At 48.2% G+C, this 57,671-nt stretch carries 52 protein-coding genes and 1 tRNA gene (2 of these 53 running past the window's edge); 7 read left to right on the top strand and 46 right to left on the bottom strand.

Features of this window, described 5'->3' with window-relative positions; genetic code table 11:
- On the bottom strand, window positions 1–535 hold the 5' portion of the coding sequence (locus tag LRP57_RS02745) for a Nif3-like dinuclear metal center hexameric protein (protein ID WP_231204898.1). Its footprint begins 314 nt before the window's first position; 535 of the gene's 849 nt are visible here — the first part of the coding sequence; its start codon is at window positions 533–535; its stop codon lies beyond the left edge, outside the window.
- A 128-nt stretch (window positions 536–663) separates the two neighbouring features.
- Between LRP57_RS02745 and lipB the strand changes: the two genes are divergently transcribed.
- From lipB to LRP57_RS02725, 4 genes are all read left to right on the top strand, one after another.
- Complete coding sequence (gene lipB / locus LRP57_RS02740) at window positions 664–1,371, top strand: lipoyl(octanoyl) transferase LipB (RefSeq protein WP_231204896.1); 708 nt, start codon at window positions 664–666, stop codon at window positions 1,369–1,371.
- Window positions 1,371–2,531: a lipoyl synthase gene (gene lipA / locus LRP57_RS02735; protein ID WP_231204894.1), complete on the top strand. Its 1,161-nt coding sequence runs from the start codon at window positions 1,371–1,373 to the stop codon at window positions 2,529–2,531. Before lipB ends, lipA begins: the two co-directional genes overlap by 1 nt.
- Window positions 2,532–2,584: 53 nt before the next feature.
- Window positions 2,585–4,078 carry a class I adenylate-forming enzyme family protein gene (locus LRP57_RS02730; RefSeq protein WP_231204892.1) on the top strand — a complete coding sequence of 498 codons (1,494 nt, stop codon included), beginning with the start codon at window positions 2,585–2,587 and terminating at the stop codon, window positions 4,076–4,078.
- Between the two features lie 314 nt (window positions 4,079–4,392).
- Window positions 4,393–5,784, top strand: coding sequence for an NAD(P)/FAD-dependent oxidoreductase (locus tag LRP57_RS02725; RefSeq protein WP_231204890.1), 1,392 nt, complete (start codon window positions 4,393–4,395; stop codon window positions 5,782–5,784).
- Between the two features lie 189 nt (window positions 5,785–5,973).
- On the opposite strand, the gene LRP57_RS02720 is transcribed toward LRP57_RS02725, so the two are convergent.
- Both LRP57_RS02720 and LRP57_RS02715 read right to left on the bottom strand, forming a co-directional pair.
- A tRNA-Val gene (locus LRP57_RS02720) sits at window positions 5,974–6,050 on the bottom strand.
- A gap of 291 nt (window positions 6,051–6,341) precedes the next feature.
- Window positions 6,342–6,740: a DUF3052 domain-containing protein gene (locus LRP57_RS02715; RefSeq protein WP_231204888.1), complete on the bottom strand. Its 399-nt coding sequence runs from the start codon at window positions 6,738–6,740 to the stop codon at window positions 6,342–6,344.
- Window positions 6,741–6,994: 254 nt separating this feature from the next.
- Here LRP57_RS02715 and aceE point away from each other — a divergent pair, with 254 nt between their 5' ends.
- Entirely contained in the window at window positions 6,995–9,727 is a 2,733-nt protein-coding gene (gene aceE / locus LRP57_RS02710; protein WP_231204886.1) for a pyruvate dehydrogenase (acetyl-transferring), homodimeric type, read from the top strand.
- A gap of 181 nt (window positions 9,728–9,908) precedes the next feature.
- Here aceE and LRP57_RS02705 read toward each other — a convergent pair whose 3' ends face one another.
- The 17 genes from LRP57_RS02705 to rpsB all read right to left on the bottom strand — a co-directional run bounded on the left by LRP57_RS02705 (window position 9,909) and on the right by rpsB (window position 26,385).
- The gene (locus LRP57_RS02705; RefSeq protein WP_231204884.1) at window positions 9,909–10,517 is read right to left on the bottom strand and encodes a thymidine kinase; all 609 of its coding nucleotides are present in this window, start codon (window positions 10,515–10,517) and stop codon (window positions 9,909–9,911) included.
- A gap of 256 nt (window positions 10,518–10,773) precedes the next feature.
- Window positions 10,774–12,210, bottom strand: a complete 1,437-nt coding sequence (gene aspA, locus LRP57_RS02700) for an aspartate ammonia-lyase (protein WP_231204882.1) — start codon at window positions 12,208–12,210, stop codon at window positions 10,774–10,776.
- Window positions 12,211–12,346: 136 nt separating this feature from the next.
- Window positions 12,347–12,751, bottom strand: coding sequence for a phosphopantetheine-binding protein (locus tag LRP57_RS02695; protein WP_231204879.1), 405 nt, complete (start codon window positions 12,749–12,751; stop codon window positions 12,347–12,349).
- Between the two features lie 36 nt (window positions 12,752–12,787).
- A complete protein-coding gene (locus LRP57_RS02690) occupies window positions 12,788–13,288 on the bottom strand; it encodes a DUF3145 domain-containing protein (protein WP_231205231.1) in 501 nt (166 codons plus the stop codon).
- A gap of 260 nt (window positions 13,289–13,548) precedes the next feature.
- Entirely contained in the window at window positions 13,549–14,040 is a 492-nt protein-coding gene (gene def / locus LRP57_RS02685; protein WP_231204877.1) for a peptide deformylase, read from the bottom strand.
- Between the two features lie 6 nt (window positions 14,041–14,046).
- Entirely contained in the window at window positions 14,047–15,855 is a 1,809-nt protein-coding gene (locus tag LRP57_RS02680) for a proline--tRNA ligase (RefSeq protein ID WP_231204874.1), read from the bottom strand.
- 305 nt (window positions 15,856–16,160) lie between these two features.
- Window positions 16,161–16,652 (bottom strand): hypothetical protein, encoded by a 492-nt coding sequence (locus tag LRP57_RS02675; protein WP_231204872.1) that lies wholly within the window; start codon window positions 16,650–16,652, stop codon window positions 16,161–16,163.
- A gap of 24 nt (window positions 16,653–16,676) precedes the next feature.
- Complete coding sequence (ispG, locus tag LRP57_RS02670; RefSeq protein ID WP_231205230.1) at window positions 16,677–17,813, bottom strand: flavodoxin-dependent (E)-4-hydroxy-3-methylbut-2-enyl-diphosphate synthase; 1,137 nt, start codon at window positions 17,811–17,813, stop codon at window positions 16,677–16,679.
- 218 nt (window positions 17,814–18,031) lie between these two features.
- The gene (locus LRP57_RS02665) at window positions 18,032–19,270 is read right to left on the bottom strand and encodes a M50 family metallopeptidase (protein ID WP_231204870.1); all 1,239 of its coding nucleotides are present in this window, start codon (window positions 19,268–19,270) and stop codon (window positions 18,032–18,034) included.
- A 124-nt stretch (window positions 19,271–19,394) separates the two neighbouring features.
- Window positions 19,395–20,612: a 1-deoxy-D-xylulose-5-phosphate reductoisomerase gene (dxr, locus tag LRP57_RS02660; RefSeq protein WP_231204868.1), complete on the bottom strand. Its 1,218-nt coding sequence runs from the start codon at window positions 20,610–20,612 to the stop codon at window positions 19,395–19,397.
- Window positions 20,613–20,630: 18 nt separating this feature from the next.
- Window positions 20,631–21,182, bottom strand: coding sequence for a DivIVA domain-containing protein (locus tag LRP57_RS02655; protein WP_231204866.1), 552 nt, complete (start codon window positions 21,180–21,182; stop codon window positions 20,631–20,633).
- Entirely contained in the window at window positions 21,179–22,411 is a 1,233-nt protein-coding gene (gene rlmN, locus LRP57_RS02650) for a 23S rRNA (adenine(2503)-C(2))-methyltransferase RlmN (protein WP_231204863.1), read from the bottom strand. Before rlmN ends, LRP57_RS02655 begins: the two co-directional genes overlap by 4 nt.
- Entirely contained in the window at window positions 22,408–23,304 is an 897-nt protein-coding gene (locus LRP57_RS02645) for a phosphatidate cytidylyltransferase (RefSeq protein ID WP_231204861.1), read from the bottom strand. Before LRP57_RS02645 ends, rlmN begins: the two co-directional genes overlap by 4 nt.
- The gene (frr, locus tag LRP57_RS02640; RefSeq protein WP_231204858.1) at window positions 23,304–23,861 is read right to left on the bottom strand and encodes a ribosome recycling factor; all 558 of its coding nucleotides are present in this window, start codon (window positions 23,859–23,861) and stop codon (window positions 23,304–23,306) included. The genes LRP57_RS02645 and frr overlap by 1 nt, the downstream gene beginning before the upstream one ends.
- Entirely contained in the window at window positions 23,858–24,595 is a 738-nt protein-coding gene (gene pyrH, locus LRP57_RS02635) for a UMP kinase (RefSeq protein WP_231204856.1), read from the bottom strand. Before pyrH ends, frr begins: the two co-directional genes overlap by 4 nt.
- An 89-nt stretch (window positions 24,596–24,684) precedes the next feature.
- Complete coding sequence (tsf, locus tag LRP57_RS02630; protein ID WP_231204854.1) at window positions 24,685–25,512, bottom strand: translation elongation factor Ts; 828 nt, start codon at window positions 25,510–25,512, stop codon at window positions 24,685–24,687.
- Between the two features lie 30 nt (window positions 25,513–25,542).
- Window positions 25,543–26,385 carry a 30S ribosomal protein S2 gene (gene rpsB, locus LRP57_RS02625; RefSeq protein ID WP_231204851.1) on the bottom strand — a complete coding sequence of 281 codons (843 nt, stop codon included), beginning with the start codon at window positions 26,383–26,385 and terminating at the stop codon, window positions 25,543–25,545.
- A 128-nt stretch (window positions 26,386–26,513) separates the two neighbouring features.
- Between rpsB and LRP57_RS02620 the strand changes: the two genes are divergently transcribed.
- Both LRP57_RS02620 and LRP57_RS02615 read left to right on the top strand, forming a co-directional pair.
- On the top strand, window positions 26,514–26,681 hold the full coding sequence (locus tag LRP57_RS02620; protein WP_231204849.1) for a hypothetical protein: 168 nt from the start codon (window positions 26,514–26,516) through the stop codon (window positions 26,679–26,681).
- Between the two features lie 62 nt (window positions 26,682–26,743).
- Window positions 26,744–27,304 (top strand): M23 family metallopeptidase, encoded by a 561-nt coding sequence (locus LRP57_RS02615; protein ID WP_231204847.1) that lies wholly within the window; start codon window positions 26,744–26,746, stop codon window positions 27,302–27,304.
- Window positions 27,305–27,379: 75 nt separating this feature from the next.
- On the opposite strand, the gene LRP57_RS02610 is transcribed toward LRP57_RS02615, so the two are convergent.
- The 26 genes from LRP57_RS02610 to glpA all read right to left on the bottom strand — a co-directional run.
- Window positions 27,380–28,300, bottom strand: coding sequence for a tyrosine recombinase XerC (locus LRP57_RS02610; RefSeq protein WP_231204845.1), 921 nt, complete (start codon window positions 28,298–28,300; stop codon window positions 27,380–27,382).
- Between the two features lie 77 nt (window positions 28,301–28,377).
- On the bottom strand, window positions 28,378–29,712 hold the full coding sequence (gene dprA / locus LRP57_RS02605) for a DNA-processing protein DprA (protein ID WP_231204843.1): 1,335 nt from the start codon (window positions 29,710–29,712) through the stop codon (window positions 28,378–28,380).
- Window positions 29,705–31,246, bottom strand: a complete 1,542-nt coding sequence (locus LRP57_RS02600) for a YifB family Mg chelatase-like AAA ATPase (protein ID WP_231204841.1) — start codon at window positions 31,244–31,246, stop codon at window positions 29,705–29,707. Before LRP57_RS02600 ends, dprA begins: the two co-directional genes overlap by 8 nt.
- Window positions 31,243–31,647 (bottom strand): YraN family protein, encoded by a 405-nt coding sequence (locus tag LRP57_RS02595; RefSeq protein WP_231205229.1) that lies wholly within the window; start codon window positions 31,645–31,647, stop codon window positions 31,243–31,245. Before LRP57_RS02595 ends, LRP57_RS02600 begins: the two co-directional genes overlap by 4 nt.
- Window positions 31,648–31,979: 332 nt before the next feature.
- Window positions 31,980–32,279 carry a DUF2469 domain-containing protein gene (locus LRP57_RS02590; protein ID WP_231204839.1) on the bottom strand — a complete coding sequence of 100 codons (300 nt, stop codon included), beginning with the start codon at window positions 32,277–32,279 and terminating at the stop codon, window positions 31,980–31,982.
- A gap of 57 nt (window positions 32,280–32,336) precedes the next feature.
- Window positions 32,337–33,011 (bottom strand): ribonuclease HII, encoded by a 675-nt coding sequence (locus LRP57_RS02585; protein WP_231204837.1) that lies wholly within the window; start codon window positions 33,009–33,011, stop codon window positions 32,337–32,339.
- Between the two features lie 11 nt (window positions 33,012–33,022).
- On the bottom strand, window positions 33,023–33,760 hold the full coding sequence (lepB, locus tag LRP57_RS02580; protein WP_231204835.1) for a signal peptidase I: 738 nt from the start codon (window positions 33,758–33,760) through the stop codon (window positions 33,023–33,025).
- A gap of 102 nt (window positions 33,761–33,862) precedes the next feature.
- Window positions 33,863–34,219: a 50S ribosomal protein L19 gene (gene rplS / locus LRP57_RS02575; protein ID WP_231204832.1), complete on the bottom strand. Its 357-nt coding sequence runs from the start codon at window positions 34,217–34,219 to the stop codon at window positions 33,863–33,865.
- Between the two features lie 296 nt (window positions 34,220–34,515).
- Window positions 34,516–35,883, bottom strand: coding sequence for a tRNA (guanosine(37)-N1)-methyltransferase TrmD (trmD, locus tag LRP57_RS02570; RefSeq protein WP_231205228.1), 1,368 nt, complete (start codon window positions 35,881–35,883; stop codon window positions 34,516–34,518).
- Window positions 35,873–36,403, bottom strand: a complete 531-nt coding sequence (rimM, locus tag LRP57_RS02565) for a ribosome maturation factor RimM (RefSeq protein WP_231204831.1) — start codon at window positions 36,401–36,403, stop codon at window positions 35,873–35,875. The genes trmD and rimM overlap by 11 nt, the downstream gene beginning before the upstream one ends.
- A 297-nt stretch (window positions 36,404–36,700) precedes the next feature.
- Entirely contained in the window at window positions 36,701–36,940 is a 240-nt protein-coding gene (locus LRP57_RS02560; RefSeq protein ID WP_231205227.1) for an RNA-binding protein, read from the bottom strand.
- 2 nt (window positions 36,941–36,942) lie between these two features.
- On the bottom strand, window positions 36,943–37,416 hold the full coding sequence (gene rpsP / locus LRP57_RS02555; RefSeq protein ID WP_231205226.1) for a 30S ribosomal protein S16: 474 nt from the start codon (window positions 37,414–37,416) through the stop codon (window positions 36,943–36,945).
- Between the two features lie 245 nt (window positions 37,417–37,661).
- Window positions 37,662–38,762 (bottom strand): amidohydrolase family protein, encoded by a 1,101-nt coding sequence (locus LRP57_RS02550; protein ID WP_231205225.1) that lies wholly within the window; start codon window positions 38,760–38,762, stop codon window positions 37,662–37,664.
- The gene (ffh, locus tag LRP57_RS02545) at window positions 38,762–40,354 is read right to left on the bottom strand and encodes a signal recognition particle protein (protein WP_231204828.1); all 1,593 of its coding nucleotides are present in this window, start codon (window positions 40,352–40,354) and stop codon (window positions 38,762–38,764) included. The genes LRP57_RS02550 and ffh overlap by 1 nt, the downstream gene beginning before the upstream one ends.
- 262 nt (window positions 40,355–40,616) lie before the next feature.
- On the bottom strand, window positions 40,617–41,846 hold the full coding sequence (ftsY, locus tag LRP57_RS02540) for a signal recognition particle-docking protein FtsY (protein ID WP_231204825.1): 1,230 nt from the start codon (window positions 41,844–41,846) through the stop codon (window positions 40,617–40,619).
- Window positions 41,847–41,888: 42 nt separating this feature from the next.
- Window positions 41,889–42,212, bottom strand: coding sequence for a hypothetical protein (locus tag LRP57_RS02535; protein ID WP_231204822.1), 324 nt, complete (start codon window positions 42,210–42,212; stop codon window positions 41,889–41,891).
- A 127-nt stretch (window positions 42,213–42,339) separates the two neighbouring features.
- Window positions 42,340–45,927: a chromosome segregation protein SMC gene (gene smc, locus LRP57_RS02530; RefSeq protein ID WP_231204820.1), complete on the bottom strand. Its 3,588-nt coding sequence runs from the start codon at window positions 45,925–45,927 to the stop codon at window positions 42,340–42,342.
- Between the two features lie 65 nt (window positions 45,928–45,992).
- Window positions 45,993–46,451, bottom strand: coding sequence for a nucleoside-diphosphate kinase (gene ndk / locus LRP57_RS02525; RefSeq protein WP_231204818.1), 459 nt, complete (start codon window positions 46,449–46,451; stop codon window positions 45,993–45,995).
- A 78-nt stretch (window positions 46,452–46,529) separates the two neighbouring features.
- Complete coding sequence (dhaM, locus tag LRP57_RS02520) at window positions 46,530–47,276, bottom strand: dihydroxyacetone kinase phosphoryl donor subunit DhaM (RefSeq protein ID WP_231204816.1); 747 nt, start codon at window positions 47,274–47,276, stop codon at window positions 46,530–46,532.
- 2 nt (window positions 47,277–47,278) lie between these two features.
- Complete coding sequence (dhaL, locus tag LRP57_RS02515; RefSeq protein ID WP_231204813.1) at window positions 47,279–47,908, bottom strand: dihydroxyacetone kinase subunit DhaL; 630 nt, start codon at window positions 47,906–47,908, stop codon at window positions 47,279–47,281.
- A gap of 10 nt (window positions 47,909–47,918) precedes the next feature.
- Window positions 47,919–48,911, bottom strand: a complete 993-nt coding sequence (dhaK, locus tag LRP57_RS02510; RefSeq protein ID WP_231204811.1) for a dihydroxyacetone kinase subunit DhaK — start codon at window positions 48,909–48,911, stop codon at window positions 47,919–47,921.
- A gap of 227 nt (window positions 48,912–49,138) precedes the next feature.
- A complete protein-coding gene (locus LRP57_RS02505; RefSeq protein ID WP_231204809.1) occupies window positions 49,139–50,815 on the bottom strand; it encodes a bifunctional folylpolyglutamate synthase/dihydrofolate synthase in 1,677 nt (558 codons plus the stop codon).
- Window positions 50,816–51,021: 206 nt separating this feature from the next.
- A complete protein-coding gene (gene ileS, locus LRP57_RS02500) occupies window positions 51,022–54,309 on the bottom strand; it encodes an isoleucine--tRNA ligase (protein ID WP_231204806.1) in 3,288 nt (1,095 codons plus the stop codon).
- 406 nt (window positions 54,310–54,715) lie between these two features.
- Complete coding sequence (locus LRP57_RS02495) at window positions 54,716–55,972, bottom strand: anaerobic glycerol-3-phosphate dehydrogenase subunit C (RefSeq protein WP_231204804.1); 1,257 nt, start codon at window positions 55,970–55,972, stop codon at window positions 54,716–54,718.
- Window positions 55,969–57,216 carry a glycerol-3-phosphate dehydrogenase subunit GlpB gene (gene glpB / locus LRP57_RS02490; RefSeq protein WP_231204802.1) on the bottom strand — a complete coding sequence of 416 codons (1,248 nt, stop codon included), beginning with the start codon at window positions 57,214–57,216 and terminating at the stop codon, window positions 55,969–55,971. Before glpB ends, LRP57_RS02495 begins: the two co-directional genes overlap by 4 nt.
- Window positions 57,213–57,671: the final stretch of an anaerobic glycerol-3-phosphate dehydrogenase subunit GlpA gene (gene glpA, locus LRP57_RS02485; protein WP_231204800.1), read on the bottom strand. The gene runs 1,128 nt beyond the window's last position; only the last 459 of its 1,587 coding nucleotides appear in the window; its start codon lies off the right edge, out of view — the gene reads right to left on this strand; the stop codon is at window positions 57,213–57,215. The genes glpB and glpA overlap by 4 nt, the downstream gene beginning before the upstream one ends.

Genomic DNA, 57,671 nt, shown 5'->3' with positions numbered 1-57,671 from the left:
CTATGTCACCGCCAATAAAAAGACCATGCGTCCCAGCAGGTAAGACTCTCGCAACATGATCTGCAAAGGCAGTAACTGTCGTTGTTTCCACACAACCGATTCGACCGGTGCCTATTTCGTGTTTTTCTGTGTCATATCCTTCAGAAATCAACGGACGCATATCGCGTAAGCCCAAACGTTCACCTAAAGCATCTGCCACGCCTTTATGTGCAATATCTGCATTTGTGTGGGCGGTATATAAAGCAATATTTGCGCGTATAAGTGAGGCGACCATACGACCTTTCGGATCGTTTTCGGGAAGGAAAGATGTGCCTCGTAAATACAACGGATGATGTGTGAGGAGCATGTCATATGCACCTGATATAGCTTCGTTAACTGTTGCCTTTACAGGGTCCACTGCCAATAGGATACGTTTCACAGGTTGTTGCGGGTTTCCAAGGACAAGACCCACACGATCCCACGTGTGTGCGGTGCGGGATGGATACCATCGTTCCATCATTGCGATTACGTCACTGACAGTCCACAACTTACTCATATGTGTGAGTGTATTCGCTGATAACTCAGGCACTGCATTTTGTCTCGTCACAACATATATTTCACATATCGTATTCTCAGATGTGCCTGTCCCCCTCTGCCTTTCACATGAGGGTAGGATTATCTTTCGTGCGCATCATCGATTTGCTGCCTCACGGCTTGGTTGATTACATAGAAGTAGACCATCTTCAACGCGCCTACCATACCGAAGTGCTCGCTGGCGGCGAAGATACCCTTATCATCAGTCAATTCACGCCAACGTGGACCGCAGGACGACATACTCGACCTGAAGATATACCGGATACCACTGTGCCTGTTGTCCATGTTGATCGGGCAGGTTCAGCCACATGGCATGGTCCAGGACAGGTTGTGATTTACCCTATTGTTCGGCTACGTGAACCTGTTGATACGCTCAAATGGATTAGAAGCGTAGAAGCAGGAGTGTTGCACGCTCTTACAGGCCAGTGGAAACTGCCTGTTGAACGTATCGAAGGGCGGGCAGGAGTGTGGTTACGTGAGCAGGGGCGGCGTGACCGTAAAATATGCGCAATCGGGTTGAAAGTCGCGCGAGGGGTTACGCTCCACGGTATTGCCCTGAATGTGAATATTGATATGGCACATGCTTTCCGTGGCATTATTCCATGTGGTCTTGTCGATGCTGATGTTGCTTCCTTGCATATGGAGGGGGTCCACACGGATATGGAAACTGTCGCTCAAGTTTTGATCCATCATCTTGTTGAATCTATTGCTGATTGCCTTGCCTCCTCATCCGATCACATGCGGTATATCCGCGATTTACATGATTTGCCGACAACTCTTACTTCTGGAGCTCACTGATGAGTACTTTGCCGCAGCCTGAAGGTCGCAAACTTCTGCGTATTGAAGAACGTAACGCGCAAACACCTATTGAAGATAAACCTGATTGGATTCGTTCGCGTGCTCGTTCCGGTGCGAATTACATGGATATGCGTTCCCTTGCGTCGCAGAAAACTTTACATACTGTGTGCGCAGAAGCGAATTGTCCAAATATTCATGAATGTTGGGAAGACCGTGAGGCCACATTTTTACTTGGAGGCCGTATATGTACACGCCGATGCGATTTCTGTAATATAGCAACAGGTCGTCCCACGGAATATGATACTGATGAGCCGCGTCGCGTCGCAGAGTCAGTACGTGACCTCAACTTGCGTTATGCGACTATTACCGGTGTTACACGTGATGATTTACCTGATGGCGCAGCATGGTTATACGCTCAAACGTGCCGTTTAATCCACGAGCTCAGTCCTCATACCGGTGTTGAGTTACTCGTTGATGATTTTCGCGGCCATCATGAGGGTGTCGAAGAAGTAGTAGCAACAGACCCTCAAGTTTTTGCACATAATCTCGAAACTGTCCCTCGGATTTTTAAGAAAATTCGTCCAGCTTTTCGTTATGAACGCTCATTAGATATGATCCGTTACGCGCATGATCTAGGGGCACTCACTAAATCAAATCTCATCCTCGGCATGGGGGAAACACGTGATGAAGTGATTGCGACGATGAAAGATTTACGTGACTGCGGATGTGATTTACTTACGCTTACCCAGTATTTGCGTCCTTCTGCAATGCATCATCCGGTGGAACGATGGGTGCATCCAGAAGAATTTCTTGAATTATCTGTTGAAGCAGAACAGATGGGATTTGCCGGTGTCATGTCGGGGCCCTTGGTGCGTTCATCGTATCGTGCTGGCTCTTTATGGGTTAAAGGTATGCGCGCTCTACAACGACCAATACCTGAACACCTCAGTCATTTATCAGAGTCAGGTTCAACCGTCCAAGAAGCCAGCACAGTTTTACAGGATTTACGTCGCCGGCGTGCTGCGCGACAGGCTGTTCGTCAAGCCCGTATGGATTCTTCAACGCTTCTGACAGATAATTCCGCAGAGCATGCAAATATGGAACCTTCTTCTGCTCTTGAACATACGGAACCCCTCACCGTACAGGGACATTGCAGGTAATGGTCAGCATATTTATGTGAGCCATTCTCGTTTTATACAGAAAGATTCCATGTATGCCGCTTATGCCTGATTACGCTCCCGCACGGCCTTTATTTCACGCGGCGCTTCAACACCCTCACCGTATTTCTTTGATTGAGGCTTGCAGTGGACGAACGTGGACTGTGAGCCAAGCCTGGGAAAGCGTGTGCCGTATGAGCGCGGTTTTTCTGTCACATGGAGTAAAGGCAAGCGATCGCGTCGCTATTGTTGCGGTAAATAATCCTCGGCATTTCATTGCTCATGTGGCGCTTTCTTTACTTGGAGCTGTCACTGTTCCTTTGTCACCGCGTTTACCTGACGCTCAACTGGAGGTCTTATTTACTGATTGTCGTCCACACTTAGTTATTACTGATGGCCAGTCACAATCGCGCGCATGTTTTTCTGCTTGGCCAACTGTGACATGGGATGAACTCGATCAGGCACTTTCGGGTGTGCAACCGTGGGCGGGAACTATTACCCCTCGGGATCATGAAATTGCTGCCATTGTCTATACCTCAGGCAGTACAGGATTACCTCGTCCAATTTCTTTAACACATGCGCATCTGTGGTGGGCTTCAGTAAATTTCCGTGATGGTTTTGAATATTCACCCGGCATCAATGTGGTGGGGGTTTGTGCGCCTCTGTCACATATTGGCGGTTTTAATGGGACGAGTATGGATGTCTTTACTCATGGTGGCACCGTCGTTGTTTTTGATAGTTTCAACCCGGTTTTTATTTTGCGCGCCATTGAACGCTATGAGATTTCGATGATGTTTGCCGTCCCTGCGATGTGTCACGCTTTCTTGTCTGCCCGAGAGGAGGCCGCAGCGGATATTTCTTCGTGGACCCGTCCTTTGATTGGTGGTGAGCGTATGTCCACTCATTTAGCAAAACGCTTACACGAGTGGGGTCTGCGTCCTATTCATGTGTGGGGTATGACTGAAACCGGTGGGGCTGGTCTTATGTGTTCTCCTGATGCTCAGTCAGCGCATCCTGGTGCGATTGGTCGCCCTTTCCCTTATGTTGAAGAACGAGTAGTTGATGATGAGGGTTCCCCTATACATTCTCCGCATGTATTAGGTCATTTGCATGTGCGTGGACCGGGTGTGGTTACTTCGCGCGCAGATGGATGGTTGGATACAGGCGATATGGTTCACTACGATGAGGGAGGTTTCATTCATTTTGTTTCGCGTCTGTCGCGTTTAATTAATACTGGTGGGGAACTCGTTGCTCCGGGAGTTGTTGAGGATGCTGTGCGGACTTTAGATTCTGTGGCAGATGTCCTGGTTTTAGGTATTCCCAATGAGCGTTGGGGGCAAGTTGTTGCTGCTCTCGTGGTACCTGATCCTGCGTACGCGTCGAATATGCAGGGTCTTCCCTCACTTCAACAGATTCAACAGTTCACACGCGACTTTTTGGCTCCGTGGCAGCAGCCTCGTCTTATTCGTTGGGTGGAATCTTTGCCGACGACTTCAACAGGGAAACCTGATCCTCATGCTGCCCGCGCGTATTTTGATAGCGCTCAGTAAAACCTCAAGGGATCTGGCCTGCTGCCTTGCACTGTGATACAGGGGGGGGAGCGCGATTCCTCATGCATGTCACGCATTGTGTTGAGTATCAACACAAAGAGCATATGCATCCTTCTGTTGATTGTTAGGTGTACGACACATGGTGGTTTGAGTGAAAGTACCCACGCTCAAGGGTAGCTAGTGGCAGCGCATATCCGTATTTTTGTGTCCTTGAGCCACTGGGAAAATAAAGGATTAGATGATTCACATTCTCTGTTCTATGAAGATAGCCCTTATTTTAGTAACATACCTGTGTCGTAATTACAGGAGAGAGTATGAGTACCCATCGTATCGTTATTATTGGTTCAGGCTTTGCCGGCTTAATGGCAGCACGCAGGCTGCGCACAGCCAATGCCCATATCACCATTCTCGCTCGCACAAGCCATCACTTATTCCAACCATTACTATACCAAGTAGCTACTGGGATTCTATCTGAGGGCGATATCGCACCAACTACACGCGAAGTCTTACGCCGCCAGAAAAATGTGCATATCAAACAAGCTCTGGTCGAAGACATCGACACTGATAATCGAATTGTTCACTGGCGTAACCATAATCGCGCCGACCAAACCCCATATGACACGTTGATTGTTGCCGCCGGAGCAGGCCAGTCCTACTTTGGAAATGAGCATTTTGCTGTTTTTGCTCCTGGAATGAAAACTATTGATGATGCACTCGAACTACGTGCTCGTATTTTCGGTGCTTTTGAAAGTGCAGAAATCGAATCTGACCCAGAAATCATTAAAAAGCTCCTCACTTTCGTTGTCGTTGGTGCTGGTCCCACTGGTGTGGAAATGGCTGGGCAAATCCGTGAGCTTGCCTCGAAAACACTACGCGGAGAATTTCGTCATATTGACCCCACTTTGGCTCGCGTCATCCTTGTTGATGGAGCCGCCGGTCCCCTTCCTGTCTTTGGCGACAATTTGTCCGAAGTAACCCGGCAAGCCCTTGATCGCCTTGGCGTAGAAATGCGCATGAATTGTTTCGTCACCGACATAACAGCAGATAGCGTCACATTGAAAGACCGTGAAGGCAATACGGAAACAATCAACAGCATATGTAAAGTATGGGCAGCAGGTGTTCAGGCCTCTCCTTTGGGACAGGTCCTCCATGAGCACACAGGTGTTGAGCTTGATCGTTCGGGACGTGTCATTGTTGAAAAAGACCTCACAATAAAAAATCATCCAGAAATTTTTGTTGTCGGCGACATGATGTCTGTCCCCGGTGTCCCTGGGGTTGCACAAGGTGCCATTCAGTCTGCACGTTTTGTGACAGATATTATTCAGGCTCGTTTACGTGGAATTTCACCAAAGAAAACCGTTTTTACCTACCGCGACAAAGGCTCAATGGCGACAATTGCTCGTTTCAAAGCTGTGGTACGAGTGGGGAAAATGAGCTTAAAAGGTTTTCCCGCATGGTTAGCATGGTGTTTCCTGCACTTGCTGTATATCGTTGGTTTCAAGGCGCAAGTAGGCACCCTTCTTCATTGGTTTATTAGTTTTGCCTCTGGTGCTCGCACGGAACGCACTGTGACAAATCAGCAAATGGTTGGCCGTTTAGCCTTAGAAAATCTGGGAACAGGTTCTTCTGGACGCCTTGTTGCAGGGGAGAAGATTATTCCTTCTCCCGCATCTGAATCTGCAGATACTGCGGCAAAGATGGATTAAGGTTTTCCACATGTGTTAAGTGCAGAGCAGTGCACTGTATAACGCGGTCTGGGTGATATACATATGTGTTGCCTAGGCCGCGTGACATTTTACTTCCACAGGGAAATAGCTCCGTTTGCAGTGTTCCGCGTATGTACCGTAAGCAGTCATCAGTGTCTGCACGGTTAATAAGTTATATACCAGAATGAATGGTGGGCCTGACCGGGTTCGAACCGATGACTTCTGCGGTGTAAACGCAGCGCTCTGACCAACTGAGCTACAGGCCCCAACGATGCCCTCAAGAAGGCACCGAACTATTGTAATGGAAAAATCCTGTGAATGGAATTCCAGCACTTTCCTTAGGTGCGATATGCCGAATAAATCACAATCTTTCACTAAGAATTGAAAGCGCTACAAGCTGAAGAAAAGAAGTCCCTATTAAAGAAGCTGCATGTACACAAAGTACAGCTTGCCCTGATCCCCTTCGTATGAGCCTCGTATCATGTACACAAGACTATCTCAAAGATATACGGGTATTCGGAAGCACAATCTTACTGCCTATACCGCGTATCTTTGCCTCAGCGATTACGCGAACGAGCAGTTAAACGAATCCCAGCCCATTCAGGCCCCACCGATGCAGCTGACGTTGTATGCAGGCCAGCAACTTTCGCTGCTTCTTCCACATCAGCAACCGGAACAGCGCCAGGACGTCCTGGTTTAGGAATGAGTACCCAAATCAGGCCGCCATCGTCGAGATTCGACATCGCATCTACCAGAAGATCAGCCAAATCTTCTTCTTCAGCATCATCTGAACGCCACCAGACAATTGCGCCATCAACGACGTCACCGTATTCATCGTCAACAAGCTTTTCGCCTGTGCTCTTTTCAACTGCTTCGCGCAATGTTTCGTCAGAGTCATCATCAACATAAAACTCTTGAACGATTTGGCCAGTAGTGAAACCTAAACTTACGGTCACTTTAACCGACCACCTTCCGACGAATACGTCACATGTATTCTTGCAGATACCACATGGATATCGTAAAACACATTCGCCCCCTCTTTGCCTCATTGCCCACAATATTGACCACAGTGTTACAAGAATGAGGTTTTTCTCATGGGCCGGAGGTCCTTCACAGGGTCGCAAATCTCGTCGTAAAAGGGGACAATAGACGTAGGTATTCACAAGGGAGTGTGAACTGCGCACTCCTTTTACTGAGGAATTGAGGAACCATGAGCTCAGCGAGCGATATGCACCCTGTAGTTAATGGCCTGCTCAGTCAGGTCCCTGACAATGATCCCGCTGAAACCGCCGAGTGGGTGGAATCTCTAGCTGGACTCATTGAAGAAAAAGGTGGCCCCCGCGCCCGCTACATCCTTATTCACATGTTGGATGAAGCACGGCGAGCAGGAGTCCAACTCCCACAGAATTACACCACTGCCTACGTCAATACAATCCCTGTTCAGGATGAACCCTATTTCCCTGGTGATGAGGCAATGGAACGCCAGTATCGTCGTTGGATTCGTTGGAATGCTGCAGTTCAAGTCACCCGAGCACAACGTCCTGGCGTAAAAGTAGGTGGACATATTTCCTCTTACGCTTCAGTGTCCACTCTGTACGAAGTTGGCTTAAACCATTTCTTCCGCGGAAAAGATCATCCTGGCGGTGGTGACCACGTATTCTTCCAAGGGCACGCCTCCCCTGGTCCGTATGCGCGCGCATTCCTCGAAGGCCGCCTCACTGAGGAAGAAATGGACGGCTTCCGTCAGCAAGTATCAACATCTCATGGATTACCCTCATACCCGCACCCTCGTCAGCTTCCTGAGTTCTGGGAATTCCCAACCGTTTCATTAGGTCTTGGTCCTGCTGCCGCAATCTACCAAGCATGGTTTGACCGTTACTTGCATTTGCGTGGATTAAAGGACACTTCACAGCAACGCACATGGGCTTTCATTGGCGACGGCGAAATGGATGAGCCTGAATCACGTGGCCTCCTGCAATTAGCAGCCCAGCAGGGATTAGATAACCTCACATTCGTTGTCAACTGTAATTTGCAGCGTTTAGACGGACCGGTACGCGGAAATGGCAAAATCATTCAAGAACTTGAAGCGTTCTTCAAAGGTGCCGGTTGGAATGTCATTAAAGTTGTATGGGGTCGCGGTTGGGATCAGCTCTTAGCCACTGATAAAGACGATGCCCTTGTTCACCTCATGAATGACACGCTTGATGGCGATTATCAGACTTTCAAAGCAAATGACGGTGCTTATATCCGCGAGCATTTCTTTGGACGCGATCCCCGAACGAAAGCAATGGTTGAAAACTGGACAGATGACCAGATTTGGGCTTTGCAACGTGGTGGCCATGACTACCGTAAGGTGTACGCAGCTTATAAATCAGCAGTCGAACACACTGGGCAACCTACAGTCATCCTCGCCCACACAATTAAGGGGTATGCACTCGGCTCTAACTTCGCAGGCCGTAACTCAACTCACCAAATGAAGAAACTCACCCTTGAGGATGCGAAACTGCTGCGTGATCGTCTGCAAATTCCTATTACAGATGAACAACTCGAAGCAGATCCGTACAAACCGCCGTACTACATGCCACCAGCAGATCATCCAGCACTGCTCTACATGAAAGAACGACGTGAAAAACTTGGTGGTTGGGTTCCTGAACGTCGCACAGACCGTAATCCTCAACTCCCAGAGCTTCCGGCACGTCCTTTCGATTCTTTATCAAAGGGATCAGGTCAGCTCGAAGTTGCGACAACAATGGCTCTTGTCCGTTTAATGAAAGACCTCATTAAAGACAAGAATGTGGGACGCTACATCGTGCCGATTATTCCTGACGAGGCACGTACTTTCGGCTTGGATGCTATCTTCCCTTCAGCCAAGATTTTCAATACGCATGGGCAAAATTACACGGCCGTTGATGCTGACATGATGTTGTCCTATAAGGAATCTGAACAGGGACAAGTCCTACATACAGGCATTACGGAGGCCGGTTCTGCGGCAGCTTTCCAAGCTGTCGGCACGGCGTACACCACTCATAACCTACCGATGGTGCCGTTCTACATTTTCTATTCCATGTTTGGTTTCCAACGCACAGGTGACCAGTTCTGGGCTGCTGCTGACCAACTGGCACGCGGTTTCGTCATTGGTGCTACCGCAGGCAAAACCACCCTCACCGGTGAAGGGTTACAACACTTGGATGGGCACTCCCCAATCCTCGCCGCAACAAACCACGGTTTTGTCGCTTACGATCCGGCTTACGCCTACGAAATCAAACACATCATCTGGGATGGTTTACAACGCATGTACGGCCCCGAAGATGGTCGTAATCCTGATGTGCTGTACTACCTGACCGTGTACAACGAGCCTATTCATCAGCCTGCTGAACCAGAAAACCTAGACCGTGAAGGCCTGCTGAAAGGTATTTACAAAGTTGCAGACCATAACGGCACAGGGCTGAAAGTTCAGCTAATGGGTTCTGGTATTTCCTTGCCGTGGGTATGTGAAGCCAAGCGCATGCTCGCCGAAGAATGGGGTGTAGATGCGGCTGTATGGTCCGTGACTTCATGGACTGAACTTCGTCGTGACGCTTTGGAAGCCGATGAATATAACTTCCTGCATCCGCAAGAAGAAGCACGAGTCCCATTTATCACGACCCGTTTGGGCGGTGCAGAAGGTCCTTTCATCGCTTCCACTGACTACGATCGCATACTTCCCGATATTATCCGCCAGTGGGTGCCAGGCCGCTACCATGTACTCGGTGCTGACGGCTTCGGTTTATCTGATACACGTCGCGCAGCTCGTCGCCATTTCCACATTGATCCTGAATCAATTGTGTTACGCACCCTCCAAGCCCTCGTGGAAGAAGGTCGCCTTGATCGTTCAGTTTTGCAGCAGGCAATTGACCGATATGACCTGCTGAATATTCCAGCAACGGAACCTGAACACCACTGAAATTCATCCTCAGAGTGCCCTCGCGTATGTGCGGGGGCACTCTTTTTATACGCTTAACTCAGGTTTCTCGACAATTTCAGGCATGTTCCACGCAATCACGGTCAAGTATCTACTTACTTCCCCTGCATCCACGACCATAGAACAAGGGCTACAGGACAAGCCAGGCCCAGCACATTGATAGCTACGCCTTTTCTGCACGAAAAGGTAAAATTCCACCCGCCTTCAAATAGCATGAGGGGCACAAAGACTCATATGTTACTTCCACTCCATCAATAGCGACCTGTTCACCATCAAAAACAAAGTGACCATCAGCTTGGCGACCATTAAACATGGCTTTACGCCCACACCTACAGATAGTTTTTAGTTCTTCCAAAGAGTGCGCAATTTCAAGTAAACGACGAGCACCCGGAAAAGAAAGCGTCCGAAAATCGGTACGTATGCCATAAGCCAAAACAGGAATCCCCATTTGAACAGCAATAACCATTAAGTCATCAACTTGAGCAGGTGTTAAAAACTGCGCTTCATCAACTAAAACGCAGGCAATCGGTTTCTGAGCCTGCGACACTGTCTCTGTGATAACACGCATAAGATCAGCCTCAGCGGGAACAAGGATATCCACGTTACGCGCCACACCTAAGCGTGAAACAATACTGCGTCCACCTTTCGTATCAACATCCGGTTTAACCAAAAGGACATTTTGGCCGCGTTCCTCATAATTATGAGCTGCTTGCAAAAGCGCTGTTGTTTTACCGGAGTTCATTGCCCCATAACGGAAGTATAGTTTCGCCACTGAAGGCTCCTTTCACACGGTAGAGATGGTATCTCACTGGCTTCAGGCAACGCAGCTTTTCTAGGCCCTCACACACACAATCATGCAGCCGGATATATCTATACGACCGAGCCGCCTACATAAAACATTTCACCGCGCATCTGCTTATTCCTTATCAGACACGCGGTGAATTTCTATGAGAATTATCGTGTAGCTTTGACGAAGTGATTGACTTGCGCCATTGCCGCACTATCAGTTGCCTATAATCGCCAGATTTTTATTCTTCGCCTTCGCCTTCTGGTGCCAGCACTCGGCCTCTAAAAGAAGGATGTGCCAAGTTTTCTGGAGATAAAATCTGATCAACTTCAGTTTCACTGAGCAATCCCATCTCAAGAATTACTTCGCGTACTGTGCGTCCTTCTGCTGCAGCGCGGCGACCTACGATATCACCCATGTGGTGCCCGATCACATCGTTAAAGTAGGTGACCACACCAATCGAACCGGTCACATACCCCAAGCACACATCCGTATTCGCTGTTATGCCTTCGACGCAACGTGTGCGTAAAGTACAACATGCATTTACCAGCAAAGACAATGAGCTGAATAAAGACTGTGCAATCACAGGTTCCATCACATTCAGCTGTAGTTGCCCAGCTTCAGCAGCCATAGTGACAGTTTGATCATTCCCCATAACTTCAAAACACACTTGGTTCACAACTTCAGGAATCACGGGGTTCACTTTGGCGGGCATAATCGAGGAACCCGCAGCCATTTCAGGAAGGTTAATCTCATTCAGTCCAGCACGCGGTCCTGAAGCCAAGAGACGTAAATCATTACAGATCTTTGATAGTTTCACAGCTGTGCGTTTAATAGTTGCATGCATAGAGACATAGGCGCCTGTATCTGAGGTTGCTTCAATAAGGTGAGCAGCTCCTTTAACAGGCAGTTGAGTAATAGAGCGCAGATGACGTACCGCTGATTCTTGGTAACCGGGAGGCGTGTTTACTCCCGTTCCAATTGCTGTTGCCCCAAGGTTGATTTCCAACAGCAGATCAGAATTATTTACTAGCCGATCATCTTCTTCACGTAAGGTAACAGCAAAAGCCATCATCTCTTGCCCTAAAGTCATAGGGACTGCATCTTGAAGTTGGGTACGTCCCATAGTGAGGACATCAGCGAATTCTTGGCCTTTCGCAGCAAATGCGTCAGCAAGTTCACTGAGGGCTTGTCGCAGATGCTTTACTTCACGATGGAGGGCAATACGAAATGCTGTGGGGTAGGCATCATTTGTTGATTGAGAGCGATTAACGTCATCATTGGGATGAATCAGGGCGTATTCGCCTTTAGATTTCCCCATGAGTTCGAGGGCGAGGTTCGCAATTACTTCATTTGCATTCATATTGACGCTTGTTCCTGCACCACCTTGAAATTGGTCAACAGGAAATTGATCCATGCAACGTCCTTCATCAAGGATGGAATCACATGCGGCCACAATAGCGTCAGCAACAGCGGATTCCATAACGCGGAGCTCTTTATTTGCCAGTGCTGAAGCTTTTTTCACCTGTACGATTGCGCGAACCATCTCGGGGACTTCTGAGATGCTTCGTCCTGAAATTCTGTAATTCTCTATGGCACGGAGTGTATGGATCCCCCAGTATGCTTCTGCAGGAACTTCACGTGTACCTAAAAGGTCTTGTTCAATGCGCACGTCCATGTGCTGTCCTTCCATAGAAGTTATGCCTTAAGTCCTACATAAATATTAGAGGTTCACATGCCCGTGTGGAAGCGAATCCGAATAATTAATGCAAATTTTACGAATAAGGTAAAGAAAAGCGAGGAAAATATCAGGTTCATGACACATGCTCAGTTACAGCTTGAAGAAAATCCTCTACCGTGTGCCATTTATGTATTTCCAGATCAGTAAAAGATATTCGGCACTCATGTTCAATAGTCGAAATAACCGCATATAAACCAATCACATCAAGATCAAGGTCCCCACGTAAAGTGAGGTCTGCGCGCATATCCTGTGCTTCAATACCTGTTTCAGCCAGAAGCGCTGTCATTGCTATTTCTTGTGCTTGCTGGATAGGCGAAAGCAAAGCGGCGGCCTGTTCCGTTTCTGTTAAATCAGTGGGTGAAGAATCATCAGAATCATCAGAGTTTTTCTTTGCTGCGGTGTCAGATGGAGGCGTATTTTCATCTGCTAAAGATTCGACGGCAAGTTGATACCCTATAAGTTCAGCAATTGTTCCCATAATCGGTGCAGCACTTTCTCATGGTGGGATGGCATTTTAGCCAACTTGGTTGAGCCATCTGACGGCAACACCGGCACCGGCATAGCGGAATGGCTCCAGCTCATCATCCCATGCTTGCCCTAATGCAAGGTCAAGACGTTCACGTAGTTCTTCATATGATGAGGAAGATTCTATTGCAGCGCGTACACGGTCTTCCGGTATCACGACATTTCCTACACTGTCCACCTGTGAATGAAAAATCCCTAGCGAAGGCGTATGCGCCCAACGGCCTCCGTCAGTTGTTGCTGTGGGTTCTTCGGTCACTTCGTAGCGCACATGTTCCCAGCCGCGCAAAGCGGAAGCAAGACGAACACCTGATCCAACAGGTCCCACCCACGGATATTCTGTGCGCAGCATTGAAGGCGCAGCATCCTGCGGTGTCCATTGCAGGTGCAGCTCTTGCCCTAACGCCGTACCAGCCGCCCATTCAATATGAGGGCACAAAGCCGCCGGTGTTGAATGCACAAAAAGTACACCGCGGGTGTAGGTTCCTCTCATCATGACCTCCCAGTATGTTGAGGATCGTCTTCCCCTACGCCCTCGATCATCTGTTCTTTTGTCATGTATAAGCGCATAAATGCTCGCAGTGTTACTTCATTATCGGTGTTTGCGACAAGAAAAGCCAAGGGACACGCGGAAAACACTACGCGCGACCCTAATCAGCCTTACCTACCTCATTTTGCGCAGCAGACACACAAGCAACACGTGCGTATTAGACTCAACACGCTTTACAGCACTGGATGCAACACGCAGAAAACTCAGAAAGCTTTTTCTCGTATATCACGTAAAGCTTTCTTACGTGTTGCACGATCTAAACGATCAATATAAATCATGCCGTCAAGATGATCGGTTTCATGCTGCAAACAGCGAGCCATTAGCTCCTCGCCTTCAACAATGACAGGTTTACCATCAAGGTCAATCCCCTCAACACGCGCATACCAGGCGCGCCGAGTCGGATACCACAGCTCCGGAACCGATAGGCACCCCTCGTCACCATCTTGGTACTCATCCTCAGATAAAGCCACCAATGTCGGATTCAGAACGTACCCGATTTCGCCATCAATATTCCACGAGAAGGCCCGTAGCCCCACGCCAATCTGATTAGCTGCTAACCCTGCGCGCCCATCCAAGTCAACACCTTCAAGAAGGTCCTCAACCAACGCTTTGACACGCGCATCAATATCAGTAATAGGTTCACAGGGCGTCCGAAGAATAGGATCACCAATAATACGGATATCACGGATAGCCACGTAGGATCACTCCTTTTCCTGCAAGTCGTGATACAGCTTCTCAACAGCATCACAAGCTTCTTCTACAGGAACCTCCATACGCTCCCCTGTTGTCCGCACACGAATTTCCACTTTACCGTCAGCAAGACCACGACCCACAACAACCGCAATTGGCAGACCAATAAGCTCCGCATCAGCAAATTTCACACCCGCGCTCACTTTGCGACGATCGTCGTACAGAACATCAAGACCACGTTCTTCCAATAATTCTGACAGGTGAGTAGCCGCAGCAAAAAGCTCATCACCTTTACCTGTAGCCAGCACATGAACATGGAAAGGTGCCACATTAACCGGCCACGAAAGACCACGATCATCGTGATAAGCCTCAGCTAACGCTGCCACGACACGTGAAACACCGATACCATAAGACCCCATCGTGACCACCTGCGACTTACCGTTTTCATCTAAAACAGTCAGCCCCAAAGCCTTTGCATACTTATCCCCTAAGGCGAAAATATGTCCCACCTCAATACCACGAGCTAAGTGCAGCGGGCCTGAGCCATCTGGTGCAGGATCGCCTTCACGAACCTCTGCAGCTTCAATGGTGCCATCAGCCTCAAAATCACGGCCCTTAGTCAACCAGAACACATGCTGGTCCACAGCATTTGCGCCAGTAATCCACGTTGTGCCCTCAACAATTCGCGGATCAAGGAGGTAACGCACTGAACCGGAAATATTTCCTTCATCATCGACCACACGTGCTGGCGAATTCGGACCAATAACTGAAGGACCAATATATCCAGGCACAAGTTCAGGGTGCGTTGCAAGATCTTCAGGACTCGCCATAGCAACTTCAGCGGGCGCAACTGAAGCTTCTAAGCGCTTCATATCGACGTCTCGATCCCCAGGGATTCCCACAACTAAAAGTTCTTTTTCACCATCAGGATGCGTCAAAGTCACAACGACATTTTTCAAGGTGTCAGCAGCATTCCACGCACGATCTTCACGCGGGTGCAGACGATTAGCCAAATCAACCAAAGCATCAATAGTCGGTGAATCTGGCGTATCAAATATTTGAGCAGGAGCAATGCCTTCAAAAGGAACAACATCTGGAACAGGCGTTGTTACCGCTTCAGCATTTGCCGCATATCCCCCAGCAGAACGCACAAAAGTATCTTCACCAATAGGACTTGGATGTAAGAACTCCTCAGAATGGGAACCTCCCATAGCACCCGACATCGCAGAAACAATGACGTATTCCAAACCAAGGCGACGGAAAATACGTTCATAGGCCCCACGTTGAGCCATATAGGATGCTTCAAGCCCTTCGGCGGCTAGATCAAAACTGTAAGCGTCTTTCATGACAAATTCGCGCCCACGAATCAGACCCGCACGGGGACGTGCTTCATCCCTGTACTTTGTCTGGATCTGATACAAGGTCGAAGGCAGATCCTTATATGAGGAAAACATATCTTTCACCAGCAAAGTGAACATTTCCTCATGGGTAGGAGCTAAAAGGTAATCTCCTCCCTTACGATCATGCAAGGTGAAAAGAGTGGGTCCGTATTCTTCCCACCGATGTGTTGCTTTATACGGGTCAGCCGGTAAAAGTGCCGGAAAATGTACTTCCTGACCGCCTATACGATCCATTTCTTCACGAATTACTTGCTCGACATTACGTAAAACACGTAAACCCAAAGGAAGCCACGTATAAATACCTGGCGCTGTGCGGCGAATGTAGCCAGCACGAATCAGCAGTTTATGGGATGCTACCTCAGCATCGGCAGGGTCTTCACGTAAAGTACGTAAGAAATATGAAGAAAGCGTTTTTAGCACGCTCTTAAGAGTAGTTCACTTCCCCCATGCACGTACAACTGCGCCTCACCTGTCGAACAAATAAACGGCACGTATCACATCAAAAATCAGCTCAAGAACTCATCTTCTACACAGTTGCGGCTGCTTTGAGAAGTCCATCTGAAACAAGCAGAGCAAAGGTTCAACTCCTGCCACGCTGTATCGCTCCGTTTCAGAGCACATGTGGATATCTGTGAACAAACGAACGTGACACCGCCACTTGGCAGCAGCCTACGCTCAGTCGCTCCCTAGAAAAGAAATAATTATTCGCACCACGGATAGATGTATTAGTTCATCTCTGCTACATGTTTAATGTCATACAACATGCGCAAAGCAACAGGAGACTCCAAAGCTAAGAGAGCGCGAATTTTACGTGCAGACATTTCTGGTGAGGATGTATGACGCTCACGCATATGCACACGTGTTGTCCCATTCGCTTCAGGTAAAAGCACAAGAGCACATGTCCCCTGTACAGGCGAATCAGGTTCTTGCGTAGGATAAGCTGCGCGTAAAACCATGCAATCACACAGTTCTTTCACCAGAACATCCTTTTCCTCTGCATGGAAAGCTGCATCAATCACTTCCCATACTCGTTCAGGTGATGCATGTATGAGGACAGCGCGATCAACGACAACATCTGCTGAAGGAGAAAGCAAGTCACCTGGTAATGACACGGCTGCTTGACTTTGTGTCAGACCAATACGCGCAGGGAAACCTGTCATCCGTATAAACACCGCACCTAGTGCGGCACCTGCAAGGAGGAAACGAAGTTTACGCATAATGAACTGCTTTCTGTACGATGTTCACCGGGTAACCGGTAGGACTTCCACCTGACCATCACCTTCGTTAAGGCCAAGTTTTTCTGCCAAAATATTCGCGTGTCGGATGAGAGTTTCCACAATCTGATCTTCAGGAACAGTTTCAACAACCTCGCCTTGAATGAAAATCTGTCCCTTACCATTACCGGAAGCAACACCCAGATCAGCTTCACGTGCTTCACCTGGCCCGTTCACCACGCAACCCATCACCGCTACACGCAAAGGCACAGTTAGATCTTTTAAGCCCTCTGTGACATTATCCGCCAAAGTCCACACATCCACTTGTGCGCGCCCACAAGAGGGACAAGACACGATCTCTAAAGTGCGGTCACGTAACCCCATAAATTCAAGGAGCTTACATCCCACTTTCACTTCTTCAACAGGCGGAGCCGATAAAGAAACACGAATAGTATCCCCAATGCCCTCAGCCAAAAGTATCGAAAAAGCGGACACTGACTTGATTGTTCCCTGGAATGCGGGACCAGCCTCAGTCACTCCTAAATGCAAGGGCCAGTCCCCCTGCTCGGAAAGCTGACGATACGCTTCAATCATTGTGAGCACGTCATGGTGTTTCACAGAAATCTTAAAGTCATGAAAGTCATTTTCTTCAAATAACGAGGCTTCCCATACAGCAGATTCAACTAATGCTTCCGGTGTGGCGCGTCCATATTTTTTCAACAGATCTGGATGTAATGAACCTGCATTGACACCAATACGTAAAGAAGTTCCATGATCGCGGGCAGCTGCGCAAATTTCAGCAACTTGATCGTCAAATTTGCGAATATTACCCGGGTTTACACGTACAGCTCCACATCCTGCCTCAATCGCAGCAAAAACATATTTTGGATTGAAATGGATATCAGCAATGACTGGAATCCGTGACTGCCGCACAATAATCGGTAAAGCCTCAGCATCTTTGTCTGTAGGACAGGCCACACGTACAATGTCGCAACCGGCAGCAGTCAGTTCAGCAATTTGTTGCAAAGTAGCACCAATGTCATGCGTTTTTGTCGTTGTCATTGATTGGACACTGACTGGCGCTCCCCCGCCTACGGGAATATCACCGACCATAATTTGTCGAGTTTTCCGTCGAGGAAATGGTTGCGTCTGCACTGAGGGCATGCCGAGGGAAATTTCAGTCACCTCATTATTATGACTGACTGTTTCATCATTAGCTCAACAGGAAACAATTATTTTCAGGACATCACATTCGCTCAGCTCTTATACTCCATTTACCTGAGTGAACGGCCCACAGTGACATGTTGAGATCAGAAGGCATTTTTCATCACGTGCATACCGGTGCTGCTTCAGTGTCAGGCGCGTGAAGCTCAGTTACATTATTAGGTCACAGAAATTGGTTTAATAATATCTGCAAGTACAAGAATAACTGTCATCACAAGTAAAGAAGCACCTACCACATAGGTCAGCGGCATTAACCGCGCAGTATCAGCAGGGCCAGGATCAGCACCGCCCCTCCATAAAACGATACGTCGGCGCATACCCTCATATAGAGCACCCATGATATGACCACCATCCAATGGAGGTAAAGGCAGCACATTGAAAATACATAAAGCCATATTCAGTGAAGCCAATAGCATAAGTAACACTGAAAGGCTTTGGCGGATATCACGTACTCCTAATGCTGTGCTCTCCCCTGTTACTTCTGCGGCAATACGTCCCACACCAACAACGGATATCAGTCCTTGAGAATCACGAGGAGCATCCGTCACAACAGAAACAGCGACTTTCCACACTGCCTGAGGCAGGCGAATAATCAAAGCAACAGTTCCTTGAGCCATTGTCGTATTCATCTGCCATAGTTGAGCAAGCGAAGCTGAGCGGTACGCTGTTCCTGCCACGATACCGGCAATTCCTTGACCTGATTCAGAAGTTTCAGGTGTCAGCGTCACACGTATATGCTGATTCGCACGTTTAACTGTTAAATCAACAGTGCGAGTTGGAGCCTGCGCAATTGCTTGTTGTACTTCGCTCCATTCGTTAATGGTAGCGCCATTGATCGCCTCAATAACATCTCCTTCTACCAGACCTGAAGCAGCGGCAGGACCTGTCATTTCACCGCGCGCAGTCGATACTGTTGGAAGTACCTGTGCCACGGTTGTTGTCGGTGCCTGATATCCAATTCCGCACATTGCTATAGCGGTTAAAACAATACAGATCAGCAGATTCATTAATGGACCGGCAAGCATCACGAGAATTTTACGCGGTGCACTCAGAAGGTAAAAAGCGTGATTTTCTTGACCTACAGGCAGACTCGCTGCGCTTTCTGCCCGTGCTTGTTCAGCAAGAGTAGGTTCTCCACGGCGATTAGTCAGGCGTGTCCTCGCAGGTGCCGGTGGAAACATCCCCGGAATACGGACGAAACCACCTAAAGGTATCGCTCGTAATGAGTACGTTGTTCCACGCCATCGACGCGAAAAAATCTTTGGCCCAAAACCTACAGCAAATTCAGGGACAGGCACACCGAAAAGGCGAGCAAAAAGCATATGTCCAAGTTCATGCAACGCGACGGAAATAACCAGTCCTGCAATGATGAAAAGTACTCCCCATACAGAAGCCATACGCCCGCCTCCTTTCGTTACTACAGTCACCTATACAGCGACTGATAGAAAAGTGTGAATATAGTGTGATTTCATCAGAAAACACTTCACGCTTTTATATTGGCATTACGTAGTGTTTTGATGATTAAGCATAGTGTGAGGCTTGTTGTTGGGCATATGAGACCGCCCAACGCTGTGCTTCCATCACATCGTCAATATTGGGGTCTTGTACACCCTCATAGGCTTCCAGTACTGTACCCAACAAATCAACAATTGCCAGATAAGGTAAAGAACCCCGCAGGAAAGCCTCAACAAAAACCTCATTTGCCGCGTTATACACGGCCGGATGTGTCGCAGATGCACTGACTGCGTAACGTGCTAATTGGATGGCCGGGAAAGTTTGATGATCGACCGGCTCAAAAATCCAGCTCTGCATTGCATCCCAACGAATAGGAATTTCAACCTCTTTCAAACGTTGCGGCCACGTCATTCCAAGTGCAATAGGTAAATGCATATCCGGTGGTGAAGCTTGAACAATAGTTGCCCCATCATTCCAGGTCACCATTGAATGAACAATCGACTGCGGGTGAATAACTGTCTGAATATGTTCAGCAGGAACGTCGAATAAGAGATGCGCTTCAATAAGTTCAAGGCCTTTATTGACTAGGGTCGACGAGTTAATCGTCACCACCGGTCCCATATTCCATGTGGGGTGATCCAGCGCTTGGGCAGGTGTGACATGACGTAATTCATCACGTAAACGTCCTCGGAATGGGCCTCCTGAAGCTGTTAATACAAGTTCCGCGACCTCAGAACGTCCTGTGATACGTGGTGAGGTAAGGCCTTTCTCGTGAATACCTGACCTGAGGGCTTGGGCAATAGCTGAATGTTCAGAGTCAACAGGAACAATTTGGCCTGGCCGTTGTAAAGCTGCACGTACAAGAGGCCCACCTACTACCAAAGATTCTTTGTTTGCAAGAGCAAGAGTAGATCCTGCTTGTAAGGCAGCCAGTGTAGGGCCTAAACCCACGCCGCCGGTGATGCCGTTGAGTACAACGGCATCTGGGAACATCCCTGCTAGTTCCGTTGCAGCATCGGGTCCTTCAAGGATTGTGGGCATGGGTATGCTTTGTGAAAAATCCTGCCGTTTTTCCTCAATAATTGCACGTAACTCATGCGCACAGTACGTTGCTACGGCCACAACTTCCACACAAAAATCGCATACCTGACGAGCCAATAGCTCAAGGTGCGCGCCACCAGCAGCGAGACCGCGTAATCGAAATTCCTCTGGATTTCTTGCCACAATATCTAGTGCTTGAGTTCCTATAGAACCTGTAGATCCGAGGAGGACTATATCACGCATATTCTGCTACTTATCAGATCAGTCAACGGCTAAAAGAATTTCTACCGCACGGCCAAGGTAGGCATCAACGGGTCCTTCCGCATAGGCTTTCTTTGCTCGAACTGAAGGGAAAACAGCTTGACGAATATCGTCAACAGTGACTTCATCTTGATCGTCAAAATAGTTTGCTAAACGATCAAGTAGGTCATCAACAGCTTCAGCATCGTAGCCGCGTCCGTTCTGTGGTCGAGCAAAACGTTCTCCACGTGGACGACGTAAACGCGGATACAGTGTGGTGGCACGTTCCGCAATTTTTTCAAACCACGCTGTCTCACCATTGACGGCCACATGATCCATGCGATCACGGTGAATAAAAGCAGCTTCTAAACGATTAAGAGCTTCATCCACCGCGGACATATCGTAGCCGCGACGGCGCACATTGAAAGTGGCGCGACGTACTTGTTCTGCGCTGAACTGTTCTGAAGGAACCCCACCTTCATAAGCACGCTTAGCGTCCTCAAAGAATTCATCGACACCCGAAGGGTCATAACCCTGACGGAAAAAACTAACGCGCGGAAATGTGGTGCTCATGAGTCCTCCTGATTCGTCACTTTCACACTTGCACGTCGTCCTTCTTTGACGGCTGTAGCTAATTGGCCACATGCGCCATCAATATCTGAACCACGGGTGTCACGGATCGTTGTTGATATTCCATTGTCGCGCAAGATACGGACGAATTCATCCTGAGCACGACGTGTCGATGCAGTCCAAATGGATCCCGGTGTCGGATTTAACGGAATCGGATTAACGTGTACCCATCCTTTACCGCGTTTATTCAGTTCATTAGCAAGAAGCTGAGCGCGTCGAGGCTGGTCATTCATATCCTTAATTAAAGCGTATTCGATTGAAACACGACGACCTGTTGACAAGAAATAATGACGCGCAGCATCAAGGAGTTCTGTCACTTTCCAGCGAGAATTGATAGGAATAAGGTCATCACGTAAATCATCATCTGGAGCATGAAGGGATACCGCTAAAGTAACGGGAATGCCTTCTGCCGCCAATTTATGAATCGCTGGAACCAGTCCCACAGTTGACACGGTAATACCGCGTGCCGACATACCAAATCCTTGCGGAGATGGGTCAATTAAACGATGAATCGCTGCGATCACTGCTTTGTAATTTGCTAGCGGTTCTCCCATCCCCATAAAAACCACATTTGTGAGTCGGGTGGGTCCGCATGCAAGATCCCCGTCAGCACATGCACGATGAGCTAAACGCACTTGGTCGACTATTTCTGCTGTTGATAAGTTACGGGTAAGCCCCATTTGACCGGTTGCGCAGAAAGGACAGGCCATACCGCATCCAGCCTGCGAAGAAACACACAGAGTCGTCCGATCTCCATAACCCATCAACACAGATTCGACAGTGGCACCATCGTAAAGTTTCCACAGGTGTTTTAATGTCATACCTGCATCGGCACGTAGCACCGTCACTTGTTCAACAAGGCGGGGCAGTATTTTTTCTTCAATAATTGAGCGTGCGTGAGCGGGTATGTCAGTCATTTGCTGTGCGTCAGCCAGAAAATGATCAAAGTAATGCCGTGATAATTGGTCGGCACGGAACGCAGGAAGTCCGGCTTGTTGAAGTAATTCTCGGCGCGCCTGCGCATCGCAATCTGCTAGGTGGAGCGGAGCTTTTCCTCGCTTTTTCGCAGTAAAAGATAAAAGCGGTCGCGCATCCGGATGCGTAGCTCCTTCAGGAGGCTGATCTGTTGGCCGTACTTCGCGTCGTTTTGTCGGAGCCACTTTGGACATCATACGTGCCCTCCTTCTGCAATCAGTAGGAGGACATGCAGAACCGGTGCCGTTAACAAAATAGAATCCGCGCGATCGAGGACTCCTCCATGTCCGGGCAGGATTTGCGACATATCTTTCAAACCGACTTCGCGTTTGATTAATGATTCGATGAGGTCACCTATTGTGGCGCTAAAAGCCATCATGGGCCCTACGATGAAACCCCATGCCCAGTGAATATTCACAAATGAAAAGCAAACAACAGCGCCAACAGTACATGCAAGTAGAGAACCTGCGAATCCTTCCCAAGATTTTTTGGGCGATAAGCGAGGGGCCATCGGATGACGGCCAATAAGGATTCCGGTTGCCCACCCTCCTGTGTCACTTAAAGCAACAAGGAGGATCTGTAGTCCCACTACCCAAGCGGCATGATGTTCCCGTAAAAGTAAAACGATAAATGACGCGAGAAATGGAACATATACGGCTGTAAAAGCAGAGGCACATATGTCACGTAATTTTCCGTCGTCCCAACGGTCAAGTACACGCCACAGGACAGATGCGAATATTGTCAAGAAAAGAGCAGCTAGAAGTGCTTCCGCTCCCAGAGTCCACGCGCAGATCAGCATTCCTGCTGATCCGACGTATAGCGGCAATAAGGACATGTGAATCCCTACACGCGCGTAGGCACCGCCTAATTCCCATATTCCTGCCCAGCAGAGCAGCATGATAAAAGCGACAAAGAATTCAAAATAGAATGCAAGTGAAGCCGTCACGAGCACAACAAGCAGTGTCGCTGTCATGACGGCTGCCGGCAAGTTCCTACCTGCTCGTCCTGTCGCTTTTAATGCGGCATGATTATGCGAGGGTATTGCAGAAAAAATACCCCGTAAAACGCGCGTGTATTGTATGTCTGGCATCAGATAGTCAGAAGTTCGCTCTCTTTGGTCACTAAAAGAGTGTCAATAAGATCGACATGAGATTTTGTCAGATTTTCCAGTGACTTTTCTGCACGATCAACTTCATCTTCACCGGCTTCGCCATCTTTTTTCAGACGGTCGAGTGCTTCTTTTGCTTTACGGCGTACTGCGCGTACAGATACGCGAGCATCTTCTGCTTTATTTTTTGCTTGTTTCACATATTCTTTGCGGCGTTCTTCGGTAAGCGCCGGCAAAACTACACGAATCACATGACCATCATCTGTAGGATTCACACCAAGATCTGATTCACGCAGGGTTTTAATGATTTCCTGTGTTGCTGAACGGTCAAATGGAGAGATCAAGACTGTACGAGCTTCTGGGATTTGGAATGAAGCGAGTTGCTGCATAGGGGTTGGAGCACCGTAGTATTCGACCAATAGTTGCTCAAACATTCCGCTATTTGCTCGACCAGTACGAATGTTACCGAAATCTGCTCGTGCTACTTCAACGGCACGATCCATTTTTTCTTCGGCTTCAAGAAGAATATCGTCGATCACTTCGACTCCTTAGTTTGTTCGTCATGTGTTGATACAAGCGTACCGATTCTTCCACCTTGAAGGGCCTTTGTGACGTTGCCGGGCTGAGACATCCCAAAAACGCGCATGGTCAGACCGTTTTCTTGGCATAGAGCAAATGCTGCAGCATCGACAACTTTCAATCCCTGTGAGAGCGCATCTGTGTAGGTGAGGAAGTCTAGGCGGCGAGCATGTGGGTTAAGACGCGGATCAGAATCATATACGCCATCGACACCATTTTTCGCTGCAAGTAGCTCATCACAGTGCGTTTCAAGAGCACGCTGAGCCGAAACAGTGTCGGTTGAGAAATATGGCATACCTGCACCGGCACCAAAAATGACTACACGGCCTTTTTCCATATGACGAATGGCACGTAAAGGAATGTAGGGCTCCGCTACCTGTTGCATAGCTATTGCGCTTTGTACGCGCGCAGGAACACCGGCTTGCTCAATGAAATCTTGCAATGCCAACGCATTCATCACTGTGCCGAGCATACCCATGTAGTCTGCACGGGAACGGTCAAGTCCCGAACGTGATAATTCCGCTCCACGGAAAAAGTTTCCACCACCAACGACAATTGCTACCTGTATTCCTTGCCGAACAGCTTCCGCAATTTGCTCAGCAATATTACGAACCACTGTTGGGTCAAGACCGATGGATCCTCCACCAAAAGCTTCACCAGAAAGTTTTAGAAGGACTCGTCGTTGCCGTGTCATCAGGACTCCTATCGTCATTGGTGTATCAGATATGAAATGTGTGTACACGATGACCCCGCCCAACAACGGGCGGGGTCATTTATAAGGATTTAGGCTCCCACGTGGACGCGAATGAATTCGACGACCTCAGCATTTGCCTCAGAAAGAACCTTACCAACTGACTTGGAAGGATCACGAGCAAATGCTTGATCTACCAAGCAGTTATCCTTAAAGAAGGCTTCCAAACGTCCCTGAACGATCTTGGGGACGATAGCTTCAGGCTTGCCTTCTTCTAGAGTGATCTTTTCCAAAGTGGCGCGTTCTTTTTCAAGAACATCAGCCGGAACAGCATCACGGTCAAGGTAGGAAGGCATGTAAGCAGCGATGTGCAAAGCTACATCGTGTGCCACAGCAGATCCTGCAGCGTTAGTGACCACAAAGACACCGACCTGTGGAGGCAAGTCGGGGCTGGTTTGATGCAGATACAGCTCTACATGTTCACCGGTCATGCGGACAACACGACGGATTTCAAGCTTTTCACCGATAACAGCAGCCATCTGGTTCAAAGCATCCTGTACTGTTCCTTCTCCTAGAGGAGCTGCAAGCAGTGTCTCAAGATCAGCAGCTTGTGAAGCAACAGCTGCTTCAAGAACAGAATTAGCGAAATCAATGAACTTCTGGTTCTTCGCAACGAAGTCAGTTTCGGAGTTAACTTCAACAAGGACACCAGTATTGTCCTGTACGCGGGCGGCAAGCAGACCAGCAGAAGCCTGACGATCCTCACGCTTAGAAATGGACTTCAAGCCATTGAGACGAATAATCTCAAGAGCTTTTTCCGCATCTCCATCGGCCTCAACAAGCGCTTTCTTTACGTCCATCATGCCGGCGCCAGTTTGATCACGCAATGCCTTGACATCAGCAGCGGTGAAATTTGCCATTGCTCTATTTCCTCTCTGTGATGTTAACGATCAGTTTTCAGCCGGTGTTTCTTCAGCAGATGCTGTTTCAGCGGGAGTTTCTGCGGCAGCGGTTTCGCCGCCTTCAAGCAGTTCGCGTTCCCATTCAGCAAGAGGTTCAGCAGCAACTTCAGCTTCCTCACCTGCAGCAGACTTACGTGAAGCCGAACGCGAGAGGAGGCCATCAGCCACAGCATCTGCAATCACACGAGTCAGCAAAGCTACAGCGCGGATAGCATCATCGTTGCCAGGAATACGGTAATCAACCTCATCTGGATCAGCGTTGGTATCCAAAATAGCAACGATCGGAATATTGAGTTTGCGAGCTTCAGAAACAGCGAGGTGTTCCTTCTTTGTGTCAACGATCCATACTGCAGAGGGAACACGATTCATGTCACGGATACCACCGAGTGTGCGTGAGAGCTTATCCATCTCACGACGCATCATCAGCAGTTCTTTCTTTGTGCGTCCAGAACCTGCAACATCATCAAAGTCGATCTGTTCCAGTTCCTTCAGGCGTTGCAGACGCTTAGAAACTGTTGAGAAGTTTGTGAGCATACCGCCGAGCCAACGGTGATTCACGTAAGGCATGCCTACACGTGAAGCCTGTTCAGCAATAGCTTCTTGTGCTTGTTTCTTTGTACCAACGAAAAGAATGGAGCCACCGTGGGCCACAGTTTCTTTAACGAAATCATAGGCAATATCAATGTCAGCAATAGTTTGCTGGAGATCGATGATGTAAATGCCATTGCGTTCAGTCAAGATGAAACGTTTCATCTTGGGGTTCCAACGACGAGTCTGGTGACCGAAGTGGACTCCAGATTCAAGAAGCTGACGCATGGTTACGACTGCCATTGATCGTCCTTTCCCCGCCTTAAATTAGCGGTGTGGCTTGCTATGAAGCCATATTGGTTTGTCGCCTGTATTCGGAAGTCCCGAAAGAGGCCCTAGCGTCATAACAAGTCAGCACCTATGAAGGAACCATGCCAACTACGCCCTGGTTCAGTACCGCTTTGGCGGAGAACGCAGAAATGACGCGCGAAGTCACCTGTATGCATACAGATGCAGAACCATTCTATCCCATGATTTTGCAACATCATGCGGCTGCACATGTGACCCTTATCCCTCTGTTTTCCTGTGGAAAACGATGACTTTATCCCCAAGACCCCTGTGAGCAGTATCATCATGTCAGGCACTTACGCATACTATCCGCATGACGACATCTCAACCCTCAAGTCACAGAAAATCTGAAAACGCTTTGCTCAAGCAAACATTAACAGGGGTATGTCTGTGCTTGTTTTTCCTTCTGATAGCTTTACCAGCTCATTCAACAGATAATCCCCCTCAGCGCCCCTGGTTATGGCCAACAGGACATCCTGTTCCGATTGCACGCCCTTTTACTGAACCGGCACAGCCATGGCTATCAGGACATCGAGGTGTTGATTTTGATGTTCCTATTGCAAGTGAGGTGTACGCGCCTACCGCAGGCACTGTCTCTTTCGTTGGAACAGTAGTTGATCGACCTGTCCTATCACTCAATGTAGGAAGTCCTGATTTTCCTTTGCGCACAACATTTGAACCGATCAATGCGCAGGTAGTTCGTGGACAAAAAGTACATGCCGGAGAACTTCTTGGTTACGTGGCTGAAGGTCATTCACCTGGGGCCTTACATTGGGGCGTGAAAGTGTCAGCGCAAAAATGGCTTAATCCCTTACTTTTCCTACGTGAACGCAGCGTATTGAAAATATGGGATGGATGGAGCACTACGCAGTAGCGCATATACGAGCTATCTATTCTTACTCACGTATCCCCTTTATTATGCGTCAAAACAGATATGTCCTCACAGTGCTTATGCTCGCGGATGAGCAGAGCGATAAATAGCTGATAAACGTTGAGTATCAACATGCGTATAGCGTTGCGTCGTATTTAATGACGAATGGCCAAGAAGTTCTTGTACAGCCCGTAAATCGGCTCCCCCTTGAAGCATGTGTGTTGCTGCCGTGTGTCGCAGAGCATGCGGAGCTAAATCTTTCACTCCGGCTTTCGCGCATAAACGATGTATGACCGAACGTACAACACGTTGATTTATTCGTTTACCTTGCACACCAACGAATAATGCTTTTTCCTTAGGGTCAGCGACTAAAAGATCACGAGCTGAATGGATCCACATATGTAATGCTTCAGCGGCATAATCCCCCACAGGAACGACTCGTTCTTTTCGACCTTTACCGAAAACTCTCATAGTTAATTCACGCGGTTGAAAAGAAAGAAGATCAAGAGCGCATAATTCTTCTACACGTATCCCCGTGGAATAGATCAACTCAACAATAGCCCAGTCACGAATATTGCTTGGCTGTGATGGCCGGCCCTGTGCAATGTGGCGAGCTTTATCCATTAAACGAAAAGCGCCTTCCACATCTTCAACCTGTGGTAAACGCTGATCTGGCCGAGCCGTCATGAGCGGAAGTGCCGGATCAGTCGACATAATGCTGTTGAGCACAAGCCACGATGTAAATGAACGTAATGCGGATACATGCCTCGCTACCGTTGAGCGTGTCATCCCCCCTTCGTGTCCATAAGACAACCATGAACGTAAAGAGCGCGTTGTCAGACATCGGCGTATATCCTCGCCACTGGCGTGAGTACCTAATCCGAAATATTCCAGACAGGCTAAAACATCACTTCCATAGGCATTCACAGTATGTTCGCTTAAGCCACGCACATTTCTCAGATACGATATCCACGCTTCATACGGTGTTTTTTCCTGCACCCCTTCATCGTACCGTCCCTGTTCACTAACGTTTCATACTCACGTAAGAAAAGCACATACTCATTGTGGGACTACTTTTATTTGTTTTTCTGTATTCGTCGCCACCCACGACTATGCGCACTCACCCATCCTGCTAAATCTAAATAAGCTAATGCAGAAAGAACCTCAGAACGACTTAAACCACTGGAATAACTGAGTTTTTCAACCGTTACTGCTGAATGAAGTGGCATCGCCTCCCACACTCGGCGTTGTTCCTCTGGCAAGGTTTCAATCCCTGATACAACACGTGTTTTTTGATGAGGATGATCGTACCCTACAGATTCATTCACATCAGCAAAAGGATAAATCATACGCTGTATATCCTCTGCATGACGTATGAGAATCCCACCTTGCCGAATCAATTCATGACAGCCCTGAGACATGACCCCATCAACAGAACCTGGTACAGCACCTACTTCACGTCCAAGTTCCACACCATGACGAGCTGTTGCTAATGCGCCTGAACGATAACTTGCTTCAACCACCACAACACCCCTAGATAAAGCTGCTATTAATCGATTACGCGCTAAAAATCTCCAACGCGCCGGGCGCCACGAAGGAGGAACTTCACTGATAAGTGCTCCCCCTGTAGATACAATCTTTTCAAAGAGTTCCCGATTCGTTGCGGGATATAAAGCTCCTAAACCTCCTGCCATAAGCGCGTATGTTTTTCCTCCAGCATCCACAGCGCCATGATGAGCTGCCGCATCAATACCGATGGCCCCACCCGAAACCACAGTGAAACCCTTATCAGTCAAAGCAACAGCCATATCACGACATGTTCTTTCTCCTGCTCGCGTAGAAGCCCTCGCACCTACTAATGCGACACAAGGCTGTGAAGATATACGACCTTTCACCCATAAAGCACTCGGCATCACTGGACCTAAATCTTTGAGCATATGCGGCCATTGAGCACTATCCGGTGTCAACACATAACCACCGATACGATGCACAATACTCAGTTCTTTTTCAATGTCCACCATGTCAATCCGTGCTTTCCACCTATGCCATGTTTTCTCCCAATGCTCAGGAGCAGCTACTGCATAAAGCGAATCAGGTAAAGAAGTGATGCGTGGAGCGCAAGCCCAACGCTGAGCTTCTTCTTCTCCACATACAGAACGCAGATGAGAAGCAAAATAATCACCCGGTTCTACGACACACGACCACCACACAGCATATTCATATTCACTCATTGTTTTTCGAGGATTCGCCTGTCTTACGGGCATCTGACGACTCGGGGAATTTTGCTGATTATCTTCACGTAAAACTGGCGAACTATATTCCTCATATACTTCTTGCGGCTTACACGACACTGATATGCCATCACTCCTACCCAGTAAGTAGCGTCCCATATTTTTTTCATGACTACACATATGCCCCTCCTGTACGCAAAGAAAGGGCAAAACCTAAATGACTATCATCAGGGCGCGTTGCCCCTTCAAGATCAGCTGCTGTCCACATGACACGTAAAATTCGATCCGCTCCACGCATAGTGATGTCAGAACGATCCACAGCTTCATCAAGAGCTTTCACAATAGATACCGGGATTTGAGAACACTGTCGAAGCCAAGAACCTGTGACCTGCCTATTCATATGCCATTGCGTATCACGCAGACGGTAAGCTGCGCGAGCACGGGCTTCAGATACCCGATCTTTTATTTGAGCTGATGTATATATGGAAGGAGCCAACAAGTCAGCACGCGTAGGCGCTCGCATCCCCACTGTAATATCAATGCGGTCTAACAACGGGCCAGATAAACGTGCCTGATAACGTCGCCGTTGAATAGATGAACATGTACATTTTTTCACCCGATTACCTCCACCACATGGGCACGGATTAGAAGCCAATACCAATTGAAAATCCGCTGGAAAACGCGTATGCCCGCGTGCGCGATGAATACTGACTTCTCCTTCCTCAAGAGGTTGCCGCAGAGCATCTAACACACGCGGTGAAAATTCGGGAGCTTCATCAAGGAAAAGAACTCCTCCGTGCGCTAAAGACACTGCCCCAGGACGCAAAACGGGTGAGCCTCCTCCAATAAGCGCGGGCATCGTCACACTATGATGCGGGCTTTGCAAAGGCGGCTGACGAATAAGCCCCTGTTTTGATAAAAGAACACCGGCAAGCGAATGAATAGCCGTTGTTGTCATCGCTATTTCATCATCTAATGCAGGCAAAATTGTGGGCATACGTTGAATGAGCATTGTTTTACCCGAGCCCGGTTCCCCTACACAATGCAAGTGGTGCCCGCCTGCTGCAGCTACTTCTAAAGCCTCAATAGCGTAATTTTGCCCACGTATATCTGAAATATCACCCGCATATGTGGACGTAGCATGTGCTAAATCTGAAGAATCGGCCATAAAATTCCTCCGCGTATTTTGAGGAGGCTTATCAGCCCTGCCACCTGCCCACATCACGACATCAGACAGATGCCCATGAGAAATCACTTCTATTCCAGGAACAAGTTCAGCTTCTTGAACATTTTCCGGGGCAACGATGGCGCGCACAACACCTTTACGTTGAGCAGCAATAAGCGCTGGTAAAACACCTGGAACAGGACGTAATGTACCATCCAAAGCAATTTCAGCTACTAAAACAGCATGAGCAAATGGTTCTGGACGAATTTTTTTCGTCGCAATAAGGACTGAAACAGCAATTGCTAGATCAAATCCGCTACCAGATTTTGGTAAACCAGCAGGTGAAAGATTAACAATAATATGCCGATCAAGAACCTCTAAGCCGCATGTCTGTAAAGCTGCGCGAACTCGTTCTTTTGATTCACGTAAAGAAGCATCAGGTAAGCCAACCAATGTAAAAGCAACAAGTCCGCGACCCACATGGGTTTCTACTTCAATAATGTGACCCTGTAACCCTACAAGTGCAACAGATAAGGTGGAAACTGTCATGACACGCCTTTCACCCAACGTACATGCGGATGAAATAGCGAAAGGTCAATATTTTTCTCACAAGTGTGTGCCATTAAAGCTGATCGATATTCACGCGGAATCGTTAAAGCAATAACGTCGATACGTGCCGGAGTATACGTATGTGTTTTCTGCAGCCATTGTGTGCTTAACACCCTCAAGCGATGGAGTTTACGCCGATCAATAGACTCTAAAGGGCTTCCATATGAATTTCCTATACGAGTACGTACTTCAACAATCACTACTAGTGACTTATCACGAGCAATAATGTCGATTTCACCAGTACGACCGCAATACCAGTTACGCGTAAGTATCTCGTACCCTGCATTCGTCAGGAGCATACTTGCGTATTCTTCGCCTGCTCGCCCTAAAGCAACATTCATGTGCTTCACTGTGGTCACCTCCAATAGAGGCAGCCTGTCATACAAAATAAGAGTCTGTCAGAAGCGTTTTACTCACCTGTGGATAAACAGGTATGTCAAAGACGTATATGTGGATATCTTTTCTTTAGAGGACTCTCATCACTCATTTCAGCGCAAGTAGGCCTCGTTACTTGTGAAATCAGCACCTGAAAGTACGCAACCTTACTAGCGGCAGAAAGTCTACGCATCCTCAATTTCGCACAAAAACATACCCTTCTCACATGAAGGAAGAAAGCATTAAAAGTCACCCATAATGCAACAGATATTCTTCAGGTTCCCTCAACAGGGGTATTTCACGGAATACGCAGCTCCGATTTCGTCAGTTCTTCAACATTGACGTCTTTATAGGTGATGACACGAACTGAACGAACAAAACGTGACGATCGGTAAATATCCCACACCCACGCATCCGTCAGTGTTAGTTCAAAGAAAACATCTTGCCCCACTGGACGAGCCTGCACATCCACCTGATTACACAGGTAAAAACGTCTTTCCGTTTCTACTACATATGTGAATAGCCCAATAACGTCCTTGTATTCGCGAAAAAGTTCCAGTTCAAGGTTATTTTCATAGTTTTCAATATCGTCACTCATGAATCTATCTTCCTTGCTAAATATGAGGTCATACAACTAGGGCGCGTGATTGTCACATCACATCGGCAGTTTCCATGAGCGTCGATGCCACGGTGATGCTCCTTTTTCACGTAAAGCAGCAATATGCGCAGCACTGGAATAACCTTTATTTGAAGCCCAACCATATCCATAATCCGGTAGCTCTGCCATCATCTGATCTCGACTCACCTTGGCAAGAACCGATGCCGCTGCCACAACACTGCATGTCGCATCCGCTTTAACTCGTGTTTTCACGGGCATCGTCACATCGTAAAAAACAGGTTCACGTTCCTCATCATATTGACTCAACAGGTCCTTGCTCGGCTGAGAAAGCCAATCATGTGAACCATCTAAAATAATCACAGAGGGTCGATATCCCCTATTTTCAAGTTCAGCTAGCGCCCTTTGTGCCGCGCAGCGTAAAGCTGCAATAATGCCCCACTGGTCAATTTCCTGCGCGGAAGACCAACCTATTGCCGCATCAACAACCCATTCACGTATAGGTTCAATAAGAGCATGACGTTTCTGAGGTGTCAGAAGCTTTGAATCTGTTAAACCAACAGGTGCTTGCCTCTGTGCTGCTCCTACAAGTGTGACGCCCACGGCGACAGGACCAGCTAAAGCACCACGCCCTACCTCGTCGATTCCTGCGACCAAACCACCATAACGGGATGCTAACTCTATTTCGTATTCCCGTGTTGTCTCATAGCGCATAGGTGTCAATTCTATGGAACTGTGGCGAATACTTCACGCCCGGAAAGTATTGTCCACCTATTCAGCGGCCACATCACAGCAACAGCTTTACCGACAACAGAGTGAGCAGGAATGAAAGGATTATCGCCTTTCAGGAAATGGTAGCGTGAATCTGCGGAGTTTGAACGATTATCACCCATAACCCACACATATCCTTTAGGTACAGTGACTGCGAAAGTTTGGTCCTCTTGTTGATGAATTGATGAGGAAGCCAGATACGGTTCGCGTATGGCGCTTCCGTTGACTGTTAATTGGCCCTCCGCATTGCAACATGCAACAGTGTCACCGCCTACACCAATGACACGTTTCACGAGTGTTTGCCCTGAACCTGCTGGGACAAGTCCAACGAATTCACCGATAGATGTCCACCAGTGTTTTTCCTGCTGAGGAAGCCAACCATTAACATCATCAAAAACCACGATGTCGCCTCGCGTGATATTTCCGGTCCATGAGGAAATACGCGAAACAGCTATACGGTCATTTTCTTGAAGCGTTGGTTTCATGGATGCCGAAGGAATCCAGAAAATTTGTACAAGAAAAATACGTAAGAGCGTCGAAACAACCAACGCGGTTACAAGGATAAAAGTAATTTCTTTTACCCACGTCCACGGGGAAGATGCGCGTTTTCGTTCCTCTTCTCGGAGTTCACGTCGAGAAGGCAAATGCCGTGGCCCTCCGTAGCTCACAAGCCGCGCTCGATTCTCTGACATGATGTTCTCCTCAGTAAATGCGGTTTTCACCTGCATTAACAAGTTCGGCCCGGCACAACCTTTTGCTCGGTGCCCGGGCCAAACTGTCTCAAATTCAGCGTATCATTCTGCTGAACCTGAACGGTGTTCTTTGATCTTCGCAGCCTTGCCATGGCGTTCACGCAAGTAGTACAACTTCGCGCGACGCACATCGCCCTTGGTTACGACCTCAATGTGGTCAATGGTAGGGGCGTGCAATGGGAAAGTACGTTCCACACCTACACCGAAAGAAACTTTACGAACGGTGAAAGTAGAGGAAACACCGTGACCGCGACGAGCAATCACGACACCCTGGAAGACCTGAATGCGGGAGCGGTTACCTTCAACAACCCTAACGTGCACTTTGAGGGTGTCGCCTGGGCGGAAGGGGGGGATGTCGTTACGTAATGAAGCGGCATCAACTGCGTCCAGCTTCTGCATTTTTTCTCCTCGACGCACCTGCCGCAGGTCAGTCACGTCTCATTCGGCAGGTTTATCCTGCAATATACGCGAAAGTTTAACGTCACGGCGTCCCCCTGCGGCAGGTTACGCCACGTCAAACTACCTTCTAAGTGTGCCATAAACCGTATATTTGCCCAACTTTTCCACGTTATTATGAGCAAGGATGACAGTGATTTTAAGCACCGTCGGCCTCAAAAGTTTCCTTTTGTTTACAAGATAAAAAATACTTAAAAATCTCTATCATACACTCAAGGAAATGATGACTTTATGAGGATTTACTGACGCGAGGCTTTGAGCGAACGCACCAAAATATCATCAATATTTTCCACACCACCCACGTTAAAGCGCCGCCTGCCAACAACTGTAAAACCGTGACGACGATAGAAAGCTTTTGCACGCTTGTTACCGATATTGGTACCCAAAACGATTTGTGGAGCAGATGAAGTCGATTCTACATCCACCACAGCGGCTTCTAAAAGCGCTCCAGCTATTCCTGAACCACGCCAATGGCTATCAACATAGCATTTCGACAGATATGCAGATGACGCTTCACATTTACCCGACCGAAGCATATCCTCTGGTAACGCAGCTTCACCAACATGACTAAGCGTGTACCCACATATCATTGGTTGTTGCTCAGCCTCCACAGTTGCAACAGCAACCTGTATGCGGAAACGTGCCGTATCAGCTAAAAAACCGGCAAATAATTCAGCAGATAAATTTTCCTCAATAAAAGCTGTGATAGCTTCTTTCGGCAGATGAGGCGGACATGCATCCGGAAAAGTACGAGCAGCAAGATCAGCAATCTCATGAGCATCACTTGCCTGCGCCTGTCGTATAGTGAGGGTCGCACGCTGAGGTTTCACAATATATCCGCAGGATGCAAGAATTTCACGATCCTCTACGGTCAACATATGCGGGTCGAGGCGCTGCACGATATCTTGCCTGTGCCTAGCAGTACGTTCCAATGAACGTTCACGCCGCCACAGAGCAATCGCTTGATGATTACCGGAACGCAAAACATTGGGAACTTCATGACCACGCCAGCAGAGCGGACGCGTATATGCAGGGTATTCCAGTAATCCCTGAGAACTATGCGATTCTTCAACCAAGGATTCAGGATTACCAATAACTCCATCACATAGACGCCCAACGGCTTCTACCAGAACCAGCGCAGCTACTTCCCCACCGTTGAGGACATAATCACCCAAAGAAAACTGAATGACTTCAACACCAATTTGCGCGTAATGGTCTGAAACCCGCTGATCGATACCCTCGTAGCGCCCACAGGCCACAATAATTTGGTCGGCCTGCGATAAATCCTGCGCAAGCTGCTGAGTTAAAGGAATACCCGCAGGCGTAGGAATGGCAAGAACACGACGCGGCTCAGCTTCTCCCTGAGTATCTGCAAGTGGGTAGGCCAGTATGTCATCAAGTGCGCGCCCCCAAATATCAGGACGCATAACCATACCAGCACCACCACCGTATGGACTGTCGTCAACTGTTCGATGAGGATCATTGGTCCAGTCTCGTAGGTTATGCACATTAACAGTGAGAGTGCCTTTTTCTTTAGCCTTCCCAATCAACGATTCATCAAGCGCATTGAAATACTGCGGAAAAATAGAGACAAGATCAAAGCGCATACCCGTTCCCACCATCAGGACCATCAATCACTTCATCATCAAATAAACCACCGGGAGGGTCAATAATGATCTGTTCTGCTTCTAAATCAATCGTTGGGACGAGCTGTTTCACAAAGGGGACCATAACGGTGCCTCTCCCCGTTCGGACAAGTAAAAGATCTTGCGCAGCACCTGTGTGTATCCCTGTCACAGTACCTAGTTCTTGACCGTGAGTATTCACAGCTTTCAACCCTTTGAGCTGATGAGGATACCATGCATTTTCCTCTGCATGTTCCTCAATGAGCAAAGCTGTGCCACGTACTTTTTCAGCGTCTTCACGTGTCAAGATTTCATGAAATGCCGCAATGACACGATTTTTACTTCTGCGTAGTGACTCGATGGTGAGTGTAGGCCATTGTGTATGGTCTGTTGTGAATGTCGCACCAATAACAACAATATCAGCATCATCTGTACGAATTTCAAGAAAAACCTCACCGCGAAGACCATGAGGAGGACCTATACGAGCCGCTGTCATCTGCATATGGATAAGTTTAGTACCTTTGTGTCGTAATTTTTGAGGTGGTCCTCCCTCACACACTGTCACTGAGGGCAATACTAATCTTTTGGCTATGCAATAGAAAAAGTACCAATTGGCCTATGTTAATAAGCCAGGTCAGTAGATAGACACAACATGCAGCCAACGGACACACATTTTAAGCAGTACCCTCACTTTTGCCGCTGACCTGAAAAGTATTCGTCTCGTATTTCTTTTTAAGGCTGGTCGTGAACACAAAAGAGCCAGCCCTCAATAAGGGCTGGCTCTTTACGGATCTACGCTCTATTCCCTATCAGTGTCAACGACATCAACACGCACAGGGCCACGCGAAGAAAGAGCACCGACAACGGTACGCAACGCACGAGCTGTTCGACCACCTCGACCAATAACACGGCCAAGATCATCAGGATTCACACGCACTTCAAGCATTTGCCCTCGACGTTGTGAACGTGTGCGTACTTGCACATCTTCAGGATGATCGACAATTCCGCTTACAAGGTGTTCCAAAGCGTCGGCAAGCATCATCAGGCTTCCTCAGCCTCAGTTTCGGCAGCAGGTGCTTCCGATTCTGATTCAGCGGCCGCAGCTTCAGCTGCTTGTGCTTCTGCCTGAGCAGCAGCTTTTTGTGCAGAAACTTCAGCTTTACGCTTTTCTGCAGCAGATTCAGCAGCCTTAATAGCTTCTTCAGTTTCTGCAACCTTGTCGCCTTCGGCAACCTTGACACGTGATACAGCATCAGCCTTGCCGTGGAAACGAGCAATATCGCCTGTCAACACGAGCAGATTACGAACCTGGTCGGAAGGCTGTGCGCCCACGCCAAGCCAGTACTGCACGCGATCGGATTCAATCTTAATGATTGAAGGATTCGGGGTTGGATCATACAAACCCACTTCTTCAATCACACGCCCATCACGCTTTTTACGTGAATCGACAACAACGACACGGTAAACGGGTGCATGGATCTTACCCATGCGCTTCAAACGAATACGAACTGCCACTTGTGTGGTCACTCCTGTTTCAACTAGGGGCGAAGTCATTCTTCTCCTGGTGGGAAACACAGGTAAAGAAAAACTCCAAGGACACGTGCCAACGGAGAGAGAGGGTCACCGAAAGCGCGAGTACAGCTACTGATTATGCCACGAAGAAGCATTTCTTCGAAACTCTGTCAGCACCTAGACAGCTCTTTACATAGTGGAACTGGTCACTATCACTAGGTGCGTCATACTTTCATGCCGCTTTTGTCTCAAGAGTCACGACAATAAACCGGCACACCTGCACTAAAAACCACATCAGGCTTTCCCCACACCGAAGGATTTTCACGCGGATCTTCCCGGAAAAAAACCATATCAGCAGACTTTCCTTCGTCAAGGGAAGAAAAACCTAAATAGGAACGTGTCCCCCATGTCGCATAATCAAGAATACGTTCAGGCCTCAGGCCGGCAGCCAGCCATAATCTCAACTCGTCACCTATGCACCCATGTTCTTGATACCCGCCAGAATCCGTACCTGACAAAATCTGTACACCGCTATCAAAAAGCATCTGAGCATGCGCCACACGAGTGTCATACATGGCTTGCATTGTTGCTGCATACATTGGATATTTTCGTCCAGCCTGCGCTGCAAAATCAGCAAAAAGCTCCACTTGCTGCAACGTAGGCGTAACTGCAATTCCACGTTCTTTTGCACATTGAAGCTGAACGGCATCCATCCCGCTTCCATGCTCGATATCATCAACTCCTGCTTCAAGCAGATCATCAATCACTGTATGCGAAAAAGCATGAACAGCAACACGAGCACCCGCCTCATGAGCAGCTGCCACACCATCAATTAAAGCCTCACGCGGCCATAGTGGAGCAAGATCGGCCTGAGCGCCCTGTGAACGATCAATCCAATCACCGACAATTTTGACCCAACCATCCCCACGACGAGCTTCCTGGGCCATGACCTCAGGCAAATCAGCCGGTTCAATTTCACGTGGTAAACCACGAATATAGCGTTTCACACGAGCAATATGTTGCCCGCAACGTATAAGAACTGGCACAGATGAATGTAAACGCACCTGCGAGTTATCGACTGGAGTGCCGCAGTCCCTTACAAGTAGGACACCTGAACTGAGCTGCGCCTCCATTTGAGCTTTTTGAGCATCAATATCAACCGGCCCGTCAGGACCAATACCGATATGGCAATGCACGTCAGCAAAACCCGGTGTAAAAAAACCAGTGAAGTCTGCGCAGGTGTTTTCCTGCCCCTCAGGAACAGAGCGGATAATACCCCCTTCAACGCTCCATGTTCCCTGTACCCATTGAGCGTTTTGCCCCCACAGCATCCACCCGTGCAGGCGCATCACAGGCCCTGTATCATTCGTCGAATGTCATCAGGCAGATCCTCTAAAGAGGGACGCGGCCCTTGAGCGGTCGGTTGTGGCACACCGAAAGCAGAACCAGTGGCCTCTGCCGAAGAACGCTGCTCTTTTGGTAAGAGTGCTTCGAGTTCTTGCTGGCGACGTTTCGCAGGATTACCGCTTCGAGCTTTCTTTTTAATTTTCGCCCGTTCAGCTTGCGCTTTACGTGCTTGCGCTTTTTGTTTCGCTTTGCCACCTTGCCCGGGCAAAGATCCGAAACCAGGCATTCCAGCTCCCATAGCGCCCATCTGCCCCATCATGGACTTGGCTGCTTCAAAGCGTTTCACTAAAGAGTTCACATCAGCGACGGTTGTTCCTGAACCACGAGCAATACGAGCACGCCGTGACCCGTTGAGTAAAGAAACATCAGCCCGTTCTTGCGGTGTCATTGATCGTACAATCGCTTCAACACGATTAATCTCACGTTCGTCAAGATTATCAATATGCTGACGCATCTGAGCCATACCGGGAATCATTCCCAAGACTTTTTTCATCGATCCCAGTTTGCGAATTTGTTGAAGCTGACTAAGGAAATCATCTAAGGTCAGTTCACCAGACATCGCTTTTTGAGCGACTTTTTGGGCTTCTTCTGCGTCGAGTTTCTTTTCTGCCTGTTCAATCAGAGTGAGCACATCACCCATGTCAAGGATGCGACCAGCCATTCGATCTGCATGGAAACGCTCAAAATCTTCCAGACTTTCACCGGTTGAAGCAAAAAGAATAGGCACACCGGTCAAGCCGCGAACAGATAAAGCGGCACCGCCACGAGCGTCACCATCAAGTTTCGACAAGACAACGCCGGTAAAGCCGACACCATCACGGAAAGCTGTAGCAGTAGTAACGGCATCCTGACCGATCATGGCGTCAAGGACAAACATGATTTCGTGAGGATTGACCGCATCGCGGATAGCAATAGCCTGGTCCATCATTTCCTGGTCAACACCTAAACGACCAGCAGTATCAACAATCACTACATCAATACCGGTTGTGATGGCATGATCTAAACCGCTGCGTGCCACATGAACAGGATCGCCAACTCCATTTCCCACCTCAGGCGCCCATACCTGAACACCTGCACGTTCACCGACAATCTGTAACTGAGCAACAGCTTGAGGGCGCTGAAGGTCAGCGGCCACAAGAAGAACATTTTTTCCTTCTTCACGAAGCCATCGTCCAAGTTTTCCAGCAAGTGTTGTTTTACCGGCGCCCTGCAAACCTGCGAGCATGAAAACCGTAGGACCCCGCTGAGCAAAATGTAGCTCTCGTGTATGCCCGCCCAGAATCTCAACCAATTCATCGTGGACGATACGTACAACTTGCTGACCAGGATTCAAAGCACGCGAACGAGCTGCACCATAAGCTTTTTCACGCACGTCAGTGACAAATTGACGGACGATAGGCAAAGCCACATCAGCGTCAATAAGCGCACGACGAATCTGCGTCATTGTCTGATCGACATCTTGTTCTGTAAGGACACCGCGTGAACGTAGCTGTTTGAAAGATTCACTCAAACGATCAGAAAGGTTTCCGAACACGTGCTCAGACTCCTAGGTAGTGGAAATATCTTGTGAACATACTGTGCTCCAGCCTATCGCACACTGGTCTTAGGTGAAGCACCAGAAAGTAATCTGTCGGAAATTAAGTGCGCTTACGCGAGATTCCTCATAGCGCAGCCATTATCCGTGCACGTTCCTCTCCATGGGAGGTATGAAGAAGTTCATGAGGTTTTCCGTAAGAGAACTTAGAAAAAGCGCAACTATACGAATATACGGAGGAAACAGTTCTATCCAAAAAGAATTATTCCCCAACAATTGCTTCAACAAACCCCCGCGGATCAAATGGCGCAAGATCATCAACGCCCTCACCCAGGCCAACAAATTTGACAGGCACCCCCAGCTCGCGCTGAACAGAAACGACAATTCCACCTTTTGCTGAACCGTCAAGTTTCGTCAAGACAATGCCTGTTACTCCGACAGCTTCAGCAAATACACGTGCTTGAACAAGTCCATTTTGTCCTGTTGTTGCATCGAGCACTAAAAGCACTTCATTCAGCGGAGCAGCTTTTTCCATCACGCGACGTACTTTGCCCAGCTCATCCATTAAACTTGCTTTATTTTGTAGGCGGCCAGCGGTATCAACAACAACAACATCAACACCACGGTGAATACCTTCATGGACAGCCTCATATGCAACTGATGCAGGATCTGCGCCTTCACGCTCAGCAGAAATCACGTCCACACCTACACGTGATCCCCATGTGCTCAACTGAGCAGCCGCAGCAGCTCGGAAGGTATCAGCAGCGCCTAATAAAACACTGTGGCCTTGCGCCACGAGGATACGTGAGAGTTTACCGATAGTGGTTGTTTTCCCTGTTCCATTCACACCAACAACAAGAATAGTGGCAGGTAATTTTTTCCCATCACTTACTCGTTCATCAATATGGAGGCTTCGATCAAGTGCCGGGTCAACTACCTTTTCTAGTTCTTCAATCAGCATGGAACGCACCGTTGCACTATCGGTTTTTCCTTCCACACGGACGCGTGTGCGTAAAGCGTCCATCAGTTCTTCTGTAGCAGAAAAACCAAGATCAGCGGATAAAAGCGTATCTTCGAGTTCTTCCCAGTCCCCCTCTGATAGATCCCCGCGCGACAAAACTGAAAGCAGAGCTTTACCGATAGCACCCGAACGTGCAAGACGACCTCGTAAACGTTCCATGCGGGAAGGAACTGATTCTGGTTCTTCAGTAGGAGTGAAGATTTCTTCAGGTGATGCAGACTTTTCTTCATCACAATGAGCAGATCTGCTTTCCGCGTCCGTTTCATCTATCGGTTCGTCGACGTTTATCGTTATCGATGAGGTAGGAGTAGTTTGTGCAGTACTACTCCCCTGCGTAGGAGTGCTCTGATGCTGTTGCGCGTGATTGTTTTTTTGACGATACGCAGAATAAATCCAGAGAAAAGAGCCGACTAGAACAAGTAGAAGAGCAATTGCGATTAACACGTAAAAAAGAAGGGAGAAGGTGTCCATACGTACATCATCTCCCACAGACAGCAAATTGCACCACTGGGATCACGAACGACGCACATTCCTATATGTTGTTTCAAGCCTGTCAGCGACTTGTTCAAGTTGTTCATATCCTGGTATTTGTGTGGCATTTAAGTAGGCCGAACCAGTTTCAGCTTCTGTGCTCCACACAGAAGCTAGTGATGTGCGCCTCGTCTCAACGTCTGTCGATATTTTTGGCGCATGTTTTAACGAAGCAAAAGCACGACGCAGTATTGCATGCCACTCATTGATCGAATGGCGACGTAAAACCATGACAGCAAGCATGATCCCTGCAAAACCAAAGAAAAGCAAAGGAATAGCGAGCATCTGCACAAAGAACCCCGACATGTTTACATGAAAGCATTCTCATCTGCTTTTTTCCTGCATGACACGCTTCGTAATCATTTCGTTAAAAGAATCTCGCAGCTAGGCCACATTTCAACGATCGAATCCGACAGCTGCCCCTTTTGAATAATTAGGCTGTGCGATGTGTTTCATCCACCTGTTTTAATCGTTGCGATACGACCCGTGTCACTCCTTCACGCATTGTGACACCGTATAAGGCGTCTGCGATTTCCATTGTACGTTTTTGATGGGTCACAACAATTAATTGGCTGGTTTCTTGAAGCTGACGGAATACCTCAATCAGACGTGACAAATTCACATCATCAAGGGCAGCTTCGACCTCATCCATCACGTAGAAAGGTGACGGACAGGCACGGAAAATTGCCACAAGAAAAGCCAAAGCTGCCAAAGAACGTTCACCACCAGAAAGCAGCGAAAGTCGTTTAACTTTTTTTCCTGCAGGGCGAGCTTCAATTTCAATACCCGTGGTCAACATATCCTCAGGATCAGTCAATACCAAACGCCCCTGTCCTCCGGGGAAAAGAGTAGAAAAAACAGATTCAAATTGTTCCGCAGTTTCATTCCACGCACGAGCAAAAGCTTCCTGAACAAGACGATCAACGTCACGAACGATATCCAATAAATCGGCTTTTGATTTCTTTAAGTCTTGGACTTGCGATACTAAAAACTCATGACGACGAGTTAAAGCTTCATGTTCTTCTAAAGCTAATGGGTTCACACGACCAATTCGTGTCAGTTCTTTTTGTGCTCGTTCACGCGCATTCTCTTGTTGTTGACGCACATAAGGAACCATTTCCACAGATTCACCTTCTTGGGGTGGCTCTGCATCAAAAGAATGGTTTCCTTGAACGAGGTACGCCGGAACCAGGATATGCGGACCATACTGTTCAACAAGCTCATCACTTTCGCATCCCAATTCTTCAAGGGCACGCGCTTGCACATGTTCAAGGCGCATACGCAATTCAGCACGAGCAATTTCATCACGTTGAGCAGCCTCACGTAATTCATTTTCTTGTATATGACACTCCGACAACTTTTGACGGTAACGCGAAATATTTTCTGATATGTCACTGCGTTCCTGCGCTAATTGGTCACGAGCACAGGTCGCACGCGATACCGTCATCTGAGCTGCGTCAATTGCATGTTCAACACGCACAATCACTGAACGAGTATGTTCTAAAAGGCGTTGGCGTTTACTTTCACGACGACGATAATTCTCATGCTCCTCACGCATTCGCGCAGCACTTTGCCGTAAATGCCGCGCACGCGCCTGTATTTGTCGTGATTGCTCTTCTAACGCACGTAATGTCAGTTTTGCTTGTGTTTCATTTTCCCTGGCAGAACGCGCTTCTTGGGCGGCACTTTCAGCCATTTGTTGCACATGTGTGACATCTTCTGGTGGAGTAAGGGCAGAAGCCGCTTCCACACGTATACGCGCTTCTTCCACACGTTCATGTGCCCACGCTACTTGGTCATCCGCTCGCTGAGCAATGGAACGAGCACGCTCAGCTTCAGCTGAAGCCGCTTGCGCAGCTGACATCAATCGCGCACGTTCCTGCGCAATTTTCGCACGTTCAGCATCCTCCTCACGTAAGGCACGTAAAGCCTCATTTGCTTCTTTCACGTAAAGATCTAAAATTTCGTGAGCTTCAATAAGGCGCGCTGCAGCCTGCTTTTCTCGTTCGTGAGCGGCCGTTGCCTGAGCAGCAGCTTCATCATAGTGAGCACGTAAAGCTAAAGGAGAGCTTGTGGCTTGGCCTTGCCCAGTAACCCACCATTGGCTCAGGCAATCACCGTGTTGTGTCACAACTGTACGCACATCTTCACGTTTAAGTAGCTGTGCGGCTTGTTCAAGGTCCTCACAGATTACAGCACCTTGCAGCATCTCCATTACATACGAGTAGGCCACCGAATCAACGTGAACACATTCAATCGCCCAGCGCGTTCCATGCGGTAAATCAGGCTGAGGTGTGCTGTGGCTTTGCGTGCTAGGAACGCTACGATTAGCAATCACCATTCGCATACGTCCCGTTGATTCTTGATGACCACGCCGAAGCTGGTCAATAGCCACTGCAAGCGTATCCGCAAGCACCGCATCAGCAAAAGGAGCTAATAAGGCAGCAATCGCATCTTCATATCCGACTGTGATACGCAAAAAAGTAGGGATATCACCCATAATTCCTGCGCGTCCAATCAAATGCGCTGTTGCATCGTGTGGTGTGAGGGACTGTGCTAAAGCATCTCGACGTGACTGCCAATGTGCCCTATCTGTACGCGCTTCACGTTCTTCAATAAGGAGCGTATCAACCTGAGCGCGTGCCGCATCACGTTTTTCAATTGCGCGAGTGTGAGCATGTGCCGCAGAGTTTTCATCTGCGTAAACAGATTCCTCCTCCTGGGGCGGGATCTGCGACTGTGCTTCTTCTTGTCGTGTAATCGCTTCACGAAGAACCGTATGTGCGCGTTCGGCTTCTGCTTGAGCTGCTTCATATCGTGAACGAGCTGACGCCATATCGCCTGTCAGACGCGCTATTTTTTCCCGATAATCTGCTAACGCGCGATGAGCTTGAGCTAAACGCTGCGCCTTATCATTTTCTTCAGCTTCACACAATTCCTTCGTACGAGTAGCTTGGAGGAGTTTTTGTCGTTGTGCTTCTACTTGTTCAAGTAGTTCCGCGTCTTCTTGACTTGCTTTACGGGCACGTTCTTCCAAGTCATGTGGGTCATCGCCTACAGGAGGATCATACGCATCTGAATGAAGCGCAAGGCGTTCTTGTGCGGCTAGCAGTGTCGCTCCTAAACGCTCTTGTAAGGTCATAGCGCGTTGCCATGCTTGTGTTGCCCGATCAACGGCGGGTGCAAAGTGCGCTTCGGCTTGTTCACATTCGCGTAATTTTTCGCTCAGTTGCGCCGTTTGTTCTTGTAATTGTGCGAGGCGTAAACGGGTTGCCTCATTGTCACCATTATGTGCTTCGAGTTGTTCACGTGCACGCATGATGTCATCGGCAAGGAGGCGTGATTGTGCGTCACGTAAAGCTGCGTGAACACGATGCGCACGACGCGCAGCTTTTGCTTGCCGAGCAAGAGGGCCAAGTTGCCGGTGGATTTCATGAGTCACATCCAAAACGCGCACAAGATTAGCATCCATGTCGCTGAGTTTTTTCAGTGCGCGTTCTTTTCGACGGCGGTGTTTGAGCACTCCTGCTGCTTCTTCAATAAATGCTCGTCGTTCTTCAGGAGTCGAAGAAAGGATTGCATCGAGCTGTCCTTGTCCAACAATGACGTGCATTTGTCGGCCCATACCAGTATCTGACAAGAGTTCTTGTATATCTAAAAGACGGGCAGGAGCATTGTTAATGGAATATTCTGAGCCGCCACCTCGAAAAAGAGTACGTGAAATTGTCACCTCAGAATATTCAATGGGGAGTAACCCGTCAGAGTTGTCAATGGTCAGTTCCACTTGTGCGCGCCCCAATGCAGGGCGTGTGGATGTACCCGCAAAGATCACGTCTGACATCTGTGCGCCACGTAGTGTTTTGGCGCCTTGTTCGCCCATCACCCATGCAAGAGCATCCACGACATTTGATTTTCCTGAACCATTAGGACCGACCACGCAGGTGATTCCTGGTTCCAAACGCATCGTCGTTGTGCCGGCAAAAGATTTGAAGCCACGCAAAGTCAAAGTTTTGAGGTGCACGCCACAAGAATAATGCTCCCTGAGCTTTTTGTAGACTCAGGGAGCAAAATGTTGAGGAATTTCGCTTAATCGTGGAACACAAGTTCAGGGAACCACAAGCCTATCTCGCGTTCTGCTGATGTTGGCGAGTCCGACCCGTGGACAATATTGAATACGGAAGATCCGCCCCAGTCTCGTCCTAAATCACCACGAATAGTCCCTGGAGCTGCCAGTGTAGGATTTGTTGCGCCCATGAGATTACGGATTCCTTCAATGACACGATCGCCTTCAACGACACATGCAACAAGTGGTCCTGAACTCATGTATTCCAAAAGATCTGGGAAAAAGTGTTTTTCTCGATGTTCAGCATAGTGCTCAGTTAAGAGAGCAGTACTTGCTTTTTTAATTTTCAGGCCTTTGAGGACATAGCCTTTTGCTTCGATACGGCGAAGCACCTCTCCTGTGAGGCCTCGGGCATAACCATCTGGTTTTACAAGAAGCAGTGTGTGTTCTTTTTGAGGGTCAAGTAAATCCGGTGTGGGCATATTTTTGCCTTTCCTGAGTAGGTGGCTGCGCGTATTCCCACAGATTTTCTATGGGAATACACGCAGCCTTTTGTCGGTTTATGTATCGGTGTCGTGTCCTTCAATATGTCGAACCAGAGCAGTGACAGCGACTTCAGCATCGATGCCAGTTGCTTTCACCGTTACAGTCTGTCCTTGTCGTGCGCCAAGGGTCATAATTTCGAGAACGGAGGATGCATCTGCCCCATCAACGAAAGTTTCTGCATCGAATGTCGAGGCCAGACGAGCCAAAAGTGCGGCAGGTCGTGCATGTAATCCTTCAGGATCTGCAACTACCGCTTGCGCAGTGATAGGTGCAGGTTCATCAGTATTTACAGTTTCATCTGGCATCCCCTTATTTATGCAGGGCGATACGGAATTCGAAAAATATTTTGGTGTTTGCGGTTTCCATTGTGATGCCGCTTGACGTGCAGCTTCAACAACTTCATCTAAGGTGTCACCGATTTGCGCACGTACTACCGCCGCGATTGTTCCTTCGACAAGAGGCGCATCAACCAAAACAAGCTTTTCAGGGGTATCTGACATTTCAACAACAGATTCTGCTGTCATTGTTGCCGACCCTAGATCGGTGAGGATAAGGACTCCGCCATCTACTTCTTCACTCACATGTGAAAGTGCCGTGTTGATTGCCATGTCAATACGATCATATGAGGTGCCAAGTCCGTTATCTTCACGACCTCCAGCCGGCAGGATATGCACGTTAGGAGCCATTTGAGCTGCAAGTTCAGCAAGCCCCTGCGCTAGTTGCATACTGTGGCTGACCAGAACAAAAGAAACACATGCCATTTTTATTCCTCTGTTGCTGCGTATGCCGCGTTCAGAATAAGGGCAGATGAGACGGCTCCCGGATCTAGGTGTCCGATGGAGCGTTCCCCAAGGTAGGATGCGCGTCCTTTTGTTGCTTGCATAGGTTGTGTATCCGCTGCTCCTTGGTGTGCTGCTTGAGCTGCAGCTTTCAAGGTTTCCTGTGGGCTTTGCCCTGCTTCGGCGGCTGTCCGTGCTGCTCGCACAGCGGGCGCCCATGCATCCACCATTGTTTTTTCGCCTTCTTCTGCTTTGCCTCGTGCTTGAATACCTTCAAGTGCGGCTTGCAGGAAAGTAACAACTGTGTCTGCTGTTTGTTCATGCGGATCTACAGCTTTTGCTGCACGCAGGAAAGCTGTACCGTATAGAGGTCCTGCTGCCCCTCCAACGGTTGACATCAGAGTTTTCGCTACGATTTTCAGGACTTCTTGAACTGTTTGCGGAGCTTCATTTTCAAGCACTGATATCGTATGAGTAAAACCACGATCTAAGTTTTCACCATGATCGCCGTCACCGATTGCTCGGTCAAGATCGATTAAATACTCACGTTGAGCAGCAATATCAGCTTGAACATTACGCATCCATTTTATCGCCCATGCGGTATCAAGCGTCATATACATGTCCTTACTTCCAAGCCGGCGTATGAACCGGTGCATCAAAGAGTTCTAGCAGTTCTTCATCAACTCGAAGCAAGGTAACAGAAACACCTGGCATCTCAAGGCTGGTGACATAGTTACCGACCATTGAGCGTTCAATAACAATTGAATCGGCTTCAAGTAGCTCTACTAAACGCCGATGACAAATGTACAGTTCGCTAGAAGGTGTCCCGCCCATACCATTAATGAGGGTAATGACTTTTTCGCCTGCTTTTAACTCAAGATCATCACGAACTTTTCCGTAAAGTTCAGCAATTAAGTCATCAGCAGATTCCATGTGTCCACGACGATATCCTGGTTCCCCGTGGATGCCAATGCCTAACTCAATTTCATCATCAGCTAAATCGAAAGAAGGCTTTCCTGCGTGAGGAACAGTGCATGGACCTAATGCGAGTCCCATCGAACGCATCTGATCGTTGACCTGCTGAGCTATACGTGTCACTGATTCAAGATCATCACCACGTTCTGCTGCAGCACCGGCAATTTTTTCAACAAAAATTGTTCCAGCAACTCCTCGACGTCCTGCTGTATATAAAGAATCTTCTACAGCTACGTCATCATTAACGATGACAGTTGTCACGGTGATATCTTCCATTTCTGCCAATTCACTAGCAGTTTCAAAGTTCAACACATCACCGGTATAGTTCTTGACGATATGCAAAACACCTGCCCCATGATCTGCGGCTTTTGTTGCTTCAAGAATTGGATCTGGTGTTGGCGAGGTGAAAACTGCTCCCGGAACTGCTGCGTCAAGCATTCCAAGGCCAACATATCCTGCGTGTAATGGTTCATGACCTGAACCGCCACCGGAAATAATGCCAACTTTTCCTGCTTCTTTCGGAGTCTTGCGGGTAACAAAGTCGGGATCAAAATGAACATCAACGAGGTCAGCATGTGCGTGCGCAAATCCTTCAAGAGTTTCTTTCACGACATGGTGAACATCATTTACAAGCTTTTTCATATTGCCTCCTCGCAATCGTGTGAGCTATCTACTCACAAAGACGTACTCTAATAGTGTCACTGAGGGAAGTATCCCACCTCATGAACACCATGAACATTTTCTCTTTTTAGTGAACAACTACTGAACATCTGAAACATTTATTTCATAATTTATTCGTTTATAAGAGAAATATATCCACAACACGGCAAGGAATGCAACAATTCTTTACATAAAACAGTAAAAAGCTTTTACTTACCTTTGCGCGCCTGAATCATATCAATCACATGACCAGCCAAAACAACAGATCCAAAAACAACAACACCAGCACTATCAGCAGAATCAGTTGTAGATTCTGCAATATGAACCGCACGATCAATTGCCTCGACCAAATCATCATGAACATCCACACGATCCGGACCAAAAACATCAACAGCAATACGTTGCATATCTTCTAACGGCATCGCACGTTCACCATCCATAGGAACAAGAACAAGATGGTCAAATACCGCCTCAACCTCAGAAAGAATACCTTCCACATCCTTATCGCCCATTGCAGAGAAAACTCCAACAATTCGTCGGAAACCAAAAGACTCCTCTAAAGCCTGCGCCAATACATGAGCTCCGCCAGGATTATGAGCAGCATCCACAATAATGGTCGGTGAACTACGAATAACCTGCAGACGCCCCGGTGATGTTACCTGTAACATGCCATCTTCCAAAAGACGTCCATCGATAGCACGGCCCCCAAGAAAAGCCTCAACAGCTACAATCGCAGCAGCAGCATTATGAGCCTGATGCTGTCCCAAGAGCGGAACAAAAACATCTTCATATACCGCTGAAGGCGTACGCACTGTTACCAGTTGCCCACCCACACCAAGCTGACGATCAACAACCTCATAATCTCGCTTTTCCACCCGAGCTACAGCATCCACTTCCCTAGCACGGGCCAGTAGGATCTCCAAGACCTCAGGATCTTGCTCGGCAATTACAACAACTTGGCCAGGTTTGATGATACCGGCTTTCTCGCGGGCAATATCACAGATATCAGTTCCCAACCATTTTTCATGATCTCGCGAAATAGAGGTAATAATACTGACATCCGCATCGATCACATTTGTTGCATCCCAGCGTCCTCCCATACCTACTTCAATGACTGCCGCATCAACCGGATAATCAGCAAAAGCTGCCAAAGCCATCACAGTAAATACTTCAAAAAAGGACAAAGTGCTTCCACCATTGTCACGAGAGCGCGCATCCACCATATCAATGTAGGGCGCCACATCCTGCCAGGCTGCAATAAAACCAGCAGGACTTATCGGCTGATTTTCTAAACTCAAACGTTCACGTACATCACGCAGATGAGGTGAAGTAAAACGCCCCACTTTCATTCCTGCCGCACCAAGTAAAGCATCGACCATACGCGACGTTGATGTTTTCCCATTCGTTCCCGTGATATGCACGCTCGGATACGTATTCTGCGGATCTCCTAAAATATCAAGAACCGCCTGTACACGCGATAATGTCGGGTCAATATCGTGTTCAGGGGCGCGCGCAATCACCGACTGATAAATCTGATTCACTTGTTCCATCAATGCAGCATCTTCAGCGGCCGCATCTAAAGCTTGAAGATGTTCACGTTCTTGACGATCAGCCTCAATATCTTCTATCCATTCTTCACCTTCAGGAAGTTTTCCTTCAAGTTCAGCTAAAAGCTGCGGATCTGAACCGATAAGCAAAGAATTTTCCACTAAAGCACGTAAAGCCGCCGCACGCACCGCATCGGATTCGTCTTCGGATTGAATCTGTGATTTTTCTTCATCAGAGTTAGCACGAGAAACTTCAAGGTACGGGAGGAGATCTAAAGGAATATTTCCCTGTGACTCCTGCTCGTCATTACCGAAAAAAGCAGGATGCTCGTTCGCCATTACGTCCTCCCAAAATTTCTTCTCTTTCCTCCCCATAGTTTAGTGCTATCCCTACCTCAGAAGTATGTGAAGAACAAAAACTCAAAACAGAAGATAACCTGTGAGGAAGAAAACGAAAACTGGGGGCTACCTTATACAGGCAACCCCCAGACCATAGCCGTTATATGCACATAAAGTACATAAAACGCTCACATGTCATTGCAGTCCTAGCAAGGGACAACACTCACAAATAAACGTTCATCCTCGACTTCATGAATCGTCACAGACACAGCTAAAGTTTCCCCTGCGATCATGTCCTGCCAGGTACGTACAGCTTCCACACGAGCGGAAGGCACTTTCAAGGTCAGATCAATACGATCAGCAATATGCAGCCCACTGTTCTTACGTTCTTCTTGAACCGCACGAACAACGTCACGCGCATACCCTTCATCTTCAAGCTCAGGTGTCACAGTAGTGTCAAGAGCGACAATAGATCCATCTGAAAGAACCTGAGTAACCTGCCCTTCAACAGCATCAACACGTATCGACACGGAGAACTGGTCACCTGTCAAAATCACAGGCCCATCCAGTGTTTCCACACCCGGGAAAATAACCCGCTCGCCATCATCGCTCAACTCCCACTGCCCTGCTTTTTGAGCAGCATACAGCGCTGAAGTGTAACGACGAATAGCCGGATCAAAACCACGTGGATTCAAAGAAAGCTCGTTAGAAACGACCAAACCAGATTCTTCCGGTACGACAAAATTGACAGACTTGACATTCACTTCACTTGCTACCAGATCAGCACACTGGCTCAATGACTCTGCCATTGGTGATACCACCACAAGAGAAGCTAAAGGCTGGCGGACACGTAAAGAATGAGTTTTACGCAAAGCATGGGCAGCTGAAACCACAGCACGCACCATATCCATGGTTTCTACCATATGTGGGTCAGATACGGTCTGAGGCAAAAGAGGCCAATCCGTCAAATGAACAGATTCACCACCGGTTAGGCCTCGCCATATTTCTTCTGCCAGTAAAGGTGCAAGTGGCGCACTCACCTGAGTCAATACGACAAGAGCCGTGTACAGTACATCAAAAGCTGAAGGATCTTCATCCCAGAAACGCTGACGCTGTGTACGCACATACCAGTTTGTCAGCACATCCAAATACTCACGAACATACTCACACGCAGCCCCAATGTCATACACATCAAGAGCTTCACGTACATGGTCAGCCAAATCTCGCGTATGTGCAAGCAAATAGCGGTCCATTTGCGCCAGCCCCGCAACAACCTGCGGATCTGAAAGATCAAGAGTATGGGCTTCATACCCTTTATTTCCATTTGCAGCGCCCGCATACAATGCGAAGAAATAGTAGCTATTCCACATAGGAAGCAATACCTGACGTACCGTGTCACGAATAGCATCCTCAGTAACGACGAGATTACCGCCACGTACTACCGGCGAACTCATCAAAAACCACCGCATCGCATCAGATCCATATGTGTCAAAAACCATCGACACATCCGGATAATTACGCAGTGATTTACTCATCTTCCGCCCGTCATCACCAAGGACAATACCGTGGGACACACAGTGACGGAATGCCGGTCGATCAAATAAAGCCGTCGCTAAAACATGCAGAACATAGAACCATCCACGAGTCTGGCCGATATATTCCACAATGAAATCACCCGGATAATGCGATTCAAACCATTCTTGATTTTCAAAAGGATAATGAACCTGAGCAAAAGGCATTGACCCTGATTCAAACCAGCAGTCCAAAACGTCAGGAATACGACGCATCATTGATTGCCCTGTCGGATCGTCAGGATTAGGACGAACCAAAGTATCAATGAAAGGACGGTGCAAATCAGTAACAGGAACACCAAAATCAGCTTCAAGCTGAGCAATCGAACCGTACACATCCACACGTGGATATGTTGGATCATCACTGACCCATACAGGGATAGGAGCGCCCCAGAAACGGTTACGTGAAATAGACCAGTCCCGGGCACCAGCTAACCAGTTCCCAAAAATACCATCTTTTGTATGTGCTGGAACCCAGTCGATTTCTTGGTTCAGTTCAACCATACGCTCACGAATAGCGCTCACTTTAACGAACCACGATGAAATGGCTTTATAGATGAGTGGCTGACGGCAACGCCAGCAATGCGGATATGAGTGAACATAGGATTTTGTTTGTACCAAGAGAGCACGAGCACTATCAGATACTCGCGCTAACGGTCCTGTCCCCTCGCGTAAATCTGTCACAATACGCTTATTGGCTTCAAAAACCTGTATTCCCTCATAATCATGAACTTCTGAAGTAAAACACGCGCCCTCATCGACAGGAATAACAGGGGAAATCCCCGCTTCCTGACAGACAATCATGTCATCTTCACCAAAAGCTGGGGCAATATGCACCAGACCCGTACCATCCTCAGTTGAAACATAATCACCAGTAATAACTGTCCAGCCATTAGGTCCGGGAGCTGCACCTACCGCGCGTGAATCCTCATTATCAAAATAGTCAAAAATAGGATGATAACGACGACCTGCAAGATCACACCCCTTAAATTGAGCAAGGATCTGTGGTTCCTCCCCCAGTTCCTTCGCATATGCTTCAAGGCGAGCCTGAGCTAAGACAACACGCTGACCAGCAACAGGCGAGGAATGATCCGCAGCTACCTGCACCACCACGTAGTCAATATTCGGACCTACGGCAACTGCAAGATTAGAAGGTAAAGTCCACGGTGTTGTTGTCCAAATCAACACCAACTCACCTGTATCACTATCTGCAAGTAATGGCTCTGTTAAACGCATACCTACCGTCACGGTAGTGTCTTGACGATTTTGATATACGTCGTCATCCATTTTAAGTTCGTGATTACTTAAAGGAGTACGATCATGCCAGCAATAAGGCAAGACACGGTGCCCTTGATAGGCCAGACCCTTGTCATACAGTGTTTTGAAAGCCCAAATGACTGATTCCATATACGTGATGTCAAGGGTTTTGTAGTCATTATCAAAATCAACCCACCGTGCTTGACGAGTCACATAACGTTCCCACTCATCGGTGTAGTGCAGAACAGAGCGACGACATGCCTCGTTAAAAGCTTCAATACCGATTCCGCCCTCACGGGTAATTTCGGTGACATCATCAATGCCAAGGATTCGCTGTGCTTCTAGTTCAGCGGGTAAACCATGAGTATCCCAACCAAAACGACGTTCTACGTGCTTACCTCGCATACTCTGGTAGCGGCCTACAACGTCTTTCACATATCCCGTCAGGAGGTGACCGTAGTGAGGTAAGCCATTAGCAAAGGGCGGACCATCGTAGAAAACGAATTCATTTGCCCCGGCCTCTCCCGCCACACGCTGTGCAATGGACCGACGGAAAGTGTCCTGAGCTGCCCAAGTTGCAAGGGTGCTCGTTTCAAGTTGAGGGAATGAGGGAGCTGCCTCAACCTCAGTTTCCCTATGGCGTGGGTAATATCCGTGCTTCGTCATTGTGTCCTCATGTCTGCGTTACACACAGGGACGAGGAGTGACGTCGTCACACACCCGCGGTACCACCCCGCTTGCTTCATAATCCGATAAGAACAGAAGCCTCTCATTCGCCGCTATATCGGGCGTACCCGTCCGGTTCTACTGGGCGATGTACTGGCCTGTACACGCTGTTCTTCCGAATAGCTCCCCGGTGATATCTTTCTCCGTAAGAAAGCCGGATCAATGCTGCATGTAATGGTAGCAGTGCTCTGCCCTTTCCGTGCAGCAAGGCAGGACACGTGGCGTATGGCAAGCTGCACAGAAAAGAGAGCCTCTGTTCAAAAAGCTCTCTTTTCTTTTCCCTCCCACATGAGAATACGCTCGCACACGAAAGCGGGAGGGCTCAGCATTTTCCTACCGGCAAGATTCAGCCATTTGGCAAACCATAAGCCTTATGTAACAACCATATCGGGTGCACCACATTTGCTCCCGTTGAGGTACGTAGCTGCCAGCGACATGTTTCTGTATCACATGCCGCAAGCTCAGCATTTACCTGTTTAATGAAATCAAAAACAGGTTGTCCCACTGCCTGAGCAATATCGTATTTTTCTTTCTTCAAACCATATGTTCCCGCAATACCGCAACATGGCTGTCCTGATTCCACAACCTTCACGCCTGGAATCAGCTCCATCAGTTCAATGGCTGGCATCCCCATACCTGTTGATTTCAATTGGCACGGTGCGTGGTACGGGATAGTGACATCGATTCTGTCCATATTCATATCCAGCTCACCACGATCATAAAGATCCAGCAAGAATTCACTGATATCCCACGTGCGAACAGACACATCGCGTAAACCTTCTGTGTCCATACCAAGGACTTCTTTCGCCTCATGTTTCAGCATACCGCCGCACGAACCGGAGGCAGTGATAATGGGAGCCTCACGGTTCACTGAACGCAAATCACGAGTTAAACGGGACATGTACTTACGGGCATCGTCATAAAGACCATTCGATTGCAACGCCAAACCGCAACACCCGTGCCGAGGAACCAGAACCTCATACCCCAAATGTTCTAGTACTAAAACTGAATGAATAGATGTTTCTACTTCAAAATACTGACCGGCACACCCATGGAAGAAAATAACTTGCCCTTTCTTTCCTGATGAAGGCAAAGGCTTATGTTTCTTGAACCATCCTTCAAAGGTGCGACCTGCGGCCTTTGGCATCGGTGCGCTCCGATGAATGCCAATCACAGCTTCAACAGCAACACGGAGCGGTTTAACTGTTAATAGCCAGTTTGCAATTGGTGCCACGGGTGTCATTGCTGCACCCATCAACGTCGTTCGTGAAATCAGCTTGTCACGCAGTGGAATACCTACACGCTGTTTCATTGCAGTACGCGCATGATGGTTGATTTCTGCGACTTTCACACCTTGAGGGCATACCAAGGTACACGTGCCGCAGGAGGAACAGTAGTCAATTGAATGATCGACGACCATTCCTTCTTTACGGTACCTTTCCCCTTGAGGTCCAACAAATTTTGGCCCAGGGAATAGATCGGTGACACGAGCAACAGGGCATTGTGTTTCACAAATCGTGCATTTCACACACGCATCTAAACTTGCGCGTAAGTCAATGTGCCCCATTGTGATATCTAATGGATTGGTGTGTTCAATCGTCATGACAGGCTCCCGAGAATCGAATCGGCTGCGCGTAATGCACTGGCAAGGGCAATACCTTCACCTGATTTTTCGCGCCAGCGTGTAGCTCCACAAAGATTGCCGCCTGCAGCATACACATTCGCATATGCTGGTTTTCCTTGTTCATTCAGTACGCGCATACTGCGGTCCACATCGAAACCACACAGGAATAAGGGCTGATCTGGCCCCCAAAAATCACCATGTAAAAGCGGCTCATCTGGAGCCCAGACTGGCAGATCAAGAATTGTGTCTTTGAGCTGCATGTACGAATCAAGTTCTAAGGCTCCCGACTCAAATCCTCCTGCAGCAATGAGGAAAGAACGAGCCTCAATAACACGTTGCCGTCCCGCAGTATTAACTGTGACAGAGGTTAAAGAGTCACCGTGAGATGCGGAGGAAATAACCGCTGTTCCTGTCATCAGACGTGATTTCTTTTTGACCAGCTCTGTCATTTTTTGGTTCATGCGCATACCGGGAACTGATGGTGGCTGTACGGGTATTTCACATATGTCATGTCCCAGCATTTCTTGCATACACTGCCACACATGAGGGTTATTGAGCCCCAGAATCGCAGGAAGCGCTACGATTTCACCTTCACGTAAAAGCGGCTGCAAAGCATCAACAAAACTGCGACGGCCTTCTTCTGTATCAAGGAAGCGTGCGTGGTTTACTCCATTCGTATCAACCTCGCCATGACGAATTTCAACATCAATCCACAAGGCGCGGGCTGTAATTGGGTGCCCATTGTGATCTTTTTGAGCACAGAGGTTATCTGCGATGAGTGTCGCAGGGAAATCTTTCAAGCGACGTAAACCCACAACAGCAATAGGGCGATCAAGCATCGTTCCTGCATGCATTGATGGTGGGTATAAAGCCGTGGGACGTAAAGCACCGACAGCCGTTGGCAGAAACACATTTCGTTCAGGTGTGCCCATCAGCATATCGGAGCCTAAAATATTGGCATACCACTGAGCTGATTTGCAGATCTCTTGTGCTGTGAAGTGCCGGTATGGGTGTTTCGGATGCTTACGAATGTACTCATCAAGTCCAGCAAGTGGTTTTTCTGTTCGTTCGGGCGCGTATCCGAGGATATCTACTGTCCCTTGCCCTAGTTGTAGTCCCCCTATACCTTTGGTGACAAGAGTGACTTTCGCTCCTGCTTCACTCAGTCGTAGGGTGGCAGCAAGTCCTGCTAGTCCAGCTCCGATGACAACGACGTCTCTCATCGCGTGACCTCCTGATCTGCATACGGCAAGTGTTCAACATCAAGGGTTCCTTCATGAATCCAATGGTCTAATGCCGCTTGGCGTACTTGTGCTCCATTAAGAATTGGCCACAGTCCAATCCACCTGTTTTTCAAAAAGAGACGTAAAAGTCCGTTAGCTCGTTCGCAGGAAATATCGCCACGTTCATGGGATATACCTGTTGCGCGTTGTGAACAAAAACCTCCTTGACACGGCCCCATTCCCAATCGCACTTGGCGACGTACGTCGTCTAATTGATCGCCAGGTAACAGATCCATTGTTTTTTCCAACATGGATCGTGTAATGAGTTCACATTCGCAGATCATTTGTTCACTACCTGGGGCATGACCATTTTCTTCAATATCTTTCAAACGATGCCCGATGGTGTAAAGCGTTCCTTCATTTGAGCCTGGAACAACTTCTTCAGCAGTACGGCA

The organism is Schaalia sp. lx-260 (assembly GCF_021083645.1).
Lineage (GTDB): Bacteria > Actinomycetota > Actinomycetes > Actinomycetales > Actinomycetaceae > Pauljensenia.
This window is presented reverse-complemented; position numbering and strand designations above follow the sequence as displayed.

Excerpts from the sequence above, each read along its gene's own strand:
- LRP57_RS02730 (WP_231204892.1), top strand. The coding sequence starts at position 2,585 with ATGCCGCTTATGCCTGATTACGCTCCCGCACGGCCTTTATTTCACGCG.
- pyrH (WP_231204856.1), bottom strand. The coding sequence starts at position 24,595 with ATGACACGGCAACGACGAGTCCTTCTAAAACTTTCTGGTGAAGCTTTT.
- dhaM (WP_231204816.1), bottom strand. The coding sequence starts at position 47,276 with ATGGCATGTGTTTCTTTTGTTCTGGTCAGCCACAGTATGCAACTAGCG.
- lipA (WP_231204894.1), top strand. The coding sequence starts at position 1,371 with ATGAGTACTTTGCCGCAGCCTGAAGGTCGCAAACTTCTGCGTATTGAA.
- ftsY (WP_231204825.1), bottom strand. The coding sequence starts at position 41,846 with ATGGACACCTTCTCCCTTCTTTTTTACGTGTTAATCGCAATTGCTCTT.
- LRP57_RS02615 (WP_231204847.1), top strand. The coding sequence starts at position 26,744 with ATGACGACATCTCAACCCTCAAGTCACAGAAAATCTGAAAACGCTTTG.
- LRP57_RS02535 (WP_231204822.1), bottom strand. The coding sequence starts at position 42,212 with ATGTCGGGGTTCTTTGTGCAGATGCTCGCTATTCCTTTGCTTTTCTTT.
- LRP57_RS02560 (WP_231205227.1), bottom strand. The coding sequence starts at position 36,940 with ATGCTTGCCGACGCTTTGGAACACCTTGTAAGCGGAATTGTCGATCAT.
- glpB (WP_231204802.1), bottom strand. The coding sequence starts at position 57,216 with ATGAGAGACGTCGTTGTCATCGGAGCTGGACTAGCAGGACTTGCTGCC.
- LRP57_RS02495 (WP_231204804.1), bottom strand. The coding sequence starts at position 55,972 with ATGACGATTGAACACACCAATCCATTAGATATCACAATGGGGCACATT.
- ndk (WP_231204818.1), bottom strand. The coding sequence starts at position 46,451 with ATGCCCACACCGGATTTACTTGACCCTCAAAAAGAACACACACTGCTT.
- LRP57_RS02645 (WP_231204861.1), bottom strand. The coding sequence starts at position 23,304 with ATGCCAGACATACAATACACGCGCGTTTTACGGGGTATTTTTTCTGCA.
- LRP57_RS02590 (WP_231204839.1), bottom strand. The coding sequence starts at position 32,279 with ATGAGTGACGATATTGAAAACTATGAAAATAACCTTGAACTGGAACTT.
- LRP57_RS02695 (WP_231204879.1), bottom strand. The coding sequence starts at position 12,751 with ATGGGAACAATTGCTGAACTTATAGGGTATCAACTTGCCGTCGAATCT.
- rpsB (WP_231204851.1), bottom strand. The coding sequence starts at position 26,385 with ATGGCAGTCGTAACCATGCGTCAGCTTCTTGAATCTGGAGTCCACTTC.
- dxr (WP_231204868.1), bottom strand. The coding sequence starts at position 20,612 with ATGCGTGATATAGTCCTCCTCGGATCTACAGGTTCTATAGGAACTCAA.
- LRP57_RS02725 (WP_231204890.1), top strand. The coding sequence starts at position 4,393 with ATGAGTACCCATCGTATCGTTATTATTGGTTCAGGCTTTGCCGGCTTA.
- LRP57_RS02595 (WP_231205229.1), bottom strand. The coding sequence starts at position 31,647 with ATGAATGTTGCTTTAGGGCGAGCAGGCGAAGAATACGCAAGTATGCTC.
- LRP57_RS02600 (WP_231204841.1), bottom strand. The coding sequence starts at position 31,246 with ATGACAGTTTCCACCTTATCTGTTGCACTTGTAGGGTTACAGGGTCAC.
- LRP57_RS02550 (WP_231205225.1), bottom strand. The coding sequence starts at position 38,762 with ATGCGCCTGCACGGGTGGATGCTGTGGGGGCAAAACGCTCAATGGGTA.
- rimM (WP_231204831.1), bottom strand. The coding sequence starts at position 36,403 with ATGCAGATGACAGCGGCTCGTATAGGTCCTCCTCATGGTCTTCGCGGT.
- tsf (WP_231204854.1), bottom strand. The coding sequence starts at position 25,512 with ATGGCAAATTTCACCGCTGCTGATGTCAAGGCATTGCGTGATCAAACT.
- dhaK (WP_231204811.1), bottom strand. The coding sequence starts at position 48,911 with ATGAAAAAGCTTGTAAATGATGTTCACCATGTCGTGAAAGAAACTCTT.
- rplS (WP_231204832.1), bottom strand. The coding sequence starts at position 34,219 with ATGCAGAAGCTGGACGCAGTTGATGCCGCTTCATTACGTAACGACATC.
- LRP57_RS02620 (WP_231204849.1), top strand. The coding sequence starts at position 26,514 with ATGCCAACTACGCCCTGGTTCAGTACCGCTTTGGCGGAGAACGCAGAA.
- LRP57_RS02585 (WP_231204837.1), bottom strand. The coding sequence starts at position 33,011 with ATGCGCTATGAGACAACACGGGAATACGAAATAGAGTTAGCATCCCGT.
- LRP57_RS02505 (WP_231204809.1), bottom strand. The coding sequence starts at position 50,815 with ATGGCGAACGAGCATCCTGCTTTTTTCGGTAATGACGAGCAGGAGTCA.
- LRP57_RS02655 (WP_231204866.1), bottom strand. The coding sequence starts at position 21,182 with ATGAGCACCACATTTCCGCGCGTTAGTTTTTTCCGTCAGGGTTATGAC.
- LRP57_RS02675 (WP_231204872.1), bottom strand. The coding sequence starts at position 16,652 with ATGCGTAAACTTCGTTTCCTCCTTGCAGGTGCCGCACTAGGTGCGGTG.
- dprA (WP_231204843.1), bottom strand. The coding sequence starts at position 29,712 with ATGTGTAGTCATGAAAAAAATATGGGACGCTACTTACTGGGTAGGAGT.
- lepB (WP_231204835.1), bottom strand. The coding sequence starts at position 33,760 with ATGTCAGAGAATCGAGCGCGGCTTGTGAGCTACGGAGGGCCACGGCAT.
- aceE (WP_231204886.1), top strand. The coding sequence starts at position 6,995 with ATGAGCTCAGCGAGCGATATGCACCCTGTAGTTAATGGCCTGCTCAGT.
- aspA (WP_231204882.1), bottom strand. The coding sequence starts at position 12,210 with ATGGACGTGCGCATTGAACAAGACCTTTTAGGTACACGTGAAGTTCCT.
- rlmN (WP_231204863.1), bottom strand. The coding sequence starts at position 22,411 with ATGATGTCCAAAGTGGCTCCGACAAAACGACGCGAAGTACGGCCAACA.
- trmD (WP_231205228.1), bottom strand. The coding sequence starts at position 35,883 with ATGCGCTTTGATCTTGTCTCTATTTTTCCGCAGTATTTCAATGCGCTT.
- ispG (WP_231205230.1), bottom strand. The coding sequence starts at position 17,813 with ATGCCCTCAGTGCAGACGCAACCATTTCCTCGACGGAAAACTCGACAA.
- LRP57_RS02665 (WP_231204870.1), bottom strand. The coding sequence starts at position 19,270 with ATGGCTTCTGTATGGGGAGTACTTTTCATCATTGCAGGACTGGTTATT.
- dhaL (WP_231204813.1), bottom strand. The coding sequence starts at position 47,908 with ATGACGCTTGATACCGCATGGGCGATAAAATGGATGCGTAATGTTCAA.
- LRP57_RS02690 (WP_231205231.1), bottom strand. The coding sequence starts at position 13,288 with ATGAGAGGAACCTACACCCGCGGTGTACTTTTTGTGCATTCAACACCG.
- ileS (WP_231204806.1), bottom strand. The coding sequence starts at position 54,309 with ATGACGAAGCACGGATATTACCCACGCCATAGGGAAACTGAGGTTGAG.